This window comes from Pseudochrobactrum sp. sp1633, assembly GCF_030376605.1.
Taxonomy (GTDB): Bacteria; Pseudomonadota; Alphaproteobacteria; order Rhizobiales; family Rhizobiaceae; genus Pseudochrobactrum.
Map to the genome: position 1 here is coordinate 57,672 of NZ_JARRAE010000011.1, position 49,165 is coordinate 106,836.

Annotated in this window: 41 protein-coding genes, 1 tRNA gene and 2 riboswitches (1 of these 44 running past the window's edge); of the genes, 26 read left to right on the plus strand and 16 right to left on the minus strand. The window is 52.6% G+C overall.

The features are described 5' to 3' along the window. The 3 genes from hutU to P8H26_RS13105 form a co-directional block, all read left to right on the plus strand. Positions 1–20, plus strand: the final stretch of a protein-coding gene (hutU, locus tag P8H26_RS13095; RefSeq protein ID WP_289633504.1) for a urocanate hydratase. Its footprint begins 1,654 nt before the window's first position; 20 of the gene's 1,674 nt are visible here — the last part of the coding sequence; its start codon lies beyond the left edge, outside the window; it ends in the stop codon at positions 18–20. Between the two features lie 144 nt (positions 21–164). Beyond that, positions 165–1,490 carry a YjiH family protein gene (locus P8H26_RS13100; RefSeq protein WP_289633505.1) on the plus strand — a complete coding sequence of 442 codons (1,326 nt, stop codon included), beginning with the start codon at positions 165–167 and terminating at the stop codon, positions 1,488–1,490. Next, the gene (locus P8H26_RS13105) at positions 1,477–2,055 is read left to right on the plus strand and encodes a HutD family protein (protein ID WP_289633506.1); all 579 of its coding nucleotides are present in this window, start codon (positions 1,477–1,479) and stop codon (positions 2,053–2,055) included. Before P8H26_RS13100 ends, P8H26_RS13105 begins: the two co-directional genes overlap by 14 nt. Here the strand turns inward: P8H26_RS13105 and P8H26_RS13110 are convergent. From P8H26_RS13110 to P8H26_RS13130, 5 genes are all read right to left on the minus strand, one after another. Continuing rightward, positions 2,004–2,558: a gluconokinase gene (locus P8H26_RS13110; RefSeq protein WP_289633508.1), complete on the minus strand. Its 555-nt coding sequence runs from the start codon at positions 2,556–2,558 to the stop codon at positions 2,004–2,006. The two genes, P8H26_RS13105 and P8H26_RS13110, sit on opposite strands and share 52 nt — an antisense overlap. 15 nt (positions 2,559–2,573) lie before the next feature. Then, positions 2,574–3,593, minus strand: coding sequence for an ABC transporter substrate-binding protein (locus P8H26_RS13115; protein WP_289633509.1), 1,020 nt, complete (start codon positions 3,591–3,593; stop codon positions 2,574–2,576). 8 nt (positions 3,594–3,601) lie between these two features. Beyond that, the gene (locus P8H26_RS13120; protein WP_289633511.1) at positions 3,602–4,363 is read right to left on the minus strand and encodes an ABC transporter ATP-binding protein; all 762 of its coding nucleotides are present in this window, start codon (positions 4,361–4,363) and stop codon (positions 3,602–3,604) included. After that, the gene (locus P8H26_RS13125) at positions 4,360–5,181 is read right to left on the minus strand and encodes an ABC transporter permease (protein ID WP_289633512.1); all 822 of its coding nucleotides are present in this window, start codon (positions 5,179–5,181) and stop codon (positions 4,360–4,362) included. The genes P8H26_RS13120 and P8H26_RS13125 overlap by 4 nt, the downstream gene beginning before the upstream one ends. A 111-nt stretch (positions 5,182–5,292) precedes the next feature. Next, positions 5,293–5,405, minus strand: a riboswitch (TPP riboswitch). A gap of 98 nt (positions 5,406–5,503) precedes the next feature. Continuing rightward, positions 5,504–6,874 carry an aspartate aminotransferase family protein gene (locus tag P8H26_RS13130; protein WP_289633513.1) on the minus strand — a complete coding sequence of 457 codons (1,371 nt, stop codon included), beginning with the start codon at positions 6,872–6,874 and terminating at the stop codon, positions 5,504–5,506. A gap of 378 nt (positions 6,875–7,252) precedes the next feature. On the opposite strand from P8H26_RS13130, the gene P8H26_RS13135 reads away from it, so the two are divergent. The 5 genes from P8H26_RS13135 (at position 7,253) to P8H26_RS13155 (ending at position 13,794) form a co-directional block, all read left to right on the plus strand. Next, a complete protein-coding gene (locus P8H26_RS13135; protein ID WP_289633573.1) occupies positions 7,253–7,921 on the plus strand; it encodes a GntR family transcriptional regulator in 669 nt (222 codons plus the stop codon). Between the two features lie 220 nt (positions 7,922–8,141). Beyond that, positions 8,142–9,611, plus strand: a complete 1,470-nt coding sequence (locus P8H26_RS13140; protein WP_289633515.1) for an efflux transporter outer membrane subunit — start codon at positions 8,142–8,144, stop codon at positions 9,609–9,611. 21 nt (positions 9,612–9,632) lie between these two features. Then, positions 9,633–10,865 carry an efflux RND transporter periplasmic adaptor subunit gene (locus P8H26_RS13145; RefSeq protein ID WP_289633517.1) on the plus strand — a complete coding sequence of 411 codons (1,233 nt, stop codon included), beginning with the start codon at positions 9,633–9,635 and terminating at the stop codon, positions 10,863–10,865. Positions 10,866–10,867: 2 nt separating this feature from the next. Further along, the gene (locus tag P8H26_RS13150; protein ID WP_289633574.1) at positions 10,868–12,844 is read left to right on the plus strand and encodes a MacB family efflux pump subunit; all 1,977 of its coding nucleotides are present in this window, start codon (positions 10,868–10,870) and stop codon (positions 12,842–12,844) included. 272 nt (positions 12,845–13,116) lie between these two features. Beyond that, the gene (locus P8H26_RS13155) at positions 13,117–13,794 is read left to right on the plus strand and encodes an outer membrane protein (protein ID WP_289633519.1); all 678 of its coding nucleotides are present in this window, start codon (positions 13,117–13,119) and stop codon (positions 13,792–13,794) included. A gap of 101 nt (positions 13,795–13,895) precedes the next feature. Here the strand turns inward: P8H26_RS13155 and P8H26_RS13160 are convergent, their stop codons facing one another. The 3 genes from P8H26_RS13160 to P8H26_RS13170 are packed head-to-tail and all read right to left on the minus strand — an operon-like array spanning position 13,896 to position 17,045. Then, positions 13,896–14,999, minus strand: coding sequence for an ABC transporter substrate-binding protein (locus P8H26_RS13160; RefSeq protein ID WP_289633520.1), 1,104 nt, complete (start codon positions 14,997–14,999; stop codon positions 13,896–13,898). After that, positions 14,996–16,381 carry a sensor histidine kinase gene (locus P8H26_RS13165; protein WP_289633521.1) on the minus strand — a complete coding sequence of 462 codons (1,386 nt, stop codon included), beginning with the start codon at positions 16,379–16,381 and terminating at the stop codon, positions 14,996–14,998. The genes P8H26_RS13160 and P8H26_RS13165 overlap by 4 nt, the downstream gene beginning before the upstream one ends. After that, positions 16,371–17,045: a response regulator transcription factor gene (locus P8H26_RS13170; protein ID WP_289633523.1), complete on the minus strand. Its 675-nt coding sequence runs from the start codon at positions 17,043–17,045 to the stop codon at positions 16,371–16,373. The genes P8H26_RS13165 and P8H26_RS13170 overlap by 11 nt, the downstream gene beginning before the upstream one ends. A 224-nt stretch (positions 17,046–17,269) precedes the next feature. Between P8H26_RS13170 and P8H26_RS13175 the strand changes: the two genes are divergently transcribed. The 5 genes from P8H26_RS13175 to P8H26_RS13195 all read left to right on the plus strand — a co-directional run bounded on the left by P8H26_RS13175 (position 17,270) and on the right by P8H26_RS13195 (position 21,306). Then, a complete protein-coding gene (locus tag P8H26_RS13175; protein ID WP_289633525.1) occupies positions 17,270–18,241 on the plus strand; it encodes a tripartite tricarboxylate transporter substrate binding protein in 972 nt (323 codons plus the stop codon). Between the two features lie 223 nt (positions 18,242–18,464). Beyond that, the gene (locus tag P8H26_RS13180; protein WP_289633527.1) at positions 18,465–18,923 is read left to right on the plus strand and encodes a tripartite tricarboxylate transporter TctB family protein; all 459 of its coding nucleotides are present in this window, start codon (positions 18,465–18,467) and stop codon (positions 18,921–18,923) included. Between the two features lie 32 nt (positions 18,924–18,955). Further along, positions 18,956–20,467, plus strand: a complete 1,512-nt coding sequence (locus P8H26_RS13185) for a tripartite tricarboxylate transporter permease (RefSeq protein ID WP_289633529.1) — start codon at positions 18,956–18,958, stop codon at positions 20,465–20,467. Between the two features lie 133 nt (positions 20,468–20,600). Then, positions 20,601–20,756: a hypothetical protein gene (locus P8H26_RS13190; protein ID WP_289633531.1), complete on the plus strand. Its 156-nt coding sequence runs from the start codon at positions 20,601–20,603 to the stop codon at positions 20,754–20,756. A 49-nt stretch (positions 20,757–20,805) separates the two neighbouring features. After that, positions 20,806–21,306 carry a hypothetical protein gene (locus tag P8H26_RS13195; RefSeq protein WP_289633533.1) on the plus strand — a complete coding sequence of 167 codons (501 nt, stop codon included), beginning with the start codon at positions 20,806–20,808 and terminating at the stop codon, positions 21,304–21,306. Between the two features lie 59 nt (positions 21,307–21,365). Here the strand turns inward: P8H26_RS13195 and P8H26_RS13200 are convergent, their stop codons facing one another. The 3 genes from P8H26_RS13200 to P8H26_RS13210 all read right to left on the minus strand — a co-directional run bounded on the left by P8H26_RS13200 (position 21,366) and on the right by P8H26_RS13210 (position 22,553). Further along, complete coding sequence (locus P8H26_RS13200; RefSeq protein WP_289633535.1) at positions 21,366–21,731, minus strand: hypothetical protein; 366 nt, start codon at positions 21,729–21,731, stop codon at positions 21,366–21,368. 90 nt (positions 21,732–21,821) lie between these two features. Further along, entirely contained in the window at positions 21,822–22,223 is a 402-nt protein-coding gene (locus P8H26_RS13205; protein ID WP_289633537.1) for a hypothetical protein, read from the minus strand. A 254-nt stretch (positions 22,224–22,477) separates the two neighbouring features. Further along, positions 22,478–22,553: transfer RNA gene (locus P8H26_RS13210), tRNA-Phe, on the minus strand. A 465-nt stretch (positions 22,554–23,018) separates the two neighbouring features. Then, positions 23,019–23,104, plus strand: a riboswitch (glycine riboswitch). Between the two features lie 147 nt (positions 23,105–23,251). On the opposite strand from P8H26_RS13210, the gene gcvT reads away from it, so the two are divergent. The 4 genes from gcvT (at position 23,252) to P8H26_RS13230 (ending at position 29,196) form a co-directional block, all read left to right on the plus strand. Next, on the plus strand, positions 23,252–24,367 hold the full coding sequence (gcvT, locus tag P8H26_RS13215; protein ID WP_289633539.1) for a glycine cleavage system aminomethyltransferase GcvT: 1,116 nt from the start codon (positions 23,252–23,254) through the stop codon (positions 24,365–24,367). A 4-nt stretch (positions 24,368–24,371) separates the two neighbouring features. Next, positions 24,372–24,740, plus strand: coding sequence for a glycine cleavage system protein GcvH (gcvH, locus tag P8H26_RS13220; protein ID WP_289633541.1), 369 nt, complete (start codon positions 24,372–24,374; stop codon positions 24,738–24,740). A gap of 3 nt (positions 24,741–24,743) precedes the next feature. Then, a complete protein-coding gene (gcvP, locus tag P8H26_RS13225) occupies positions 24,744–27,548 on the plus strand; it encodes an aminomethyl-transferring glycine dehydrogenase (RefSeq protein WP_289633542.1) in 2,805 nt (934 codons plus the stop codon). A 250-nt stretch (positions 27,549–27,798) separates the two neighbouring features. Further along, positions 27,799–29,196: an amino acid permease gene (locus P8H26_RS13230; RefSeq protein ID WP_289633544.1), complete on the plus strand. Its 1,398-nt coding sequence runs from the start codon at positions 27,799–27,801 to the stop codon at positions 29,194–29,196. Positions 29,197–29,235: 39 nt separating this feature from the next. Here the strand turns inward: P8H26_RS13230 and P8H26_RS13235 are convergent, their stop codons facing one another. Next, positions 29,236–29,949 (minus strand): LrgB family protein, encoded by a 714-nt coding sequence (locus tag P8H26_RS13235; protein WP_289633546.1) that lies wholly within the window; start codon positions 29,947–29,949, stop codon positions 29,236–29,238. Positions 29,950–29,959: 10 nt separating this feature from the next. Then, positions 29,960–30,370, minus strand: coding sequence for a CidA/LrgA family protein (locus P8H26_RS13240; RefSeq protein WP_289633548.1), 411 nt, complete (start codon positions 30,368–30,370; stop codon positions 29,960–29,962). Positions 30,371–30,474: 104 nt separating this feature from the next. On the opposite strand from P8H26_RS13240, the gene P8H26_RS13245 reads away from it, so the two are divergent. From P8H26_RS13245 to P8H26_RS13275, 7 genes are all read left to right on the plus strand, one after another. Further along, a complete protein-coding gene (locus P8H26_RS13245; protein WP_289633551.1) occupies positions 30,475–31,353 on the plus strand; it encodes a LysR family transcriptional regulator in 879 nt (292 codons plus the stop codon). A gap of 197 nt (positions 31,354–31,550) precedes the next feature. After that, positions 31,551–32,729: an acyl-CoA dehydrogenase gene (locus P8H26_RS13250; RefSeq protein WP_374708299.1), complete on the plus strand. Its 1,179-nt coding sequence runs from the start codon at positions 31,551–31,553 to the stop codon at positions 32,727–32,729. A gap of 93 nt (positions 32,730–32,822) precedes the next feature. Beyond that, entirely contained in the window at positions 32,823–33,968 is a 1,146-nt protein-coding gene (locus P8H26_RS13255; protein ID WP_374708298.1) for a CaiB/BaiF CoA transferase family protein, read from the plus strand. Positions 33,969–34,432: 464 nt separating this feature from the next. After that, positions 34,433–36,025: a peptide ABC transporter substrate-binding protein gene (locus P8H26_RS13260; protein WP_289633553.1), complete on the plus strand. Its 1,593-nt coding sequence runs from the start codon at positions 34,433–34,435 to the stop codon at positions 36,023–36,025. A gap of 162 nt (positions 36,026–36,187) precedes the next feature. Then, positions 36,188–37,111 (plus strand): ABC transporter permease subunit, encoded by a 924-nt coding sequence (locus P8H26_RS13265; protein WP_289633554.1) that lies wholly within the window; start codon positions 36,188–36,190, stop codon positions 37,109–37,111. A gap of 13 nt (positions 37,112–37,124) precedes the next feature. Continuing rightward, positions 37,125–38,255, plus strand: a complete 1,131-nt coding sequence (locus tag P8H26_RS13270; protein ID WP_374708300.1) for an ABC transporter permease — start codon at positions 37,125–37,127, stop codon at positions 38,253–38,255. A 1-nt stretch (position 38,256) separates the two neighbouring features. Beyond that, positions 38,257–39,861: an ABC transporter ATP-binding protein gene (locus P8H26_RS13275; RefSeq protein WP_289633556.1), complete on the plus strand. Its 1,605-nt coding sequence runs from the start codon at positions 38,257–38,259 to the stop codon at positions 39,859–39,861. Between the two features lie 40 nt (positions 39,862–39,901). Here the strand turns inward: P8H26_RS13275 and P8H26_RS13280 are convergent, their stop codons facing one another. After that, on the minus strand, positions 39,902–41,293 hold the full coding sequence (locus P8H26_RS13280) for an FAD-binding oxidoreductase (RefSeq protein ID WP_289633558.1): 1,392 nt from the start codon (positions 41,291–41,293) through the stop codon (positions 39,902–39,904). A gap of 171 nt (positions 41,294–41,464) precedes the next feature. Here P8H26_RS13280 and P8H26_RS13285 point away from each other — a divergent pair, with 171 nt between their 5' ends. Continuing rightward, positions 41,465–42,976 carry a hypothetical protein gene (locus P8H26_RS13285; protein ID WP_289633560.1) on the plus strand — a complete coding sequence of 504 codons (1,512 nt, stop codon included), beginning with the start codon at positions 41,465–41,467 and terminating at the stop codon, positions 42,974–42,976. A 67-nt stretch (positions 42,977–43,043) separates the two neighbouring features. Here P8H26_RS13285 and P8H26_RS13290 read toward each other — a convergent pair whose 3' ends face one another. Both P8H26_RS13290 and P8H26_RS13295 read right to left on the minus strand, forming a co-directional pair. Next, complete coding sequence (locus P8H26_RS13290; RefSeq protein WP_289633562.1) at positions 43,044–46,541, minus strand: AAA family ATPase; 3,498 nt, start codon at positions 46,539–46,541, stop codon at positions 43,044–43,046. Beyond that, on the minus strand, positions 46,541–47,842 hold the full coding sequence (locus P8H26_RS13295) for a DNA repair exonuclease (RefSeq protein ID WP_289633564.1): 1,302 nt from the start codon (positions 47,840–47,842) through the stop codon (positions 46,541–46,543). The genes P8H26_RS13290 and P8H26_RS13295 overlap by 1 nt, the downstream gene beginning before the upstream one ends. A gap of 220 nt (positions 47,843–48,062) precedes the next feature. Here P8H26_RS13295 and P8H26_RS13300 point away from each other — a divergent pair, with 220 nt between their 5' ends. Then, positions 48,063–49,121: a Tim44 domain-containing protein gene (locus P8H26_RS13300; RefSeq protein WP_289633566.1), complete on the plus strand. Its 1,059-nt coding sequence runs from the start codon at positions 48,063–48,065 to the stop codon at positions 49,119–49,121. The last annotated feature ends 44 nt before the right edge of the window (positions 49,122–49,165 follow it).

The window sequence follows — 49,165 nt, forward strand, 5'->3', positions numbered from 1 at the left end:
CGGGCATTCTCGGCAACTAAACACTTAATGAAAGGCAGCCTGCGAGGAGGCTGCCTTTCAAATTTCTAGTTCCGGCTTTGGGAGAGGCCGTATCATACAAGGACAAAAAGCATTTAGGATCACGGAATCTCCTTCTGCATGAATAACAATAATCAGGGGTAATCATGACAGATACAACAATCAGCAGCAGCGGCGGCTCACGCGGCGGGGCTGCTCTCAAACTCATCTTCTTCAGTTTTATCGGCATTTTCTTTTTCTTTGTGCCGGTGACGATCGGCGGTAAATCCACCATTCTGCTCGACCATGCAGCGACCGCTATCGCCACACAATTACGGCCTGCGGCGCTGACTTTTGTCTGCCTGCTGATTGCCTATGGCGCGCTCAGCCCGTTTGTCCGCGGCACATGGAATAAAAACCTGACCGAGACAATTTTCTCCGTTTTGCGTGTGCTGGGTCTGGTGCTCACAATCATGTATCTCGCCGGTGTCGGGCCGGCATTGCTGTTCACGCCGGATATGTTGCCGTTTCTTTTTGACAAGCTGGTGCTCTCCGTTGGCCTGATTGTGCCGATCGGCGCACTCGCACTGGCTTTCCTAATTGGTTATGGGTTGCTGGAATTTACCGGTGTGATCGTGCAGCCGGTTATGCGCCCGATCTGGCGCACACCGGGCTGGTCGGCTATTGATGCCGTGGCCTCGTTTGTCGGCAGCTATTCGCTGGCTTTGCTGATTACCGACCGCGTTTACCGCGAGGGCAAATATACCGCGCGTGAAGCGGCGATTGTTGCCACCGGCTTCTCCACCGTTTCCGCCACCTTCATGATTATTGTCGCCAAGACGCTTAATCTCATGGATGCGTGGAACCTGTATTTTTGGACAACTTTCTTCGTGACTTTCATCGTTTCGGCGATTGTTGCGCGTCTGTGGCCGCTGGCCAAAATGGATCATCCTGAAAACCGCGACACGCCGCTGCCACATGGCAAATCGCGTCTGGCGACTGCGATTGATGCCGGTCTGGAACAGGCAGAGAAAGCACCGCATATTCTGCCGATGCTGCGTGCAACTTTCCTCGACGGCTTGCGTATGGCCTCGATGATCCTGCCAAGCATTATGGCTGTTGGCCTGCTCGGCCTGCTGGCCTCCAAATATACACCGGTCTTTGATGTGCTGGGTCTCGCGCTCTATCCGTTCACATGGATTGCCCAATTGTCAGAACCAATGCTGGCGGCGAAATCAATGGCTGCCGGTCTGGCTGAAATGTTCCTGCCTGCCATCCTGCTGAAAGATGCCGATGTGACGCTGAAATTTGTTGCAGCTGTTGTTTCCGTCTCGCAGGTGCTGTTTCTTTCAGCTTCCATCCCTTGTGTTCTTGCAACTTCAATTCCGCTCAAATTCCGCGACCTGATCGTGATTTGGTATATCCGCACCGCTCTCAGCATCTTGCTGACAGCACCTGTTGCTCTCTGGGCAGTCTCGAATGGCTGGTTATAATATGCAGCTTCTCAAATCCGGTGATCACCGCCGCATGCCGTGGAAAAACGGCGGCGGGGTCACCATCGAAATAGCGGTTTTTCCTACGGATGCGTCGGTCGATAATTTCGACTGGCGTGTCAGCACAGCAACCGTGGCCAGCGACGGAGCATTTTCGGTTTTTTCCGGCATTGACCGCACTTTATCGGTGTTGGAAGGGGACGGTATTATCCTGTCTGTGGAAGGGCTCGAAGAGCAGGAACTGAAGGGCGAGACACCGCCCTTCCCGTTTCCGGCAGACAGCCCGACCAGTGCGAAACTGCTTGGCTCTGCTATCACCGATCTCAATGTGATGACGCGGCGCGGGCGGTTTGCCCATCAGGTCATCCGCCATCCGATTTCAGGAGATACAGTCTTGTCTCTCTCCGGAACGACTGTGCTCGTCTTTTGCGGCAGCGGTTCGGTGCAGACCAATGATACACAGCTTGAGGTCAATGATTGTCTGAGGTTTGAGCAATGCAGCAATACAGAGCTTCAGCTCTCCGGCAGCGGCACAGTCTTTGTGATTGCGCTTAACCCGGTCTGATCTTCCAGCCATGTTTTGCAAGTCGCAAGCATGGCGCTCACAGGCTGATCACAAGACAATATCAATGTCGCCGGTTCGCCTAGCGGGTTTTCAAAACTTGCCAGTTGCGAGGCGAGCAAAGATGCGGGCATGAAATGTCCGTGTCTTGCCTGCAAACGCGCAGCGATCATGACTGGATCACAAGTCAGGCAGATGAAATATAAAGGCTGGCCGGTCTGAGCGCGCAGAAAATCCCGATAGGATTTTTTCAATGCCGAGCAGCTAGCAACGGCACACTCAGATGACAGTAAAATTTGTTCCGACACTGCCTGCAACCAAGGCCACCGGTCAGCATCATCAAGGGCGATGCCCGCCTGCATTTTCGCAATATTGCTGTGCGGATGCAGTGCATCGCCCTCTATAAACGGCAAATCAAGGGTCTGCGCCAGAGCTGAGGCCAGTGTTGATTTGCCGGAACCGGAAACGCCCATCACCACAATTTGCACCGGTTCCGTTTTCTTCATGCTGTGACCCGTTCTTTACGGCAGAAAATCATTGGTAAAATAACCGGAAAAATCAGGTTTTTCCTGCACCGGATTACCATCTTTATCATGCAGAATTCCCGCTTCAAACAAGAAGTCGCCAAGCGCTGTCATTGTTGCAGGCCGCATTTTTCCGATGGTGCCATCATGATCACGCAGAAAATTCCCGTCATTCAAAGCTTTCAGCGAAGCGCGGATCAGCTTGTCATCGGTGAGCATATCCTGATTTCCGCGCAGCAGAATATCACTCGCCTCATCAGGATGATCCACCGCATAGGCATAGCCGCGTTGTGTGGCGGCGAGAAACGCCTTCGCCGTTTCCGGCTGGCTGGTCAGAAACTTGTCGCTTGAGGCAAGTAAGGTCGTGTGCTCATCCGGCACACCGTAATCAGAATAGCGGAATGCCCGCTGTTTCACACCTTCCAGCTCGTTTTTCACGCCTTCCCAGGTCACGATTTCCAGCGTGAAATCCACAGCGCGATTGGCAAGCGCCTCATAGGCAGAGGTGCCGAGTGTTGCCACTTCAAACTCACCTTTGCCGCCGTCATGACGGATCATGCTCGCAATCATTCTGCGCTCCCATGCAGAACCGAAACCGGCATAGATTTTGCCGTCGAGATCTTTCGGTGAGCGAATATCCTGCCGGTCATCGTTAAAGACAAGGCGCCCTGTCTCGTGCTGCACCACCGCATAGGTCGCAACCAGATCGGCACCGGCGGTGCGCTGGGAAAACACACCGGTGGAACTGACAATGCCAAAATCCGCCGCGCCGGTGGTGACCAGCACGCCCGCCGACATATCAGAATAAGGCAGGATCGTTACATCCAGCCCCGCCTCTTTATAAAAGCCCTGATCGCGGGCGATAAACATACCGATATGATTGGTATTCACAGTCCAGTCGAGCGCGACGGTTACTTTCGCCAGCTCTTGTGCTGATGCTTGCGCCGCTGGCAGCGCACAGAAAAGACCGGTGGCAGCAACGGCTGACAACAGACGGCGACGGTTCAGAATGGCCATAACTTCCCTCACGAATTTAACAAGATGTTTAAAATTTCAGCTTCAAGCAGCGCGGCTTTTTCCAGTGCTTTCTCCGGCATTTGTCCGGGCATGGTGCTGCGTCGCGGTCTTGGCAGATCGACCGTCACCTCATGCACAACCGTGCTTGGCCGTGCCGACAAAACATAAATCCGGTCGGAGAGATAAACGGCTTCACGCACATCATGGGTGATCAGCAGCGCCGTCCAGCGATGACTCTGCCACATGGTCTCCAGCCATTGCTGCATCGAGGCGCGGGTCAGGGCATCCAGTGCACCGAAAGGCTCGTCCAGCAGCAACATATCCCGCTGTTGAATGACCGTGCGCAGCAAGGCCGCGCGCTGACGCATGCCACCGGACAACTCTGCCGGATAGGCTTGCTCAAAACCGGCAAGGCCGAATTCCTCAAACAATGGTTCAGCTAATTTACGTGCCTGCTGACGGCTCATGCCCTGCACTTCCAGCCCCAGCGTGGCATTGTCGATCATCCGCCGCCAAGGCATCAGCGCATCGCGCTGTGGCATGAAGGCAAAGGCATTGCGGGCTTTGGTCAGAGCGGCACCATCAAACAACATGCTGCCTTTTTGCATTGGCTCGGCACCGGTCAGCAGATTGAAAATAGTGGATTTACCCGCACCCGATGGCCCAAGAACGGAGACAAACTCCCCCGCCGCCACATGCAATGAAATATTGCGCAATACCTCAAGCGACCCGAAGGATTTGGCAATATTTTTCAGTTCCAGACGTGTCATTGCCCTGTGCCTCCGTCGGTTTTCAACCATGGTGCTACCCAGCGCTGCACCAGAAATGTCAGGGCAAAGAGGCTCAGCGTGAGCGTTGCACTGATGAACACTGCAGCCAACACCAGATCAGGGCGAAAGTTGTTTTTGGCATTGAGAATATAAATGCCTAAACCTTTGAAAGCGCCCGCATATTCGGCAAAGATGGCCGCAACCACCGCATAGGTGATGGAAATCCGCAGGCCTGCGAAAAAATACGGCAAGGCGGACGGAATGCGTGCAAGCCGGAAGATTGTCCAGCGCCCTGCTCCCATTGAAGCCAGCAATTGCTCGATCTCTTTTTCTGTCGCCGCATAGCCCTGCACGAGCGCCACCAGCATCGGAAAAAATGTGACCAGAGATACCAGCAGAATTTTCGGCAGCAGCCCAAAGCCGAACCACAGCACAATCAACGGCGCAATGGCGATCAGCGGCAGGGTCTGGCTGATAATGAACAGCGGAAACAACGCGCGCCGCAGCAGGATATAGCGGTCGATCAGTACGGAGAGCAGACAGGCAGTGATGACCGAACAGCTAAAGCCGATCAGCGTTGCGCGGATGGTCGGCAGCGTGTTGTCCCACAAAGCCTGCCGGTGCAGAACCATCTGCTGAACAATGCGGCTAGGCGCGGGCAGCGCTGAGGAGGAAATGCCGGATAAGGCGACATAGCCCTCCCAGAACAGAAACACCGCACTGATGGACAGCGTAGCGGGAAGAATTCTGGACGAACGCCCAGTGAATTTGCGTGCAGATTGCGGGCAATCTGCGACAACAGCTTGATAAGCAGACATGACAAAATTCCGGTGACAAGACTATGGGTGAGACTTGCTACGAAGTTTTTCAGGTCGGCCGGAAACCATCAGCCGGAATTGCCGTGACAGAATAAAGGGAAATTTGTGCGCCAGAAAACATGGTCCGCCTCGCTCCGCTAGTATTACCCAGATCAGCTTTAGAGTCCGCCAGTTTGACACTAGCATCTCAGCCCCGGCACTACGGAGCCCCCCTGTGGATGCGCGAGATTAAGCACATATTGCAGTGCTTTGAAAGGGTATAAATAAAAACGGCGCATATGATTGCTCACATGCGCCGTTTCATTCCAGCTTTCAGAAGAAATTATTTTTTAACTTCTGCAGCCACTTCATCAAGTGCTTTTGCAAAAGCACCGACCATTTCATCGACCTGTTTTTCGTTGATGATCAGCGGCGGGCAGAATGCAACCGTATCCAGCATATTGCGGCAGATTACACCGTGATTCAACAGCGCAGCATTTGCCTTCAGGCCGAGATTACCGGCTTTTTCAAGCGGCTCTTTGGTCTGCTTATCAGCAACCAGTTCAACCGCTGCGATCAGGCCTTTACCGCGCACTTCACCCACAAGCGGATGATCGGCCAGTTCACGCAGACGCTTCTGCATATGCGCACCGACTTCACGGGCATTGGCAACCAGATTGCGCTCTTCAATGATCTTGATATTTTCATTGGCAACGGCCGCGGCAACCGGATGTGCACCACCGGTATAACCATGACCGAATGTGCCGATACGATTGCTCTCATCCGCCAGCGGTGCAAAGACCTTTTCATTCACCACAAGTGCCGAAATCGGCAGGTAGGACGATGAAAGCTGCTTGGAGAACACCATAATGTCCGGCTGCATTTTGAAGGTCTCGGAACCGAACATATTGCCGGTACGGCCGAAACCGCAGATCACTTCATCCGCAATCAGCAGAATGTCGTATTTCTTCAGAACAGCCTGAATTTTGCCCCAGTAACTATCCGGCGGCACAACAACACCACCGGCACCCATGATCGGCTCACCGATGAATGCGGCAATGGTATCCGGGCCTTCTGCAAGGATCATTGCCTCCAGATCAGCGGCCATTCGGTCGGTGAACTGTTCTTCCGTTTCACCCGGCAGCGCCTCACGCCAATAATGCGGGCAGGATGTGTGCAGAATATTGGCAATCGGCAGATCGAAAGACATCTGGTTTGCAGGCAGGCCGGTAAGGCTTGCAGCAGCAATGGTCACACCATGATAACCGCGTTTGCGGCTGATGATCTTTTTGCGCTGCGGCTGGCCGAGTGCATTGGAACGGTACCACAGCATTTTGATCGCGGTATCATTGGCCTCGGAGCCGGAATTGGTGAAAAACGCCTTGCTCATCGGCACCGGCGCCATTGTCACCAGCTTCTCAGCCAGATCAATCGCAGGGCCATGCGATTTATGACCGAAATTGTGGTAATAAGGCAGCTTCTGCATCTGCTTGGTGGCGGCATCCACGAGACGCTGTTCTGAGAAGCCCAGACCTACACTCCACAGACCGGCCAGACCTTCAATATAGCGCTTGCCGTTATTGTCCTCGACATAGATCCCATCGCCTTTTTCAAGGATCATCGGTCCGATTTCCTGATGACGACGCGCATTCGTATAGGAATGAAGGTGATACTGAATATCCCGCGCTTCAGGTGAATTCGGCTGCTTATCCATAGTTCCCTACCTGGTTTATTTCAGAGCGGTTTTTCTTTTCCGAACCGGAAACCGCTCATCGCTTTACTCGGCGCAGTTTTTCGCACAAAACCGGTTCCGCTTTTGGCTTAAAACTGCTCTGAAATTTCTCCGCTGAAGCGATGTCTGAAATAAAACTCCGCCTCCCATTTGATGCATCATGTTTTTTATATAATAGTTTGTCAAGCATATCGCAGACCCAATTTATTGTTGCGGGATGGCTTGCAATCAGCGTAATCAATAGCATTATCGGTATTTTATTCACGGTTGTGACAAGGGTTAAACGGGGAATTAATCAAGCGCGATCGGAGGTTAATTCAGTCGCGCATATACTGGGGGGAAACATCTTGCATGAACAGCATTTCAGAACTTCAGACGCTGGAACATCATAATCTCGGCGAAATCGTTTACCGGAAATTGTCGCAGGCGCTGATGCGCGGACAATTTGCACCTGATACCAGACTGACAATCCGCGAGCTTGCCGCCTCACTCGGCACCAGTGTTACGCCGGTGCGGGATGCTTTGCTGCGGCTTATTCAGGATGATGCGCTGATTCAGAAAACCCCGCGCGACATCCGCGTGCCGGTGCTGGATCAGAAAAAATATGAAGAAATCCGCGCTATTCGCGTGCGCCTTGAAGGGCTTGCGGCCAGACAAGCCGCAGAACAGGCCGACAAAAAGGATATCGCCAAGCTCTGGAAGCTGGTTAAAGACAACGATAAAGCGATGGAAAAACAGCTTTGGAGCGATGCCTTAGCGATGAACCATATTTTCCACACCGCTTTGGTTGAGGTTGCCGGTATGCCGGTGCTCAACTCCATCATTAATCGTTTATGGTTGCAGATGGGCCCGCTGATTGCTGATGCTTACAGGCATGGCGGGCGCACCATGATTGACGACCATTACAAGATTGTGGAGGCGATTGAGCGGCGGGATGCCGATGCCGCGGAGGCGGCAATCGCGCATGACATTCTGACAGCAAGTGATCTGATTATCAGCCGCATCCGGCTGCATAATGCGAACCCGTAATACATGATTTTTCAGACATGACGGATTTTACTGGCTGAACCCTGACATTTTACCCGTTCTTTGCCCACACTCAGCGGATTAATTATTACAAATCGTTAAGCTTGGTAAAAAAACGGTTTTCTTGCTTTTTTTCAGCGCCAAGCTGTGACAAGACTGCAAACACGGCATGACAGCGGTGTTTGCTTTGCTGTTATTTATATTTCAGGGATATTGCCTTTTCATGACTGTGCTGTTTTTGCGCCTGGCAACATTGACCATGACGCTTCCGGCTCTTGGAGCCTGTGTCGCCGTCGGTCCTGACTATCAAACACCATCACACCTGTTACCTGCATCCTGGGGCGGGCAGAAATCTGCACCGGCAAAGCCTGCGCAGCTTGCCCAGTGGTGGAAGCGTTTTAATGATCCGGTGCTGGACAGCCTGATTGAACAGGCCGTGCAGGGCAATAATGATGTGGCGCTGGCCAAAGCCAAAATCCGCGAATCCCGTGCCTCATACCGGCAGGCAGGCGGTGTGCTTTATCCGACTCTTGAGGGATCAAGCAGTGCAAAACGCTCAAAGGCCGGTGACAGCGGAGAAAGTACAAGCCTCAATGCCGGTCTGAATACCAGCTGGGAGCTTGATCTTTTCGGCGCTAATCTCCGCTCAGTGGAGGCGGCGCGCTATGGTCTGGATGCCGAGCAGGAAAATATGCATGCGGTACTGGTCACTATGATCGGTGATATCGCCAGCAATTATGCAGAGTTGCGCGGGTTGCAGGCGCGGATTGCATTGACAGAGCGCACCGTTGCCTCCCAGCGCAAAACCGCTGAACTGACCCGTGCGCGCTTCAATGCCGGTGATATTTCTGAAGTGGATCTTGCCAATGCTCAAGGCCAGACCAGCAGCACGGAAGCACAAATACCGGAACTGAAAACCGCCTATGCCAAGAGCCTGCACCGTCTGTCTGTCCTCACCGGACAGGCACCGACAGCACTGACGGCACGTCTTGAAAAATCAAAGCCCGTCCCCTCTGTTCCGGCAATCGTGACGGCCGGTATTCCGGCTGATCTTCTGCTGAACCGGCCTGACCTGCGGGTTGCAGAGCGCAATTATGCGCGCTCGACCGCAACAATCGGGCAAAAACAGGCGGCGCTTTATCCGAGTGTCAATCTGACCGGCAATATCAGCACTGCCGGTGCGCAGATTGGCGACCTTGGCAAAAGCTCCACGATCAGCTGGGGCTTCGGGCCGAGCCTGACTGTGCCGCTGTTTAAAGGCGGGCAGCTCAATGCGGCCGTGGACGCTGCAAAAGCCAGCCGCGATCAGGCCTTTATCAGCTATCGCAAAGCTATTCTGACGACGCTGGAAGAAGTGGAAAATGCCAGTGTCTCGCTTAATCAGCGGCGCATTCAATATGCTAAAACACAGAAAGCCGTGCAGTCTTACCGGCGGGCAACGGATTTGTCCCGTGATCTCTATCAGAGCGGATCAACAAGCTTCCTTGATTTGCTGACGTCCGAGCGGTCGCTGTATTCCAATGAAGGCAGTCTGATACAGCTGAAAGTCAGCCTGTTGCAGGATTATATCAACCTGCAAAAGGCACTTGGCGGTGGCTGGAACGGCACAATCAATGCGGATAAGCCTGAGGTTCAGGACGGTTATACCGGCCCGCATTTAGTTGCTAAAAAAGAAAACACCCCGACACCATAAGTGCGGGTTTATGAGGTATAGATGAACGGTAGTACCAAAAAGAAACGCGGTTTTTCCAAAAAGAAATGGTTCTTCTGGCTGCTCGCAATCGCAGCACTGGCTGCTGTTCTCTATTACTTCACTGCGGATTATTTCAAGACCGAAGCCCCGCAAGTGATGACTTATACCGTGCGCAAGGGCGATATTGAAACCACGGTTCTGGCAACCGGAATTCTCAAGCCCGCGCGGCTAGTGGCTGTGGGTGCGCAGGCTTCAGGCCGCGTGCTTTCGCTGAATGTCAAAGCGGGACAGCAGATCAAAAAAGATGACCTGATCGCACAGATTGATGCCACCACTCAGAACAATGACCTGCGCAAAGCTCAGGCAGAGGAAATTCGCAATCAGGCAGACCGCGAAGATAAAATTGCGAAATTGCAGCTGGCCAAACAGGATCTGACCCGCCAGCAGCAAATGGTTTCGCGCAATGCAATTTCCAGAGCCGATTATGATAAGGCGGTCAGCGCTGTTAAATCTGCCGAGGCGCAAATCGCTTTAAGCGATGCGCAGATTGTGGTGTCTAAAATTGCGGTTGAAACTGCTGAGGCCAATCTCGGTTATACGCAAATCCGCGCACCGATTGACGGCACCATTCTGGCAACTGTTGTGCAGGAAGGCCAGACTGTGAATGCGGTGCAATCGGCGCCGACAATCGCGATTATCGGCCAGCTTGATAAGATGACGGTTGAGGCCGATATTTCCGAAGCCGATGTGGTCAATGTGAAAGAAGGGCAGGATCTCTATTTCACGATCCCCGGCCAGAATGACAAGCGCTATACAGCAAAATTGCAAGTGCTGGAGCCGGCACCACAATCCATTGTCAGTGATAAAAGCTTTGGCAGCAGCAGTTCCGCTAGCAGCAGCACAGCTTCGGCATCCGCTATTTATTACAAGGGTATTTTTGACATTGCCAATCCCGATGGTGTGCTCAAAACCTATATGACTGCGGAGATTCATATCATTCTCGGCAGCGCCAAAGATGTTTTGCTGATCCCCTCACCTGCTCTCTCTGCGCCTGACAAAAAAGGTCAGGTCACAGTCGGCGTAATGGGTAAAGACGGCACGATCACCCAAATACCGGTTGAAACAGGCCTGAATGACAAAGTGCTGGTGGAAATCCGCTCAGGCCTCAATGAAGGCGACAAAGTCGTGACCGGTGACGGCAGCGGCGGGCCTGCCGTTCCGCGCAGCAATCGCGGCCGCTCCATAAGGTTTTGATGATGGGTAAGCCACTGATTACCCTTGAGCATCTTTATCGCCACTATCCTTCAGGAGAGGGTTTTACGACCGTTTTGAAAGACGTCAATCTGACGATCGGCCACGGTGAAATGGTGGCGATTGTCGGTGCGTCCGGTTCCGGCAAATCCACGCTGATGAATATTCTGGGCTGCCTTGACCGCCCGAGCGAGGGCAAATATTTCATCTCCGGTCGTGAGACGTCTGATCTCGAAGCGGATGAGCTTGCAGAATTACGGCGCGAGCATTTCGGCTTTATTTTTCAGCGCTATCATCTGCTCAATGAGCTTAGCGCTGTCGGCAATGTGGAAATTCCGGCGATCTATGCAGGGCAAAGCCGCGAAAACCGGCAGGAACGCGCGGTTCATATTCTCGACCGGCTTGGCATGGGTGACCGCACTCATCACCGTCCCGGACAACTCTCCGGCGGGCAGCAGCAGCGTGTCTCCATTGCCCGCGCACTGATCAATAATGCGGATGTTATTCTGGCGGATGAGCCGACCGGTGCGCTGGACAGCCACAGCGGTGAAGAAGTCCTGAAAATTCTGGAAGAGCTGCACCGCGAAGGCAAAACCATCATCATCGTCACGCATGACCGGCATGTAGCTGAACGTGCGCAGCGCATTATCGAAATCAGCGACGGCGAAATTATTTCTGATACAACGCGTGCTGAAACGGCAGGCATTGAAGCACCCGCAATGAGCGACATTGCAACGGGAGCAAGCGAGAGCAATGGCGGGCAGTCGTCGCTCGGCACATTGACCGACCGTTTTGGCGAAGCCTTTCTGATGGCACTGCGCTCGATGAATGCGCACCGGCTGCGCACTTTTCTGACCATGCTCGGTATTATTATCGGTATTGCATCGGTCGTCTGTGTTGTGGCGCTTGGTAAAGGCTCGCAGAAACAGGTGCTCGACCAGATCAGCAGTCTTGGCACAAATACACTGGAGATTTTTCCCGGACGCGGTTTCGGCGACAGAAGTTCGGGGCGCATTACAACCCTGACGATTGATGACGCCAACCAGCTTGCCAAGCAGCCCTATATTATGGCGGCAACGCCAACAGTTTCCACGCCGACAACAGCCCGCTTTCATGGGGTTGAAGCCAATGCGCTTGTGAATGGTGTGAGCAATCAGTATTTTGTCACCCGTGGCAGTAAGCTGGCCGAAGGCCGGTTTTTTGACGAGAAATCTGTCCATGATATCGCGCTAGATGCTGTGATTGATGAAAATACCCGCAAAACACTGTTTGCAGGCTTTGAAGGCAGTCCGGTTGGCCAGATCATCATTCTCAAAAATGTACCGGTGCGCATTGTCGGGGTCATGCAACCGGAACAAGGCGGTTTCGGTTCCAGCGAGAACCTGTCCGTTTATCTGCCTTATACCACTGTACAAACCCGCATGACCGGCTCGCGCGTGTTGCGCAGTCTGACCCTGCGTATCAGCGATGGCACATCCCCCGATCTGGCGGAAAAAGCGGTCACTGCTTTTCTGATCCAGCGACACGGTGAGCAGGATTTTACGATCCTCAATACGGATGATATCCGCAAGACCATTACTAGCACCACGCAAGCGCTGACACTGCTGGTTTCAGCAATCGCGCTAATTTCCCTGCTGGTCGGTGGCATCGGTGTGATGAATATTATGCTGGTTTCGGTCTCTGAGCGCATTAATGAAATCGGCGTGCGCATGGCCGTCGGTGCGCGGCGCAGCGATATTTTGCAGCAATTTCTGATCGAGGCCGTGCTTGTGTGCCTGATCGGTGGCTTTCTCGGCATTATGGTGGCGATGGGCTTCGGCTGGCTGTTCAGGCAGTTCAATACACCGTTTGAGCTGATCTATTCGCCGTTCTCGATTATTGCTGCTTTTATCTGCTCCAGCCTGATCGGCATCTGTTTCGGCTTTCTTCCGGCACGAAACGCCTCGAAACTCGATCCGGTGGCAGCGCTCGCCCGCGATTGATCTATATCTTACAGGGCGTTCACGATGCTGGATGCCCTGTAAATTTTACAGGCAGTTTCTGCACAAAATTTTTCGCGTAAATATTATAGTTGAAAATATAAAAAACATCGCAATTTAAAATAAATGATTACGATATTTATCAAAAGACCATCATTATAAATATAATATAAAACAATATTTGAAATACATCCGATTTTTGTGTTGTAATTTTACTACATTATTTTTATTGAATCACAAATATAGTTCAATCTATACTTTGAAGGAGTATTTTTGTGAAAAATAAATTTTTATATTTAACCGCAGCATTCTTTATTTCCGGCGTGAGTTTGTCCCATGCAGCGGATGTTGTGTACAACAGCCCCGAAGCTCCGGCCTATGATGAAACCTCAATATGGAGCGGTGGCTATATCGGTGGTCAGGTCGGTTATAGCTGGGCAAAAAACAAGCTTTATGGTGGCGATGATAATATCTCTGCCAATTCTAACGGCTTTATGGGCGGTGTTTATGCCGGTTATAACTGGGAGTTTTCAAACGCTTATTTATTCGGCCTTGAAGGCGATATTAATTATTCAGATCTGAGTAAAGATACAGATATTGAGGTCAATAATCACGGTTCTGTGTGGAACAGCCGCGTTGAATGGGAAGGCGCATTGCGGGCACGCTTTGGTATCAATTATGAACGCTGGCTGCCATATATTGCCGGTGGTTTGGCATTTGCAGGCGTTAAACATAATCTGACAACCGGCAATACCGATATCGGCACCGCTTCCCACACCGCTGTCGGTTTCACCATCGGCGCCGGTATGGATTATGCGCTGACCAACAATCTGTTGTTACGTGCTGAATATCGCTACAGCGACTATGGCAAACAAGACATCGTGGAGAATAGTCTGGTTGAAGCCAAACTTACCACCAATAATATACGGCTGGGTATAGCCTATAAATTCTGAAACCCGTTACGTGTCTGAAATCAGCAACTCCGGAATGTTTCAGGTAAACATTCCGGAGTTTTTATTTGTTTTATTGTCTGGTGTGCGCCGGATAGGCGTTTTCAATGTTCCGGTGAGGATGGCAGCATTGCATCCCGCCAGTCACTGATAAAGCGCTGTCTGCGCATCTGATCCTGTGCCGCCAATAAGGACGGGCCGATGCGTATCGGTCGTCCGGTGCCGGAGGTCAAAAGAGAGGCCGGCGCATCAATATCAGGCGGCGGCACGCCGTCCCACGGAAAAGAAACGCCATGTTCCAGTGCTATAGTTTTTCCTTGCGGCGACAACAGATAATCAAGAAAACTCTCGCCCAGATGGTTGTTTTGCGCAAAGCGCGGTAACAATGCACCTCTGCTGAGAATATGGGTGTAATCACGCATCATCACGATACGCAGCTTCGGATTGCGTTTCTGTGCGGCATAGGCATAAGACCCCAGAATATTATAGCCGATATACAGTTCGCCGCTTTCCAGCCTGCTGAGAACATCATTATTACAGCAGTATAAGACACTTTCCGTGCGGCTCATGCTCTCCAACAACCTGCCATAGGTCGCAGAAGCCTGCTGCGCGTCGAGAAAAGCCAGAAGATAGCCTATGCCGGATGTTCGCAGATCATAGGTTCCCACACGGCGGAAATAATAGTCGTTCTTGCGGCGCAGCAAGTCGGCCAGTTCACCATGCGTTGCCGCCATTTCATCCGGTGCAACATAATCGCTGTTATAAACCAGAAGAGCCGGTTCAAACGTGAAGCCGTAAACTTCGTTGCGCCATTGCGTCCATTCCGGAATATCCGTTGTGTATTGAGAGCTATAAGATCTGGCGCAGCCGTCATTGGCGAGTTTAACCAGATGATCGACGGAAGATGACAGGATGATATCAGCGAAAGGCACTTTACCGGCACAGGCAGTATCGGCCTTTTCATACAGATCATTCGTAATAAAGTCCTGATAGGCGACAGCTATTCCCGGGCGGCGTTTTTGAAAATCTTCGATGAGAGGCGCGATGGCGGCCGTATCCATTGCACCATTGATATGCAGGCGTTCCGTTTCCGTTTGTTGTGCGGGAAACAGGCTGGCCGTTCCCTCTGAAGCATAAGCCACCAATGGACTACCAGTCGCAAGGCAAAGGGTCAGGGATAAGATTTTCAACAACGGATATCGGGTCATAGTGTATCCTGCCACAACGGAATATCCAGAATGACGCTGAAGCAATTCTCCGCAGTCTTTTCCTTAAAGCGGATCAGCCCGCTATGAGCGGTAGCAACTTCGGCCGCGATGGAAAAGCCAAGGCCGGAATTCCCCTCATCGGGCTTCGATGTCATGAAGCGTTTGACAACAAGCGGCCATTTATCAGGCGGAATGCCCGCCCCGTCATCGGTTACTTCCACAATCGCGCGCCCCCCCTCTTCCGCCACCCGCACCGCCAGCTTGGCCACGCTGCCGTGCCGCAAAGCATTGTCGATAATATTGGCGATAGCTTCACGCAGACTGACAATATCACCCTGAACCAAGAGTTGCGGTTGTTCGGCTTCAAAGGAAACCACAATATCAGGATTAACCGTTATCGGCACCGCAATGCGGAATGCCTGTCGGGCCACAGTCACAAGGTCTGTTTTTTCCAGATGCACGGTACCCGCCCTGTGAATGACCATTGCATGATTCAGCAATTGTCCCGTCAGTCTCGATAATTCTGTAATGCGTGTGCGCATGCGGTGTAATGAGCGTTTTGCTCCCGCAGGCAGACGCTCGGTTTCCAGCATATCGGCCTGCGCCGCCAGTGCCGTCAGCGGCGTGCGGATCTGATGTGCCGCATCCGCAATAAAGCGCTGCAACAACAAAACACGCTGATCAAGACGGCTCATAAAATGGTTGATCGAGCCGATGAAAGGCTTCATCTCGCCCGGCACATCAAGGTCAAGCGGCGTCAGATCCTGCGGGTCGCGTTTATGCAAAGCATTGCCGAGTGCTTCCACCGGCTGAAGAGAAAACCGGATAGCCAGAATACCCGCGATCAGCGCCAAAAAGCTCATCAGAATAACCAGCAAGATTGCCCGTCCGGTGATCTCATGGGTCAATGCGCTTCTGGCCTCTGTGGTTTGAGCAACGATCACATAGGCCCAGCCCGATAAAGGCGGATCGGATAAAACGCGCGAGACAACAACCAGACGGACAGGCGTTTCCCGATAGGTATCATTGAGAAAAACAGGGCCGGTGCGCGCTGCCGTATAATCAATAAACCCAGCCAGATCACGATAGCCGGTTAAGGTCTGCCCTTCCGTATCTATCAGGCGGTAGAAAATACGGTCTTCTTTTGAAAAGCCGAGCAATTCAAATGCTGAAACAGGCAGACTGGCAATCAGATGGCCGTCCTCAATCGACAGGCTGTCGGTCATTTGCAGCGCAGCACCAAGTAAAAGCCGGTCATAGGTCTGGCTGGCAGCGCTGCGCCCGTAATACCACGCGGCTGTTATGAGCAGCGCGGCACCAATCGCGAGAATAATACTGACCCGCAGCACCAGCCTGCCGAAAAGCGAATGTTCACGCGCCATCGTCTGCGACCATCTGATAACCAATGCCCCGCTGGGTAATGATTTTAACGCGGGCGCCCTCAATTTTCTTTCTCAGGCGGCTGATATACAGCTCAATCGCATTGCTGTTCACATCTTCATCAAAACCGTAGAGGTGATCCATCAGGTCACTTTTGCTGAAGAGCCGCCCCGGCCTTGAGACTAAGAGTTCAAGGATCGCGATTTCACGACGCTTCAGCTGAATTTCTTTTTTGCCAACGGTAACGGAGCGGCTTTGCCGGTCAAGAATGAGATTGCCGCATGTGAGCAGATTGGTGGCGCCACCGTTTTTCCGGCGTAATAAAACACGGACGCGCGCCTCAAGCTCCCGAAAATCAAAGGGCTTCACCAGATAATCATCCGCACCGATATCGAGCGCGCCGACACGGTCTTCAACTTCGGAACGTGCAGTTAAAATCAGAACGGGGCTCATATTTCCGGTTGAGCGGAGATGTTTTAATATCTCAAACCCGTTCATGCCTGGCAGCATAACGTCAAGTATAACCAGATCATATTCGGTAAAGCCGAGAATTTCCGCAGCGACAGTTCCGTCTGTCTGCCAATCAACCAAATGACCGGTTTTCCCCAAACGCTGGCTGATTGCCTCCCCGACATCCCTTGTATCTTCCACCAGTAGGATGCGCATAACCGCGATCTAACACTATGATGCGGGAGCGCACAAGAACAGGAAAATCTATTTTTTGTGACAGCCTCATGACAGGTTCATATGGAACTTCATGCATATCACGGATCGGGAGGAGTGGTCTGTGATGCCGCCATATCAGTGCGGATTTTGCACGAATGGCAGGTCACCGGTTTCCGGTCAGATGTCACAAGTACCGCCTGGAGAGCGGATAAGAGGGAGAGAACATGAAGCATATTTTCATCGGAGCTCTGGCGGTTGCCGGAATAGTCTTGTCTGTCAGTACAGGTGCGCAGGCTGAGCCGTCAAAACCTGAATGTCTCGCGGGGGCGAAGCCAGGCGGCGGTTTTGATCTGACCTGCCGTCTGGCAGCAAATGCCCTGCTGGCAACCAAAACCATCGCGAAGCCAATGGCTGTGACCTATATGGAAGGCGGCGTCGGCGCTGTTGCCTATAACCATGTCATCGGTAAGCGTGCGTCTGACAGCAACATGATTGCGGCGGCATCAACAGGTTCAGCCCTACTGATCGCACAGGGCAAATTCGGCAAATATGATGAGAGTGCCGTGCGCTGGCTTGGCGCTCTGGGCACCGATTACGGCGTGCTGGTTGTGGCCGCGGATTCCCCGTATAAAACCCTTCAGGAACTGATTGCAGCCTATAAAGAAAACCCTGCTGATTTTGCCATTGCGGGCGGCGGCGCGGTCGGCTCACAGGATTGGATGAAAGGCTCACTGCTGGCTAAAAATGCCGGACAGGACCCGAAACAAATGCGCTATGTGGCGCTTGAAGGCGGTGGCGCAGTACTCACAGCACTGGAGGGTGGCCATGTGAAAGTCGGCGCCGGTGATGCTGCTGAAATGTCAAAACACCATGTTGCCGGTAAAGTGCGTATTCTGGCCGTTATGGCACCGGAGCGCCTGCCCGGAGACCTCAAAGATGTTGCCACTGCCCGTGAACAGGGTGTTGAAATCGACTGGCCGGTCTGGCGTGGTTACTATGTCGGCAAAGATGTTTCCGACGCAGATTATAAATGGTGGGTAGATGCCTTTACCAAAATGGCTGAAACACCGGAATTTTCTCAGGAGCGCGAGGCACGCGGCCTTTATGCCTATACAGAAATCGGTCAGGCTTTTGACGATCAGGTTAAAGCTGACGTAGCGCGCTTTAAAACTTTGGCCAAAGAAGCGGGCATGTAAACCGCCGTTTTGCGGGCAGTGCGGATATTCAAGTCTGTACCTGCCCGTATCGCGGCTCTGTGTTCTGACTGATCCGGCGGCCTGTGCTGCCGGTCGCGGCAGACCAACAAATTTTACCTTTTACAATTTTCAGGCTGTGTTCGGAGCATGCAACCGCATTCCCGCAAAGCCGTGAACAAAAATGCAGTGCCTGCCTCACCGGCAGCGGTGCAGGAGGCAGATTATGTCCGAGAATACGATCAATTCCAAACGCATAGGGCTTATTTATGCAGCCTGTCTGCTGGTGCTGGCCGCGGTTTACGGGATCGGCGGCAGCCGCATTGACTATGCATTTGCCTCTGACCCGCTGGGGCCGCGGGTTGTGCCGGTTATGCTGGCCGTACTCCTTGCACTGTTGTGCTTTTTCTATCTCAGAAACCCCGGCGAGGCAGAAACCTTCCCGCGCGGTGCCACCTTACTCAGAATTCTGGCAGTACCGTTCACACTGGTTGTTGCCGTGCTGATGCTAGAAACAGCCGGTTTTCTGCTCACGGTTTTCTTTATTGTCACAGTCATCGGCGCCCTGTTCGGCGCTCCGCTGAAACTTGCACTGGCCGGCGGCGCAGCTCAGGCGCCGCTGTGGTGGTTCGTGTTTTCCTATTTGCTCGAAGTCTATTTGCCTAAGGGAATAGTCTTCGGCTGATCAGCCGGTTTCAGCTCGGAGGAACCAATACAATGAATCTTGATTATCTCTGGAACGGGTTTGCTGTCGCACTCACAGCGCAAAACCTTCTTATCGGCCTTATCGGGGCTTTCATCGGCACAATGGTTGGTGCTCTGCCCGCCATTGGCCCCATCAACGGCATCGCACTGCTGCTGCCGATTGCCTATACAATGGGACTTCCGCCGGAAAGCACAATGATCCTGCTGGCGGCAATTTATTGCGGCGCGGAATATGGCGGCCGCATCTCTTCTATTCTACTGAATGTGCCCGGAGATGCAGGCGCGGTTATGACTGCACTGGACGGCAATCCGATGGCGCGTCAGGGGCGTGCCGGTGAAGCGCTGATGCTCTCGGGTCTGGCCTCCTTTGTCGGCGGCATGATCGGGGCAACAGGATTGGCTTTGTTTGCGCCGCTACTGTCCGGCATCGCCATCGGCTTTGGACCGGCCGAGTATTTTGTACTGATGGTTTTTGCCTTTGCCACGCTTGGCTCGATGGTCGGCTCCCAGCCGTCAAAAACGCTGATCGGCTGTGTACTCGGTCTGATGCTGGCAACTGTCGGGCTTGATGCAACATCCGGTGCGTATCGCTTTACCTTCAACGAGCCGGAACTGGGCGACGGTATTGAGTTTGTCGTGCTGGTTATCGGCCTGTTTTCAATTTCAGAAGCGCTGCTTATTCTGGAAAATCAGGCAAAAGGCCACACAGTTATCCGTCATATGGGACGTATGTTTGCACGCTGGAGCGACATTGTGCGCTCAACAGGCGCAACGCTTCGCGGCTCTTTCATCGGTTTTATTGTCGGCGTATTGCCGGGAACCGGCGCATCCGTATCAAGCGCGGTGTCTTATACAACCGAAAAACGGATTTCTGATACAGAGGGCACCTTCGGCAAAGGTGATGTTCGCGGACTTGCAGCACCTGAAGCGGCTAATAATGCGACGGCCTGCGGTGCTTTTGTGCCGATGCTGACGCTCGGTGTTCCGGGATCAGGCACCACTGCGGTGATGCTCGGCGCATTGATGCTGTATAATATTCAGCCGGGCCCGATGCTGATTGCCGAACGGCCTGAGATTGTCGGCGGACTGATTGCATCCCTGTTTATCGGCAATATTCTGCTGCTTTTGCTCAACCTGCCGCTCGTGAATATTTTTGCCCGTCTTCTGACACTGCCAAACTGGATTCTGGTGCCGGGCATTCTCATCCTCTCGATCATCGGTGTATATTCCACCCATGCTTCTGTGTTTGCTGTTTTGCTGATGCTTGCAATCGGTATGGTAGGCTGGTTGTTGCGCAAAGCCGGATTTGACATGGCGCCGATTATTCTGGGTTTTGTGCTCGGCAATATGATGGAAGTGAACCTGCGCAATGCATTGGCGATCAGCGGCGGAGACATTGCCATTCTTTTCCAGAGCAAAATATCGCTGATCCTCTGGGGTCTGGCAGCGGCTGTTGCTGTTATTCCGGCCATACTGGCTCGTCGTGCCAGACATAAAAAGCGGATGGCTGCGCAAGCGGGCTGATTATACAAAATGACGACCTGAGAGGGAGCAGGCGAACAGTCTGCTCCCTTTGCGCGTTTTCATGAGAACTTGTCATTATTTTGTGTTACGGATGCGATGGTTCCGGCAACTGCAAACCTTGTGAAGAGCGTTCATGTCACTGATTGATATCGTCTTTATCATTATTCCGATTGTCGCTTCGATGATTATTGCCCTGCTTGTAAGCATTAAGGTGCTGCGCAGAGAATATTACTGGGCGGTCATTCCGCTGGCAGTCATTGCGATGATAACCCTGCTGGCGACAGCTTAAACTGTTCCTGCCGGTTCAAACGCATCAGCGGGATATTTTCGGATAAGTGATGCTCTCAACACTCTCCGCCATCGTTCTGTGGACATTCTATTTCTCGGTTCCTCAACCGCCGGCACCGGAGATGTGCAGCGCGGAGGACGGCGATCGTGCTTTATCTGAAACGCAGATAGAAGCATGGACGTTGCAGACAGCAAAATGCTCCTGCTTTATCTCTCTGCAAGGCACAGAGCAGAGCGAGTTTTCAATAGTGGTTGTCAAAGCAACGCCAGACCAGACGATGCCGCGGCTCTCTGCCATGCTGTCCGTTGCTGAAGAATTTCCTGAAAATACGGGGAACTTGCCGGTGCTGATCAATGACAGGCCGGTAAATGCAGAAGCCGTGCCATTGGCCGGTACTCTGACCGTTGAGCTGAACGGGGAAACGGACTGGATCACGAGTCTAGCAGAAGCGCGAAGCCTCAAGATCGGCCGCTATCGTTTTGCATCTGATAAATCAGCAGCAGCAATGGCCGGACTGAGAGCCTGCTATTCTTCCCTGAAGGGCAAATAAACGGAGCAAATTTTAAGTCTGCTCCGTTTTGTATCGCAAACCTGCAAAACAGACAGGAATTACTGTTTTGTCAGAGCTTCATATTGTGCGCAATGGGCTGCAATTGTTGAGCCTGTGGCGGTGGCAATCTGTTCAATTGAAACAGGTTCAGTGCCGTCATAGCTGTTGCCATTCGCACCTTCCGCTTCATACTTGTCGCTTTCAGCTGAATCTGCGGCAACCGGCAAGACCGCAATGATTTTCTCATAACCGGCAGTCGCATCGGCAGAAATATGGCCGTTTGCAGCGCAATATTTGATCAGACCAAGCTGGTTGCGCGCAGAATTATAGAGCTTGTTGCTGTCAGCATCCGCAAATGCAGCTGAAGACAGAACCGGCAATTGAAACATTGCAGCAGTAAAAACGGCTAAGAGCTTTGTATTCATAAGGAAACCTGTTTCGTTTGTTTCATATAACGGAAAGGATCAGAGAAAAACCTGCAGCATACGGAGCCAAGGACAGAATTATTGGCAGACTTACTGGCTGCTTTTCCGCTTTGCCATCATTTTACCCAAAGTGACCTGCCCTTTATATTGATTACAAACAGCCGCAACATCGACATTGTTTGCAGCAGCAAGATCATCGAGTGACTGTTCGTCGCCCTGAAGATAAGAAATGCCGTCACGGCCTTTCTGCTCATGAAGCTCTGCTTCATCTGAACTTGGCAGTTCGCCGTAAATTTCATCAATGCCGACTTTGAAGTACTTTTCAGAATCAGCCTCCAGCAGACCTTTACCGCTGCAAAACGCAATGATTCCAAGATCATTGCGTTTTTCCAGATAGGACGGGTCGCTGTTGTCCTGCGCGTAAACTACGCCGCTGGCAGCTGAGGTAAGCAGTGAAAAAGCTAAGATAGCAAAAATACGTTGCCGGCTCATGATTGACCTTTGTTTGCAGATAAATTTAGCAGTATCTTAAGTAAAGAAAGCAGGTAATCTTAAGAAAATCCTGCCTGTTCGCTCTTTGCGCTTTGTCTGCAATAAAAGTCAATGCGATTTTATACTGAGAATCGCATGCTATTGGCTGATTTGAAAAAAGATTACTGATGATAAAAGCAAAAAACAGCACCGGAAATGCAAACACGAGGTTGCTGTATGCGTTGTGCTGTCGTCAATTTACTGGAAAAAAAGAGTGGTGCCCGGAGACGGATTTGAACCGCCGACACGCGGATTTTCAATCCGCTGCTCTACCAACTGAGCTATCCGGGCATCTGTGTCAGCCTGTCTGGCTGGCTTGACGGTGTTGGTGTCCGTCAGGATTGAGCGGTTTATAGCATTAAATTTTCTGCTGTCCAGCACCCAAAACAGGAATAATGCAGATGATAGGCAGTTATTTTGCAAAAACCCCTGTTTTCCTTGATTTTTAAAGGATAATTTCTGTTGGGAACCCCGCCTTTTAAGTCGGAAAACTGCAAATCAGCATCAAATCGGGTGTTTTGAACGGATAAATTACGCGAATCTTCAATGCAGAGATTCTGGGTTCGGGCTTCAGCGCTTATATAAATTTTATGCGTCTTATATTGAGCATTCTGCGTCGCGGCCAAAACTGCATTTTTAAAAGACGCGACATTCCATCGCTGCCAATCATTGAAAAGCCCGATATTTCCAGATGACTTCGCGTATCAGCTGCGATAAAAGGCACACATGCCGAGGAGAGGATAATATCCTGATTCCTGTTTGTCTGCGGGAGAGCGCCGGAAACGGCCACCGAAGGGGAAATCGCCCGAAATCTCTCAGGTACCAAGAACCGCAGAAAGGCAAGGCAACTCTGGAAAGTCGGGGGAAACTCCGCGCCGAAGGTGTAAGTAAGCCGTTTCAGGCTTGCGAGTCTCTCAGGCTCCCGACAGAGGGGTACATCATGGCTTTCCGCTTTCGCGGAAGGCGTACGTGTGTCTCTGGAGTAAATAATGGGCGATACATCTTCTTTGAAAACGCTTCCGCTGGAAGAATTACATACTGCATCCGGTGCCCGTTTTGGCGGTTTTGCCGGTTGGAACATGCCTCTGACCTATCCGCTCGGCGTGATGAAAGAGCATGTGCATACCCGTGAACAGGCTGGCCTGTTCGACATCTCGCATATGAAACTCATCGAAGTTTCAGGCAGCGATGCTGCCGCTTTGTTTGCAAAGCTGTGCCCGATTGATGTCACCAAGCTCAATGAAGGCCAGTCGAAATATACATTCCTGATGAATGATGATGCAGGCATTATTGATGACCTGATTGTCACCCGTCTCGGCGATGAACGCTTTATGATTGTGGCCAATGCCGGCAATGCCGATGTTGATATCGCCCAGTTCCAAAAAGGCGCAGCAGGTCTTAACTGCACAGTCACCCCGCTTGACCGCGTTCTGCTTGCCATTCAGGGCCCGCAGGCTGCGGATGTTATGAAAAGCGTCGCCTCTGAACTCGGTTTCAGCGTTGAAAGCTTAAAATTCATGCACGGTTTTGAGCCGAAACAGGGCTGGTTCGTCACCCGCTCCGGCTATACCGGTGAAGACGGTTTTGAAATTGCCGCACCGCTCAGCGATGCACAGGCACTGGCGAAATCCCTGCTGGGCGATGCCCGCGTTGCATGGATCGGTCTTGCTGCCCGTGACAGCTTGCGCCTTGAAGCCGGTCTTTGCCTGCATGGTCAGGACATCACCGAGACCATTGATCCGGTTTCTGCCGGTCTGACATGGGCGATCACCAAAGCTGTACGCGAGACTGCAGCATTCCCTGCTGCCGCTAAAGTTCTCGAACTGATTGCCAACGGCCCTGAAAAGCGCCGCGTCGGCATCAAGCCGGAAGGCCGCCAGCCGGTTCGCGCCGGTACCAAACTGTTTGATGAGGCTGGCAGCGAAGTTGGTGAAATCACCTCCGGTGGTTTCGGCCCTTCAGCCGGTTTCCCTGTTGCTATGGGCTATGTCAGAGCAGATCTGAAAGAGCCGGGCACACGTCTTTTTGCGGAAGTCCGCGGCAATAAAATGCCTGTAGACGTCCACACACTTCCATTTACCCAACCTCGCTATCACAAAGGATAATCGCATGGCTAAAATCTTTTTTACCGAAGATCATGAATGGCTCAGCGTTGAAGACGGCGTTGCAACCGTCGGTATTACCAACCACGCTCAGGAACAGCTTGGCGATCTGGTATTCGTAGAATTGCCGGAAGTTGAACGCGTTGTAGAAAAAGGCGAAGCCATTGTTGTGGTTGAGTCTGTGAAGGCTGCATCCGATGTGTATGCGCCGCTCAACGGTGAAGTTATTGCTGTGAATGAAGAACTCAACGGCAATCCGGCTCTCGTAAACAGCGCCGCAGAAGGTGAAGGCTGGCTGTGGAAGATGAAAGTCTCCGATGAAAGCCAGCTGGAAGGTCTGCTCGACGCTGCCGGTTATCAGGCACTGGTTGGCTAAATCATGGCAGCATCATCTCTTCCGTTTGTAGAGCGCCATATCGGCCCGCGCGTGAGCGAACAGCAGTCAATGCTGTCAGCTCTCGGCCTGCCGTCGCTGGATGCTCTCATCAGTCAGGCCGTGCCGCAGTCAATTCGTCTTGACCGCGCACTCAACCTGCCTGCTCCGCTCGATGAAGCCGCAGCTCTGAGTGAACTGTCCGGCATTATGGGTCGCAACGTCGTTGCCAAAAGCTTCTACGGTGCGGGCTATCACGGCACGCATGTGCCGCCGGTGATCCAGCGCAACCTGTTTGAAAATCCGGCATGGTACACGGCCTATACGCCGTATCAGGCTGAGATCAGTCAGGGTCGTCTTGAGCTGTTGTTCAACTTCCAGACACTGGTAACAGAACTGACCGGCCTGCCGGTTGCCTGTGCATCGCTGCTGGATGAAGCAACTGCTGTTGCTGAAGCTGTTGGCATTGCCTATCGTCATCACCGCGAAAAACGCCCGAAAATGGTTGTTGCCGGTGAACTGCACCCGCAGACACTGGATGTGCTGAATACCCGCGCAGAACCGCATGGCATGATCATCGAGGTTGGTGGCGAAGTGGATACAACCACTGCTGCCGTGATCATTCCGTGGCCGGATACACGCGGCGTTTACGGTGATTTCACCCGTATTATCGCCAGCGCCAAGCAGACCGGCGCTCTGGTTGTGGCCGTTGCCGATCCGTTGGCACTGACCATTACCCAGTCTCCGGGCTCATGGGGTGCCGATATTGCTGTCGGTTCCATGCAGCGCTACGGCGTACCAATGGGCAATGGTGGTCCTCACGCTGCCTATCTCGGCGTGAAAGAAAACCTCACCCGTATCATTCCGGGTCGTATTGTTGGTCAGTCGCTCGATGCGCATGGCCGTCCAAGCTATCGCTTAGCATTGCAGACCCGCGAACAGCATATCCGCCGCGATAAAGCGACTTCGAATATCTGTACCGCTCAGGCACTGCTGGCCAATATGGCTGCATCTTATGCAATCTGGCACGGCCCTAAAGGCCTGCAGGCTATTGCTGATGCTGTTCATGCGATCACTGCCCGCTTTGCAGCCTCGCTTAAAGCCGCCGGTTTTGAACTGGCCGGTGAACAGTTGTTTGATACAGTGACTGTTACGGTTAAAGGCAAAGCACAGGATTATGCTGACAAGGCTTTGGCCGGTGAGCGTCTGATCCGTGTGATTGATGCCGATACTGTGTCTGTCACTTTCGATGAAACCTCGCTGGAAGAAGACTATCTGGCTCTGGTTGCATTGTTTGGTGCGAAACCTGTTGAAAAAGCTGCCCGTCTGCTGCCGGATGCTCCGCGTGACGATCATTTCCTGACACAGGCTGCATTCCACAGCTACCGTTCAGAAACTGAAATGATGCGTTTCCTGCGCAAGCTGGCTGATAAAGATCTGGCGCTTGACCGTGCGATGATCCCGCTCGGCTCCTGCACCATGAAGCTGAACGCTGCTGCCGAAATGATGCCGGTCTCATGGCCGACAGTTGGTGGTCTGCATCCTTTTGCACCACAGGCGCATCTGGAAGGTTACAAGGTTCTGACCGACAATCTCGAAGCATGGCTTTGCGAAGTAACCGGTTTTGACGCTGTATCCCTGCAGCCGAATGCCGGTAGTCAGGGCGAATATGCCGGTCTTCTGGCAATCCGCCGTTATCACCGCGCCAATGGCGACGAAAACCGCAATATCTGCCTCATTCCGTCTTCCGCACACGGCACCAATCCGGCCAGTGCGCAGATGGCAGGCATGAAAGTGGTTGTCGTCAACTGTCTCGAAGACGGTGACATTGATGTGGCCGATCTGAAAGCCAAGGCAGAACAGTATCGCGATACGCTGTCGGCGCTGATGATCACCTATCCGTCCACACACGGCGTGTTTGAAGAAACCATCCGTGAAATCTGCACGATCATTCACGCGAATGGCGGTCAGGTTTACTTCGACGGTGCGAACCTCAATGCGCTTGTTGGTCTGGCACGTCCTGCCGATATCGGTGCTGACGTTTGCCACATGAACCTGCATAAAACTTTCTGCATTCCGCATGGCGGCGGCGGACCGGGCATCGGCCCGATCGGTGTCGGCGCACATCTGGCACCATTCCTGCCGGGTCATGTCAATGCAGGCAGCGACAATGCGGTTTCTGCTGCACCATTCGGCAGTGCGTCTATCCTCGTTATCACATGGATGTATATCCGTATGATGGGCGGCGCCGGTCTGAAAAATGCAACGGAAGTGGCCATTCTCAACGCAAACTATATCGCTGAGCGCCTGAAGGATCATTATCCGATCCTTTATACCGGTGCGAACAATCGCGTTGCGCATGAATGCATCGTTGATACCCGCGTGTTGAAAGACAAAGCAGGTGTGAGCGTTGAAGATGTTGCAAAACGTCTGATCGACTACGGTTTCCACGCGCCGACCATGTCATGGCCGGTTGCCGGAACGCTGATGGTTGAGCCGACAGAATCCGAGTCGAAAGCTGAAATCGACCGTCTTTGCGATGCAATGATTTCCATCGCCAAAGAAGCTGCCAAGGTTGAGGCAGGTGAATGGCCGCAGGATGATAATCCGCTGGCTAATGCACCGCACACCGTTGCAGATACGATGATCGACGACTGGAAACATCCGTATTCCCGTACGGAAGCAGCGTTTCCTGCGAAGAATATGGATCCGGCTTCCAAATATTGGGCTCCGGTATCACGCATCGACAACGTAGGCGGCGACCGCAATCTGGTCTGCTCCTGCCCGCCGATGGATTCTTATACGGACTAAAAATAACAAAGGCCCTGATGAAAATCAGGGCCTTTTTGTTTGGCCTTCGAACATCAGCCTTATGCGACATTAGTCTAAGCCTATGCAATTTTTACTTCCTCTCTTAAAGCGGGGGGAGTAATCGCACAGCATGTTTGTCTGCGTCGGAGAATCAACCCGCACCAGCATGCATGCAGAAAACAAAACAGAGCATTTTCTTGGAATAACAGGAGGGAAAATGTTCTGGCAGATGAATTGTGAGGCATACTGAATGGATACTGCATCGGGGCACTCCCGCCCGACCGGTCATGAAGAAGAACCGCATCTCGCCCGTAATCTGAAAAACCGTCACCTGCAGCTGATCGCCATCGGCGGAGCTATCGGTACTGGTCTTTTCATGGGTTCCGGCAAAACAATTTCACTGGCAGGCCCGTCGATCCTGCTGGTCTATGCGATTATCGGCTTCATGCTGTTTTTCGTTATGCGTGCTTTGGGCGAGCTGTTGCTGTCCAACCTGAACTATCGCTCATTCGCTGATTTCGCCGGTGATTATCTCGGTTCATGGGCACAGTTTTTTACCGGCTGGACCTATTGGCTCTGCTGGATTGTAACCGGTGTTGCCGATGTGGTCGCCGTTGCCGGTTATATGTCATTCTGGTTCCCCGAACTGGCTCTGTGGATTCCCGCCCTTGGCCTGATCGTCGTACTGGTGGCACTAAACCTGCCAAATGTGCGCAATTTCGGTGAAATCGAATTCTGGTTCGCGCTGATCAAGATCGTGGCTATTGTCGCGCTGATTATTACCGGCGTTGTTATGCTGACATCCGGTTTCACATCGCCGAACGGCACTGCGGCTTCCATTACCCATTTGTGGGATCAGGGCGGTTTCTTCCCGAATGGCTTCTTCGGTTTTGTCGCCGGTTTCCAGATCGCGGTTTTTGCTTTTGTCGGTATTGAGCTGGTGGGAACTGCGGCTGCGGAAACCGAAAATCCGGAGCGCAATCTGCCAAAGGCGATCAACTCGATCCCTGTACGTATCGTGCTGTTCTATCTCGGATCGCTGTTTGTGATCATGACCGTGATGCCGTGGAATCAGGTTGATCCGACAAGCAGCCCGTTTGTGGCAATGTTCTCGCTGGCGGGTATCGGTATCGCCGCGCATGTGGTGAATTTCGTGGTGCTGACCTCTGCGGCCTCCAGCGCCAATTCCGGCATTTACTCCACCTCGCGTATGATCTTTGGTCTGGCAAGCTATGCACTGGCACCAAAAACGCTGGGCAAGCTGAACCACCGTCATGTACCGGTTAATGCGCTGTTCTTTTCCTGCACATTCCTGCTCGCAGGTGTTGTGCTGCTCTATGCAGGACAGAGCATTATTGAAGCCTTCACGATCGTGACCACGATTTCGGCTTTGCTGTTTATCTTTGTCTGGTCGATCATTCTGGCATCTTATGTGCAGTATCGCCGTAAACGCCCTGATCTCCATGAAAAATCAAACTTCAAAATGCCGGGCGGTTATGCTGCCATCATTATGGTGTTTGCGTTCTTTGCTTTCATTCTCTGGGCTTTGGCACAGCAGGCTGACACGGCACAGGCACTGCTGATTACACCGGTCTGGTTTGTCCTGCTCGGCGTGATCTATTTCTTCATGCGTAAAAAAAACGCATAAATGAACAAAAAAGGCCACTCTGATGAGTGGCCTTTTTTATTACAGCAAAATCCAGCGGATCAGCGGTGCGGCAAAAACATTGACCAGCCCGACCATCACCATCACCAGACCGGCAATTGTGCCCTCTTGCGCACCAATTTGCTGGGCTTTGGCAACCCCTGCCCCATGCGCGCCCATACCGAACAGCGCACCGCGCGACAAAGCCGAGCGGAGAGGCAGAAAGCGCAGAATTGTCTCCCCAAGCGCTGCACCGATCACACCCGTGATAACCACAAACAAGGCCGTCAGATTGGGAATGCCGCCAATATTTTCGGACAAGGCCATAGCAAAAGGCGAAGTCACAGAACGCGGGATCAGGCTGAGGCTCAGCGTTTCATCAAGGCTTAGCAGATGCGCAAGCCCCCATGCCGACAGTATGGCTGCACTGCTGCCAACCAGCACACCAAAAACCAGCACCGGCCAATATTGCCGCACAGTTGCCCGCTGCTCATAAATCGGCACGGCAAAAGCCACCGTTGCGGGCCCCAGCAGCATCACCAGCCAATGGGTTGCACTATTATATTCCGCATAACTCGTGCGCATTAACAGGACAGCCGCAATCAGCAGAAGCGGAGCAGCAATCAGTGGTGAGAACCACACATGCGGCCAGCGCCGGTAAAGTCTTTTCGACAGCAGGTAAAATGCAATTGTCGCGACCGACCAGAGGAGTGTGACCCAGCCGTGAGCAACAAGATAAGAGATAAAGCTGTCCATGATCGTCATCTCACGCCGCTTTGTTAAAGTGGCGGCTTAACCGCATACCGGCCTCAACAGCCAGCGCCGTTGCAATCATCACAATCAATGTGCCGAAGAGTATAACCGCCAGAATTTTCAAGCCCAGCAGGCCGAAAAACTCCCGGTGATCCAGCACGGCAAGCACTGCGGGGATAAAAAACAGCAGCATTTCCGCCAGATACCACTGCGCCCCACGGCGCACGGTCAGCAGGTTCATACCACCGGTCATAAGCAACACGAACAACAGGAACAAGCCGATCACACTGCCCGGCACGGGCAGATGCGTTAGTCTGGCTATTCCCTCCCCCAAAGCCCAGAAACCGGCGATCAAAGCGATCTGGCCGATCCGGCTGCTTTGTACCCAATGGCGGACTCCTCCCGACATTTGAGCTGGTGACATTTCATATACTCTTTATGCATGAATTTATTTCCTCCCTTATAACGCATCTGCATTCATGATAAAAATGAATTGATTGAATAGATTTAAGTCGTGTGAGGAATAGTATGGAACTGCGCACATTGCGGATTTTTGCTGAGGTTGTCCGCCAAGGCGGGTTTACGCAGGCCGCCAAAACAGTCTTTCTCACCCAGTCGGCAGTCAGCAAAGCAGTGCGCCAGCTTGAAGAAGAACTCGGCGTCACACTTCTGGATCGCAACGGCCACAAATCCGTGATGACCGATGCCGGAGAAGTGGTGTTTCAGCGTGCATTGCGCATGCTCGCAGAGCAGGATGATCTGAAAACCGAACTGGCAGAATTGCAGGGGCTGACCAAAGGCGTGCTGCGGCTTGGGCTGCCACCGATTGGCAGTGACGCTCTGTTTGCGCCAATGTTTGCGATTTATCGCAAGCTTTATCCCGGCATTGAGATTCACCTCGTAGAACATGGCAGTAAAAAACTGGAAGATATGGTGCGTAACGGCGAGGTTGATCTCGGTGCTTCTCTGCTGCCGGCACCGGATGAATTTGACTGGCAGAATGTGCGCAAAGAGCCGATTGATGTGCTGATCCCCGCATCGCACCCGCTGGCTGACCAGTCGTTTATTGCCTTGAAACAATTGCAGGATATGCCGTTCATCCTGTTTGATAGTGCTTTTGCGCTCAATCCGATTATTCTTAATGCCTGCCGCTCGCAGGGCTTCACACCTACGATTTCCGCACGCTCCAGCCAGATCAATTTTATTGTTGAACTGGTCTATGCAGGGCTTGGTGCGGGTTTTCTGCCGCGCATGATTGCCGAGCAGCGGGTGCGCTCCGGTGTGAAGCATATCACCCTCACAGAACCTGAGCTTTCATGGGATATGGCATGGGTCTGGCGGCGGGGCGCTTATCTGCCTCATGCGGCGCGCGCATGGCTGGAACTCGCCGCCGGTTTCAAACACTGAAAAACCATTGCCGCGCTTATTGACTGAAAAATAAGGCTCAGTCTTCCCGAGTACCCCGCATAGCCTCATTGCCATACAAGTACGAATGGTCAAGTTGATGCATAAAATTCATGACTAAAGTGCAAATAAGGGTTTGCAGTCTTTGGTCAATCGTCTGAGAATGTGCCAACTTTATCGGGAGATACTAAATGAGTGATATGACAAAATTTTCATGGAGCGATCCGTTCCTGCTCGATGATCAGCTGTCTGACGATGAACGTATGATCCGCGATTCCGCAGCCGCGTTTGCCAAAAGCGAATTGCTGCCGCGTATTGAAGAAGCCTATCTGGAAGAAGCCGTTCAGCCTGAACTGTTCCGCCTCATGGGTCAGGCCGGTTTGCTCGGCGTGACATTGCCGGAAAAATACGGCGCGGCTGAAGCCAATTATGTTTCCTACGGTCTTGTTGCCCGTGAAGTGGAACGCGTGGATTCCGGTTACCGCTCGATGATGAGCGTGCAGTCCTCACTCGTGATCTACCCGATTTTTGCCTATGGTTCGGAAGAGCAGAAAGACAAATATCTGCCGGGTCTGGTTTCCGGCGAGCTGATCGGCTGCTTTGGTCTGACCGAGCCGGATGCCGGTTCTGATCCTGCAGGCATGAAAACCCGCGCGGAAAAAACCGCGACCGGCTACAAGCTGCACGGCTCGAAAATGTGGATTTCCAACTCCCCGATCGCCGATGTTTTCGTCGTCTGGGCGAAGTCTGTTGCCCATGACAACCAGATCCGTGGCTTTGTGCTTGAAAAAGGCATGAAGGGTCTGAGCGCACCGAAAATCGGCGGCAAGCTTTCCCTGCGTGCTTCTGTCACCGGTGAAATCGTGATGGACGGCGTGGAAGTCGGCGAAGATGCGCTGCTGCCAAATGTATCCGGCCTCAAGGGTCCGTTCGGCTGCCTCAACCGCGCCCGCTACGGTATTTCATGGGGTGTGCTGGGTGCGGCAGAAGATTGCTGGCACCGTGCGCTGCAATATGGTCTGGATCGCAAGCAGTTTAACCGCCCGCTGGCGCAGACACAGCTTTTCCAGAAGAAGCTGGCCGATATGCAGACAGAAATCACGCTTGGCCTTCAGGGTTCGCTGCGTGTTGGCCGTCTGATGGACGAGCATAAATTCGCGCCGGAAATGATCTCTATGATGAAGCGTAACAATTGCGGTAAAGCGCTCGACATCGCCCGTCAGGCACGCGACATGCATGGCGGCAATGGTATCTCGATTGAATATCACGTGATGCGTCATTCGCAGAATCTGGAAACAGTGAATACCTATGAAGGTACGCATGATGTTCACGCGCTGATCCTCGGTCGTGCGCAGACCGGTCTTCAGGCATTCTTTTAATATTCCATAATTGCCCGCTTCCCTCTGTATGGTGCTGATTTTTCGGCGACATAACTGATGGAAGCGGGTTTTTTCATATCCGGAGCAAATCTGATGCAGGCGCCGCTGGAAGGCATTAAAGTCGTTGAACTGGCACGTATTCTTGCGGGACCCTGGATTGGCCAGACATTGGCCGATCTTGGTGCCGATGTCATTAAAGTAGAAAGCCCCGAAGGGGACGATACCCGCAAATGGGGCCCACCTTATATTGACGATGGTGCGGAACAGTCTGCCGCCTATTACCACGGCTGCAACCGCGGAAAACGCTCGATTGTCTGCGATTTTCGTGAGGATGCAGGGCGCGAGACCGTGCTCAAACTCATCAAAAATGCTGATATTGTCATCGAGAATTTCAAGCTCGGCGGTTTGGAAAAATACGGCCTTGATTATGAATCTCTGAAACAGATCAATCCGCGCCTGATTTATTGCTCTGTCACCGGTTTCGGACAGGACGGGCCTTATGCAGCGCGTGCCGGTTATGATTTCATGATTCAGGGCATGAGCGGCATTATGGATATTACCGGCGATCCAAAGGGTGAGCCGCAGAAAATCGGCGTGGCTCTGGTCGATATTATCACCGGTCTTTACGGGGTGATCGGCATTCAGTCAGCACTCCTGCATCGTCAAGTGACCGGCCTCGGCCAGCATATTGATATGTCACTGTTTGACTGTATGACCGGCGTTCTCGCCAATCAGGCAATGAATTTTCTCGCCTCCGGCGTAGCGCCGAAACGTCTCGGCAATGCGCATCCGAATATTGCGCCTTATCAGACATTACCGGTGCAAGACGGGTATTTCATCATCGCCTGCGGCAATGACGGACAATTCGCCAAACTGGCCGGTCTGCTGGGCTTAGCCGAACTAGCTGAGGATGAGAAATTCCGCACCAATGCAGCACGCGTGCAAAACCGCGATGCACTGACCGCATTGCTGGAAGGTAAAACCTCCGTTTGGTTGCGCGATGATCTGCTGGCGGCACTGGAAAAGCTCGGCGTACCGGCAGGGCCGATCAACACGATTGCCGATGTGTTTAGCGATCCGCAATTTATCGCCCGGCAAATGCGGGTGGATAATCAGGGTGTTCCGGGCTTGCGCACGCCGCTGAAATTCTCCAATACAGAACTGAAAACCAGCCTGCGCTCCCCGCGTTTAGGTGAGCATACGGAAGAAATTCTGGCAGAATTGAACTCTGAAAAATAAGCGAAAAACTGCACTTGAGAAGGCCGCTTTCAGCGGCCTTTTTATTGGTTTGACAGCTGACAAACAAAGCGCCGGCATGTCGCTTTTACAAAACCGACTCGTGATTTGGCTGATTTACCTTCAAAATGAAGGTCTTGCCTGTTGAAATGACAGTTTTTTGACCCGCATAAGCGAAAAAAATTTCTGGAACTATATTTATTGTATTTTACTTAAATTATCAGTGTTGATAAATTATTTTATCCCATTGAATAATATGATTTTTTGGCTGATTGTTTTAGTTTCGTTCTTTGTAATAAAATTTTAGAATTCGCCAATAATATTGCGATTAATAACAAAGTTTCTCTTTTGTTTTAAAATAATCTCCTTCGACTAAAGGCGCATGACGAAGAACTGAAAATAGATGTTTGACTCTGCCTGAAAAACTCATACTGAATTCGTCTCAGTACTTTAACAGGGAGGGTTATATGTATCGTAAAATTTTGCTCGCAGGTGTCTGCGCACTCACACTAACCGGCGCTTTTGCCGGTGCGGCATCTGCCGAAGTCGTTCTGAACCGTGGTAACGACACAGATCCGGCAACACTGGATCATCATCGCACATCCACCGTATCCGAAGGCCGTATTATGGCCGATCTCTATGATGGCCTTGTCCGTCAGAGCGCCAAAGGCGAAGCTGTTGCTGCCACCGCCAAATCCTGGGATATTTCCGAAGACGGTCTGGTCTATACATTCCACCTGCGCGATGATGCGAAATGGTCGAATGGCGACAAAGTAACCGCCGGTGATTTCCTGTTCACATTCCGCCGCATTATGGATCCTAAAACCGCTGCCGGTTATGCCAGCATGCTGTTCCCGATCAAAAACGCTGAAGATGTGGTTGGCGGTAAGAAACCACTCGAAGAGCTGGGTGTTGAAGCGGTCGATGATCTGACCCTCAAAATTACGCTCAAAAGCCCGACCCCTTATTTTCTTGAGCTGCTGACCCACCAGACCGGTCTGCCGATGAACAAGAAAAGCGTTGAAGAAAACGGCGACAAATTTACCGCTGCCGGTAAAATGGTGACCAACGGCGCTTATCAGCTGGTCAGCTTTACGCCGAATGACAAAATTGTCATGAAGAAAAACCCGAATTACTATGATGCGGATAAAGTCCAGATCGACGTTGTAAACTGGATTCCGTTTGAAGACCGCGCCAGCTGCATGCGCCGTTTTGAGGCCAAAGAAGTTCAGATTTGCTCCGATGTTCCTTCCGAACAGATGGATTATGTGAAGAGCAAACTGGCCAAAGAATTCCACATTGCCCCTTATCTCGGCTCCTATTATCTGCCGGTTAAAGGTAAGACCGCCGACAGCAAGCTGAAAGACCCGCGCGTGCGTGAAGCCATTTCGATGGCGATCGACCGCGAATTCATGGCAGAGCAGGTCTGGCAGGGCACAATGCTTCCGGCCTATTCGGTTGTTCCTCCGGGCATTGCCAATTATGTTGAAGGCGGCGTGAAGGCATCCTATGCCGGTGAAGACATGCTGGAGCGTGAAGACAAGGCTAAAGCCCTGTTGAAAGAAGCCGGTGTTGAACCGGGCAGCCTGTCGATTGAACTGCTCTATAATACGTCCGAAAATCACAAGAACACGATGGCTGCGATTTCCGATATGCTCAGCAATATCGGCATCAAGTCAACGCTCAACGAAACTGAGGGCGCGACCTATTTCAACTTCCTGCGTGAAGATGGTCCTTTTGACATCGCCCGCGCAGGCTGGATCGGCGATTATAACGATCCGCAGAACTTCCTGTTCCTCACTCAGAGCAGCGTGAGCTTCAACTACTCTAAGTGGAAGAACGCAGATTACGATGCTCTGATGACGAAAGCCGAAACCACAACAGACCTGAAAGCCCGTGCGGAAATTCTTGCCGATGCGGAACGTCTGTTGCTCAAAGAAACAGCCGTTATTCCGGTGTTGTATTATTCATCACGCGCTCTGGTCTCCGAGAATATCGAAGGCTGGCATGACAACCTGATGGATGCACACGCAACCCGCTGGCTGTCGCTCAAACAGTAAGTATTTTTACTGGCAGGCTGCATTGATCCGAGCGTATCCCGAAAAGTGTGAAACGGTTTTCGGATAAGATACGCGCAAGAACGGTGCAGCCTGTTGCATATCAAATTATTTTAACTTTGCGGCAGCCATTATTTTTATGAAGGCTGCAGTCAGGAAAATACTATGTTGAGCTATACGCTGCGGCGGCTGGCCAGCGCGATCCCGACGATATTTATCATCATCACGCTGACTTTCTTCATGATCCGGCTGGTGCCGGGCGGCCCGTTTGATCTTGAGCGCCCGATTGATCCGCTGATCCTCGAAAATCTGAAAAAAGCCTATAATATGGATGCGCCTTTATGGCAGCAATATCTGATCTATTTAGGCAATCTGCTCAAAGGTGATCTGGGGCCAAGCTTTGCCCGCCGTGATTTTACGGTCAATGATCTGTTTGCTTCCGGTCTGCCGGTTTCTATTCTGCTTGGTGGTCTCGCGCTCACACTTGCCGCAATTCTTGGCACAATTCTCGGCGCCATTGCAGCGCTGCGCCAGAATTCATGGCTCGATTATACCATTGTTGCGGTTGCAACATTCGGTATCACCACTCCCAATTTCGTTGTTGCCCCGCTGCTCAGCCTGTTTTTCGGCGTTATTCTCGGTTGGGTGCCTGCGGGTGGCTGGTCTTCCGCCAATATTGCCTATTGGATATTGCCGATCACCACACTGGCACTGCCGCAAATTGCAGTGATTGCCCGCTTAGTGCGCGGCTCAACGATTGAAGCCCTGCGTGCCAATCATGTGCGCACGGCGCGTGCCTATGGTCTGCCCGCCCGTATTGTTGTCGGCGTGCATGCGCTGCGTGCGGCTCTTCTGCCTGCTGTTTCCTATCTCGGCCCCACAGCCGCAGCCCTGCTCACAGGCTCAGTCGTTGTGGAAACTATTTTCGGTATTCCGGGTATCGGACGCTACTTCGTGCAAGGTGCGCTGGGTCGTGATTACACACTGGTTATGGGTACCGTTGTGGTCATTTCGGTCTTTGTCGTGCTGTTCAACTTAATTGTTGATCTGATCTATGCTTATCTTGATCCGCGGGTGCGCTATGACTGATATCTCAACAAATATGCCGTCTCATGGCGCACCGGAAGGCAACGCAACTGTTGCCGGCCGCTCACTCTGGCAGGATGCATGGATCAGACTGCGCCGCAATCGCGCTGCCGTGGCCAGTGCTGTTGTGCTGATCATTCTGTCTCTGACCGGCATTTTCGGGCCCATGATCAGCCCGCACCCTTATGAGAAAATCTATCCGCAATTTGTGCGCATGGCACCGAGCCTTGAAGCCTATCCGCGTGCGGATACTATCCTTCCCGGCCTTGAGCGGGAAATGGCACGTGCGCGTCTTAAAGGCGGCGAACCGGAACTCTCCGGCTCAAAGCTAACCGTTGACGTGACCTCAAGTGCGGGGCGTGAGCTGGATGAGCGGGTTTTGCGTTATTTTGAGCGCTCTGATCTTTTCAGCAATCCGCAAATCGAGCTTGCTACCGATAAATTAAGCGGCAAACTTTCGCTCAATGTATCGCGCCTTTATTTCTTCTTCGGCACCGATAATCTCGGGCGTGATATGATGACCCGCACCTTTATCGGTGTGCGCATATCGCTGGCCATTGGTCTTTTGGCCTCGGTCATGGCGCTTGTGCTGGGTGTAACCTATGGCGCAGTTTCCGGCTATTTGGGCGGACGCGCAGACAATATCATGATGCGTATTGTCGATATTCTCTATTCCCTGCCGTTCATCTTCTTCGTCATTCTGATGCTGGTGTTTTTCGGGCGATCGATCATCATCATCTTCATTGCCATCGGCGCAACGGAATGGCTGGATATGGCGCGTATTGTGCGCGGGCAAACGCTCAGTCTTAAACGGCAAGAGTTTGTGCAGGCAGCAGAGGCGCTTGGTGCAACACGGCGCGGTATTATCACCCGTCATATTATTTCCAATGCTCTGGGGCCGGTGATTGTATTCGTTACCCTGCTAGTACCGAAAGCCATTCTGCTCGAAAGCCTGCTCTCATTCCTTGGTCTTGGTGTTCAGGATCCGATGACATCGCTGGGTCTGCTGATCTCTGAAGGGGCGCAGAATATGCGCGGCGCTTCATGGCAGCTGATTTTCCCTGCCGTTACCCTGACACTCATCCTCTTTGCGCTGAACTTCCTGGGCGACGGCCTGCGTGACAGCCTTGATCCGAAGGACCGCTAAGATGACAGCAGAAACAGTCTTATCTGTACGCGATCTGCGTGTGACATTTGAAACTAATGACGGGCCGGTTCATGCGGTGCGCGGTATCAGCCTTGATGTTAAATCAGGCGAAACCGTTGCTATTGTTGGTGAATCCGGTTCTGGCAAAAGCCAGACGACAATGGCGATCATGGGCTTGCTCTCGCAAAACGGCAAGGCCACAGGTCAGGCGCTCTATCGCGGTCAGGATCTGGTCGGCATGTCCGACAAAGAGCTGAATAAAATCCGTGGTGCGAAAATCACCATGATTTTTCAGGAACCGATGACCTCGCTTGATCCGCTCTATAAAATCGGCGACCAGCTGGCAGAACCTTTGCGTTTTCACCGTGGTATGAGCAAATCTCAGGCACGGCCGCGCATTCTGGAACTGCTGAAACTGGTTGGTATTCCTGAACCGGAACGCCGCATTGACAGCTACCCTTATGAATTATCCGGTGGCCAGCGTCAGCGTGTGATGATCGCGATGGCATTGGCGAATGATCCGGATATTCTGATTGCCGACGAGCCGACAACGGCGCTGGATGTGACCATTCAGGCGCAAATTCTGGAGCTTCTGGCCGATTTGCAGAAGCGTCTTGGCATGGCCATCGTTTTCATTACCCATGATCTGGGCATTGTAAAACGCTTTGCCGATCAGGTCTGCGTCATGCGCTCGGGTGAAGTGGTTGAAAGCGGTGCAACGGAGAAAATTTTCTCTGCTCCCGAGCACGCTTATACGAAAATGCTGCTCGATGCCGAACCGGAAGGCACCAAGGCAGCGCCACCGGCAACCGCCCCTTTGCTGATTGAGGCGGATAATGTCTCCGTCACCTTCAATCTGGCAAAAGGCTGGCTGAAACCGCAAACCTATCTGCGGGCGGTGGATGGTATCTCGCTCAATCTGAAACAGGGGCAGACTATCGGCATCGTGGGGGAATCCGGTTCGGGCAAATCCACCCTCGGCCGCGCCATTCTGCGCCTGCTGAAATCTGACGGGCGTATCGCTTATCTAGGCAAAGAACTGCCGACAGACCAGCAGGAAATGCGTCCAAAACGGCGCGAATTACAGCTGGTATTTCAGGACCCGTTCGGCTCGCTCAGCCCGCGTATGACCGTGGGGCGGATTATCACCGAAGGGCTGCTGATCCACGAGCCGGAACTCTCCGCCAAAGAGCGGGATATTCGTGCCGGTGAAGCGCTGAAAGAAGTTGGCCTTGAGCCTTCGATGCGCAACCGCTATCCGCATGAATTTTCCGGCGGTCAGCGTCAGCGTATTGCGATTGCACGCACCATGATCCTGAAACCGAAAGTGATTGTGCTGGATGAACCGACCAGTGCGCTCGACCGCTCGGTGCAGAAACAAGTGGTGACATTGCTACGTGATTTGCAGGAAAAATACGGCCTGTCCTATCTCTTCATCAGCCATGATCTGGCGGTGGTGCGCGCGCTTTCTGATTATATTCTGGTAATGAAAACCGGCAAGGTCGTGGAAGAAGGCGAAACTGCCCAGATTTTCGATGCACCGCGCGAGGATTATACCAAAGCACTGATGCAGGCTTCCATGAGTGAAAAACGCTTCGGAGCGTAAAACATAAAGGCCGGAGCTTATGTTCCGGCCTTTGTTATTCTTAGTCCAGAACTTTGCCCGGATTGAGAATATTATGCGGATCAAGCGCCGCTTTCAGCGTTTTCAAAGTCTGCAATTCGGCAGCGCTGCGGCTGTAATGCAGCCACGGTTTTTTATGCAGGCCGATACCATGCTCCGCCGAAACCGAGCCTTTGAATGCGCGGATAATGTCATAGACAATATCTTCAACAGCGCGGTCATCTTCGGTAAAATCCGTAAATTTCGTAATATCAATATGGAAATTACAATCGCCGACATGGCCGAAAAACAGGCTGGTCATACCCGGATAGCGGTTCTGCAATGCTGCCTGAATAGCATCCACCGCAGCGCCGATCTGAGTTTGCGGGACTGAGACGTCAAAACCGATGCATGGTCCTTCATGGGTCATGATTTCCGCAATGGCATCGCGCATTGTCCAGAATTCTTCGGCCTCACGATGAGATTGTGCAATGGCAGCATCGGCAATCCAGCCCTCTTCCAATGCATGTTCCAGAACCGACTGAAACAAATCCGCTTCCGCATCCGGCTCGGCACCCTGCATATCCATCAACACATAAAGCGGATAGCCGCCTTCAAGCGGTGCGCGGGCATATTTCGACGCCATGATGTAATAATCATTCCACATCGCTTCAAAAGCGCTGACGCGGCCGGAAAGGCGTTTTTGCGCGTAATTCAGTAACTGCAGGGCATTCTCAAAATTCTCAAGCGCCACCACAGCTGCATTGGCACCGCCCACACCCGGACGCAAGCGAAGCACAGCGCGGGTGACAATGCCCATTGTGCCTTCCGCGCCGATGAACAGATGCTTCATATCCAATGCCGCATTGTTTTTCGGCATTTCATTCATCATACTGAGGATTGTGCCGTCTGCGAGCACCGCTTCCAGACCCAGCACCAGATCACGGGTCATACCATAGCGGATCACACGATTGCCGCCCGCATTGGTGGAGATATTACCGCCGATCTGGCAGGAGCCGCGTGCGCCGAGATCCAAGGGAAAAATCATACCCGCATTGCGTGCCGCTTCCTGAATGGTTTGCAGAATTGTGCCGGCTTCCACAATCATCGTACCGGCCTGCACATTGATGGTTTCAATGCGGTTCATATTGCGCAACGACAGCATCACACAATCCTGCACCGGCACTGCACCACCGGCAAGACCGGTCAGCCCGCCCTGCGGGACAACCGCTACACGAAACTCATTGCAGAGTTTCATCAGTTCAGAAACAGCTTGCGTGTCGCGCGGCACGGCGAGCGCCAGCGGCTTGCCGCCCTGCTCATCACTCCAGTCACGCAGATGCGACACATCAATATTTTCACCGGAATACAGGTCTTTTCCAAGTAATGCAGAGAGTTTGCCCAGCAATTGCTGTTGAGCAGAATGATTGTCCATTGAATTCCCCTTGGTCTGTCAGATTATGTTTATTGGAATTATCGTTGATTTGTTATAGGGGTTACCACAAATTATCGCGCATAAGGTCATTCTGTTTTTTTGAAAACCGTCTGGCTGCATTCATCCTGCGGTCAGCGACCGGTCTTGTCCGTCTTATTACTGAGGTAAGCTATGCTATTGAAAATGCCACGTTCTGCTTTTGCGAAAACATTTGCACTGACCGCTGTCATCGCACCTTTGTGGGCAGGAACTGCACTGGCCTGGACCGGTGATGATGTTGCAAAACGCGTGCAGGCGCTGCTTAAAGAGCAAATGGTGGAACTGACTTTTTCCAAAGCAGAAACCGACGGTAAAAATGTCATTTTGCACGATGCAAAAGCGCAGATCGCTTTGCCGAAATCACTCTCTGACGAGACAGAAGAAGAAAAAAATAAGGACAATGCCCCTGTTAATCTCGGCAATATCACTCTGAGCGGTATTTCTGACACTGAAGGCGATGTCTATCTCGTTGAGAAAGTCAGCTTCAATGATGTGAAAATTGTTGAAGACAACACTGTTTTCACCTCGGCCGGTATCAGCTTTGACAAGGTCCGACTGACAAAAGACCCGAAAACCGATCTGCTTGGCCGCATGCAATATGCTGAGGCGTTTAATATTGGTGCTCTTTCAGTCACAACCGGCGGCAAAGAAATATTTAAACTCAGCGGTCTTTATCTGACGCAGGAGCCTTATTCCAAAGAAAAAGCCAGCAATTACAGCTGGGGTATCAAGGCGCTGGATCTTGATATTGCGGAAATGAGCCGCCTTGAGCAGGAAAAGAAGAAAAAAGAAGCTGCTGAAATGCAGGCTGCCGTAGAAGAAGCCACAAAAGCGGCCGAAGAAGCTGCAACCGCCGCTGCAGAAGCTGCAACGGATGCAGAGGCAGCCGCAGAGGATACAGTGCGCAGCGATACGCCAAAACGCTCTGATGAAAACGCGGGCGAAGACGCTGCCGTTGCCGACAGCGCTGAAGCTGAAGTTGAAGAAGACAATGTTGATACGCTTGAACCGGCAGACAGTGCTGAAGATGTGAGCGACGACATTAATATCGAAGCCGTCCGCGCGCTCGGACTGGAAAAAGTCCACCTGACAATGGATGCCAAAGGAACCTGGTCGCCGTTTTCAGGCCAGTACACTGTCGACCAGATGACGATCAACGGCCAGAACATCGGCACTTATAATTACAAGCTGGCGATGGGCGGCTATGATCTGAAATTCATCAAGGCTGTGCAGGATCTGATTTCCAGCGTGATGGAAGACGGCAACGACAACACTTCCATGCAGATTGCAGCGCTTGGCATGATGCAGAACCTCTCCATCAAAAATATGGAGATGCGTTATGATGATGCGAATTTCTTCGGGAAAGTGCTGGACTATCAGGCAAAAGAACGCGGTATCACCCGCGAAGAACTCGTAAAAGAAATGAAAGACCAGCTGCAATTCGGCGTTGTTTATTTTGAGAATGAGCCGCTAGTTGTAGACGCTGTGAAAGCTCTGGGTGAATATCTGGACGCACCGAAATCCCTCAGCCTGAAAATTCAGCCGGAAACTCCGGTCACTTTCGGCATTCTGACAGCCGTTGGCATGGCAGAGCCGAAAAAGCTCTGGTCGGTTCTCGGCGTTAAAGTTGAAGCCAACAAATAAAAACAGCTATTAAAACAAGAAAGCCTGCATTTTTACATGCAGGCTTTTTTTATGCGTTTATTCCAGCTCAAAGCCTGTGCAACCGCACATCCGGATAGATTTCCTTCGCAATATCACACAAATGCTGATGGTGGGTCAGATAGATCACCTGCCCTTTTTGTGACATCTGCGTGAATAGACGGAAGGTTTCACGCGCGCGGTCATCGTCAAATGTTTCCATAATATCATCGGCGATAAAGGGCATCGGACGACGCGCGACAAACTCGTAATAACCGGCAATGCGCAAAGCCAGATAGAGCTGAAACCGCGTGCCTTTGGAAAGTTCATCGGCCGTTTTGGAACTGCCGTCTGCAGCAATCGCAATCAGAATTTCACTATCTTTATCGGTCTGTGTGGTCAGCTGGCGATAACTGCCCTGACTGATCGCGGCAAAAGCTGCCGATGCCTGCGCCATCATGGATGAGCGGTGCTGATCGCGATATAGACGCAAGGCCTGCTCAGCGGCGCTGATGCCAAAACGCAAACGCAGATACTGTTTTGACTGCTCCTCAATTTCCAGCAGTAAGGTACGGCGTCGCTCGTCCAGCTTTGCAGCACTGTCATCCCCCGCCTGCGCATCGCGCATCAGTTGCTCGGCCTGTTTCCACAAGCGGTATTGTTCCTGCTTATGCTGATCCTGCGTTTCATCCTGTTCGCGCAGGGTCTGCAATTCAGCTTTCAATACCGTGTTGTCGGCATGTTCCAGCAGCGCTTCCGCCTCTGCCGGTTGTGCAAGCTTGAGCAGATAGGTGATTGTCTGCTCCTCACCTGCGCGAGATTGTTCAAGGCCTGCCTTTTTCGCAGCAGCCTGAATTTTCAACCCCGCCTCTTCCAGATTATCCGCCTGCAATTGCGCGAGCATCGCATCTTTGCGGGCGCCCAGCACGTCTGCCTGCCGCTCAAAGACCTGCATTTGTTGTGCAGCTTCTGCCAAGCGGCCTCGCAGACCAAGCAGCTTCTGCTGTTCTTCTTCAGCCTTGCGAATATGCTGCTCACTGCGCGCGGCCAGTTCTGCCACCGGCAAGGCATCTCCTGCAGCTGTGACAACCGGCAGACCAAGACGCTGCGCCAGAGCCTCCGCCTCGCTGCGATAAGCGGCCTGATCATCGTGCATTGCGCTGATGCGCTGCGCCAGATCATGGCTGCGCTCCAGTGCCGGTGCCAGTTCTGCCGTAAGGTTTAAAATCTCACGCACCTGTTCCAATGCCGGTATGGTCACATCTTGTGCAAGCCATGTTGTCTGACAGGCAGCGCTCCACGCCTCCTGCCATTGCCCATCCTGTGACTCAACTTCATCTGCCTCTTTGCGGCGGCGGCGCAGTTCCTGTTCCCGCTCTGCCAGTTCTGCCTGCAAACCGGCATGCTGCTGAAAGGCCTCGCTCAAGGCTGAGGCCTGCGCTTGCAGCACACTCAAATCGCTCCCTTCAAGGGAAATGCCAGCTTGCTGCAAGGCACCGGACAGCGCACTTTCAGCATCATTAATCTGCGCCAACCGCTCATCGCGCATCCGGCAGGCACGCAGCCAGAGCTGGCGTTTTTGCAGCAAGGTGCTGCGCTTTTCCATCCAACGCAACAGACTGCCCGCAGACAAAACATCACTTGCGGCAGGCACCAGCTGCTGCTGCCAGATGGCAATGCGTGCATTGACGGCCTGCAATTCTGTATGCAAATGCACAACAGAATTTTGAGCATGTGCGATCTGTGCATCAAGCACAGCAATACGCTCGCGCAACTGCATGGCGCGGGCAAATTCACTCGCCTGTGTCAGCCTGCTATGCACAGCCTGATCGTCCTGCACCAGCAAATGTTCAAATTTCGCTGCCGTATCATCGGTGAGCGTCTTGCGGTGCTGTTGCCATGCGGCATTGCGGGTCTGGCGTAATTCTGCCGCCTGCTCCTGCGTCATCACCAGATTATCTTGTTGCAGGCTCTGCAATTGCGCACGCAACTCCACACTATCTTCTGTGTGTTTTGCAATCGCATCTTGTGCCTGCTGCAAGCGGCTTTCCAAGGCTTGCGCCTGTTGTCCTGCGGCTTCAACCTCTGCTGCATCCGGCACCGGCAGCGCGGCAAGGGCTTCCAGATCAGTGGCAAATTCCCCCTGCCTGTAAGGCTGTGCCTGCCACAGTTCCCGTAACTGTGCTTCTTCCTCCCGCACAGTGCTTTCTGCCTGGCGCAAAAAGGCGCTGTGATCTTCACCGCGCAACCGGCTCAGAAGATTATTGAGTGTCTGGCGTTGTGCAGCATCAAAATTGCCCTGTGCCGCACCGGCATTTTCCAGCTTCTCTTGCGCCAATGCCAGCCGGTCTTGCGCGGCTTCCAGTTCTTTACCGCTCAGTTGCATAGCCGCTGCAATGCCTGAGCGCCGCTCGATCAGACTGCGCAAGGCCGTTTCCGCCTGCACAGGTATCAAAAGGTCACGAGGATTACGCTTCACATCCTGCCCGAGGCGGATCAACAGCGTATCAATCTTCTGCTGCTCGGTGCGCAAAGCCGCTTCACGTTCCGGCAGATCTTTTTCAGCCGTGAGAAACCGTGCCCGCAAAATCTGCAACTGTCCGGCGGAGGCGGCAAGATGCAGCGCATTTTCATCCAGAAAAATCACACCAATATCCTGCTCCAGCGCGGCGAGTGCCGCCGCCTGCCCCTCAAGGCGGGTGCGCAGTTCCGCATCATCAATCATCAGACGCGGCAGCTCAGCCTCAAACCCTGCCGGTACAACGGGCACATCCGCTAAAGCGGTGAGTTTTTCCCGCAGCTCATGCAAACGGTGCAGATGCGGCAGCGCATTGAGCATCGCATCAATATCCGCAATGCGGTTTCTGGTTTGGCCGTGAAGGCTCAGTGCTTGCTGATATTCACTCTGTGCCTGCCGGTGTGCTTCAGCGAGTTTGCCATAGGCCTGCGCCGAGCTTTTCGCATCCAGCTCAGTTTTAGCCGCCTCAATCTCCTGCAAGCGCAACCGTAAATCCGCCAGCTCACCCTTGCGTGCACCCGGACGATAAAACTGGTCGGCGCGGCTGCGCAACTGGCTCAGATTTTGGCTCAGGCCTGCAAGACCGGCACTGGCAGAAAACAGCAATTCGCCGAGATTGCCCTTGCTGGCAAGGATCGCATCGCCGCCTTCTTCCAGCGTATCATCATCAAGCGAAAACATCATGCGATAGGCATCGCGGTCGATGTCGCCGAGTTCTGCTGAGATCAGCGTATCCGGCAGTGCGCGTCCTGCATCATCACTCAGGCTGTTGACGCGGGCTTTGGTGCGCACCAGCTCCTGTGTTGCATCCTGCAATTGCAGCGAGGCACCGATTTTCATCGCCGGATAGGGATGCAGAAAATTATAGCGGCTTGCATGTTCAATACCGAACAACAAATCAAGCAGCGCTGAAAATGTGGTAGATTTTCCGGCCTCGTTGGGCCCGTAGATAATATGCAGATCAGGCTTGCCCTGATCCATTGTACCAAAATCCAGAACACGATCGGTAAACCGGCCATAACGGGTGAGATCCAGACGATTAATCCGCATTATGCCTGTTCCTCCGCCTGTGAGGCTGCGCTCAGCTCGGCCAGCACATCCTCACTGCCACGATGCAGCAACTCCCCGATTAAAGCCTGCGCCTGTGCTTCGTCATTGCCGAATGTACTGCGAATTTCAGGGGGGAGTTTTTTCACCAGAGCATCCATCTGCTCGGCAAGTCCGGTCTGAAAAACAGGGGAAGACACCAGCTCGTTCTCAATCAGCCTGCCAAGCTCCTGCAACGGGTCATGCGTGGCGGACGCTGCCCCTTGTGTGGCGCTGCGCAGCGGCGTGCTTTCAATTTCCAGCTTTTCAATCCAGCAATTTCCGGTCTGCTCGGCTTTGTCTTCAGCCTCCGTGAGCAGCAAATCATGGTCACGGCGCATCTGCCATGCCAGAGACGTGGTGCCGGTCAGATGCAGGCGTGCCACCAGCTGTTCGCTCAGTGTTGCCTCGCGTTTATCTTCCAATGCAGAGCTTATTTTTTGCACAATGGCGCGCCAGTCTTCGCAAGCCGAAACATCCACGCTCACCCGCTCAAATTGCGCAATCGAGGTCAGCCGCTCTTCTGTCTGCACAGTGCCGTCGTCGTGGATCGTGACAAGCGTTACAGATTTTGCGCCCGCCTCATTAATATCGCGTCCCTGCGGATTGCCCGCCATCACCACCGTACTGTTATGATGACTGGTCGGCGCATAGACCGCACGCTTGTGGATATGGCCAAGCGCCCAGTAATGAAAACCGTGCGATTGCAGATCATGCACACTGACCGGCGCATAAAGATCATGCCCTTCAGCACCATTGAGGCTGGTATGCATCAGCCCGATATTGACGGCATCACTCACCGGCAACCCGTAATTGGGCAGCAGGCTTTCCGGCGCATGAGGCTTGGCAAAACTCAACCCGTGAATAACCACCGGCTGTGAATGTTCCGGCGCGGACACCGTGATCGCGCGGGCTTTGCGGTCAAATATCTGCACGCGCTCCGGCAGAATGAGTTCCTTGGTAATTTTCGACAGTGCATCGTGGTTGCCGCGAATGATGAAAACATCAATCCCCGCCTGATCAAGACGGCGCAGCTGCTCTGCCAGAAAACGTGCGGTTTTCATCGAAGTCTGATCGCCGTCATAAAGATCACCGGCAATCAGCAGAGCATTCACGCGTTCACTTAAGCACAGATCAATAATATTTTCAAAAGCACGGCGCGTTGCATTACCGATCAGGGCAGCAAGATCATGATTGCGCAAAGCTAATGAGCGCAGCGGTGAATCCAGATGGATATCCGCCGCATGGATGAAACGATAGGTCAAATCAGCTCCTGAAAATTCAGGTTAAAATCTTTGTGCAGACTATGCGACAGCGCGGGGGCAAAAATCAATGCAGCGATATTTGTAATGCGTGCATATCTGGCGCGCTTTTAAAATTCCGAGCAAATTCTTGTAAATTATACGAATTTCTTTGCGTCTTGCTCTTACAAACAAAAGCCCCTGTTCCTATATCCTGCCCAAGACCAATTTTCAGGAGACACATATGTTCCGTGCCACCTCGCGTTTAAGCCAGTTCACCGTAGCATTGGGGCTGGCGCTCGTTGTATCGCTTTCCGCGATGGATATCGCCGATGCCAGACGTGCGGGTGGTGGTGGCTTCGGCAGCCGCGGCAGCAAAACCTATCAGGCGCCTGCACAAACGCAGACCGCGCCGAACACTGCTGCGCCGATTGAACGCTCCATGACCCCGAATACCGGTGCGCAGACCCGCCCTGCACAGGGTGCAGCGGCTGCCAATGCGGCAAAGCCGGGCTTTTTCAATAATTTCGGCCGCTCCATGCTGGGTGGTCTGCTGGTCGGCGGTCTGATCGGTATGCTGCTGGGCAATGGTCTCGGCGGTATGGCCGGTTTCCTCGGCCTGATCTTGCAGGTTGCCCTTTTCGCAGGTCTGGCCATGCTGGCCATGCGCTTCTTCGCCAATCGCAATAAGCCGGTAACGGCTGCTGCCGGAGCCGGTAATGCTGGCGCAAACCGTGCGAACCCGATGCAGAATCTGGGTGCACAGTTTGGCAAACGTGATGACAACACACATGCGCGTTCTTCAGCTTCTGTCCCATCAGCCGGTTTTGGTGGCAATACAAATTCAGGTGCAGCTGCAAGCATGATGCAGCCTGCCGTGCAGGAAAAGCCGCTGACCGTTTCGCAGGAAGATCTGGAGCATTTTGAAAAAATGCTGACTGAAGTCCAGACGGCCTATGGTCAGGAAAATTACGGCACGCTGCGCCAGCTGACAACGCCGGAAGCCATGTCTTATCTGGCCGAAGAGCTGGGTGAAAACGCCACCAACGGCCTGCGCAACCATGTAAGCAATGTGAAATTGCTGCAGGGCGACGTATCGGAAGGCTGGAGCGAAGAAGGCAAAGATTACGCCACCGTTGCCATCCGCTATGAAAGCATCGACTATCTTGCAGACCGCGATACCGGCGAACTGGCTGAAGGCGAGAGCAAGGATATTTCGGAAAGCACAGAAGTCTGGACTTTTGTCCGCCCTGAAAACGGCCGGATTGAAGAGTGGAAACTTTCCGCCATTCAGGCTGCATAAGGTCTGATTGGTGAATTTAAATGAGCCGCTCTGAATTTCAGAGC

Excerpts from the sequence above, each read along its gene's own strand:
- P8H26_RS13100 (WP_289633505.1), top strand. The coding sequence starts at position 165 with ATGACAGATACAACAATCAGCAGCAGCGGCGGCTCACGCGGCGGGGCT.
- P8H26_RS13105 (WP_289633506.1), top strand. The coding sequence starts at position 1,477 with ATGGCTGGTTATAATATGCAGCTTCTCAAATCCGGTGATCACCGCCGC.
- P8H26_RS13110 (WP_289633508.1), bottom strand. The coding sequence starts at position 2,558 with ATGAAGAAAACGGAACCGGTGCAAATTGTGGTGATGGGCGTTTCCGGT.
- P8H26_RS13115 (WP_289633509.1), bottom strand. The coding sequence starts at position 3,593 with ATGGCCATTCTGAACCGTCGCCGTCTGTTGTCAGCCGTTGCTGCCACC.
- P8H26_RS13120 (WP_289633511.1), bottom strand. The coding sequence starts at position 4,363 with ATGACACGTCTGGAACTGAAAAATATTGCCAAATCCTTCGGGTCGCTT.
- P8H26_RS13125 (WP_289633512.1), bottom strand. The coding sequence starts at position 5,181 with ATGTCTGCTTATCAAGCTGTTGTCGCAGATTGCCCGCAATCTGCACGC.
- P8H26_RS13130 (WP_289633513.1), bottom strand. The coding sequence starts at position 6,874 with ATGGATAAGCAGCCGAATTCACCTGAAGCGCGGGATATTCAGTATCAC.
- P8H26_RS13140 (WP_289633515.1), top strand. The coding sequence starts at position 8,142 with ATGACTGTGCTGTTTTTGCGCCTGGCAACATTGACCATGACGCTTCCG.
- P8H26_RS13145 (WP_289633517.1), top strand. The coding sequence starts at position 9,633 with ATGAACGGTAGTACCAAAAAGAAACGCGGTTTTTCCAAAAAGAAATGG.
- P8H26_RS13150 (WP_289633574.1), top strand. The coding sequence starts at position 10,868 with ATGGGTAAGCCACTGATTACCCTTGAGCATCTTTATCGCCACTATCCT.
- P8H26_RS13160 (WP_289633520.1), bottom strand. The coding sequence starts at position 14,999 with ATGACCCGATATCCGTTGTTGAAAATCTTATCCCTGACCCTTTGCCTT.
- P8H26_RS13165 (WP_289633521.1), bottom strand. The coding sequence starts at position 16,381 with ATGGCGCGTGAACATTCGCTTTTCGGCAGGCTGGTGCTGCGGGTCAGT.
- P8H26_RS13170 (WP_289633523.1), bottom strand. The coding sequence starts at position 17,045 with ATGCGCATCCTACTGGTGGAAGATACAAGGGATGTCGGGGAGGCAATC.
- P8H26_RS13175 (WP_289633525.1), top strand. The coding sequence starts at position 17,270 with ATGAAGCATATTTTCATCGGAGCTCTGGCGGTTGCCGGAATAGTCTTG.
- P8H26_RS13180 (WP_289633527.1), top strand. The coding sequence starts at position 18,465 with ATGTCCGAGAATACGATCAATTCCAAACGCATAGGGCTTATTTATGCA.
- P8H26_RS13185 (WP_289633529.1), top strand. The coding sequence starts at position 18,956 with ATGAATCTTGATTATCTCTGGAACGGGTTTGCTGTCGCACTCACAGCG.
- P8H26_RS13190 (WP_289633531.1), top strand. The coding sequence starts at position 20,601 with ATGTCACTGATTGATATCGTCTTTATCATTATTCCGATTGTCGCTTCG.
- P8H26_RS13195 (WP_289633533.1), top strand. The coding sequence starts at position 20,806 with ATGCTCTCAACACTCTCCGCCATCGTTCTGTGGACATTCTATTTCTCG.
- P8H26_RS13200 (WP_289633535.1), bottom strand. The coding sequence starts at position 21,731 with ATGAATACAAAGCTCTTAGCCGTTTTTACTGCTGCAATGTTTCAATTG.
- P8H26_RS13205 (WP_289633537.1), bottom strand. The coding sequence starts at position 22,223 with ATGAGCCGGCAACGTATTTTTGCTATCTTAGCTTTTTCACTGCTTACC.
- gcvT (WP_289633539.1), top strand. The coding sequence starts at position 23,252 with ATGGGCGATACATCTTCTTTGAAAACGCTTCCGCTGGAAGAATTACAT.
- gcvH (WP_289633541.1), top strand. The coding sequence starts at position 24,372 with ATGGCTAAAATCTTTTTTACCGAAGATCATGAATGGCTCAGCGTTGAA.
- gcvP (WP_289633542.1), top strand. The coding sequence starts at position 24,744 with ATGGCAGCATCATCTCTTCCGTTTGTAGAGCGCCATATCGGCCCGCGC.
- P8H26_RS13230 (WP_289633544.1), top strand. The coding sequence starts at position 27,799 with ATGGATACTGCATCGGGGCACTCCCGCCCGACCGGTCATGAAGAAGAA.
- P8H26_RS13235 (WP_289633546.1), bottom strand. The coding sequence starts at position 29,949 with ATGGACAGCTTTATCTCTTATCTTGTTGCTCACGGCTGGGTCACACTC.
- P8H26_RS13240 (WP_289633548.1), bottom strand. The coding sequence starts at position 30,370 with ATGTCACCAGCTCAAATGTCGGGAGGAGTCCGCCATTGGGTACAAAGC.
- P8H26_RS13245 (WP_289633551.1), top strand. The coding sequence starts at position 30,475 with ATGGAACTGCGCACATTGCGGATTTTTGCTGAGGTTGTCCGCCAAGGC.
- P8H26_RS13250 (WP_374708299.1), top strand. The coding sequence starts at position 31,551 with ATGACAAAATTTTCATGGAGCGATCCGTTCCTGCTCGATGATCAGCTG.
- P8H26_RS13255 (WP_374708298.1), top strand. The coding sequence starts at position 32,823 with ATGCAGGCGCCGCTGGAAGGCATTAAAGTCGTTGAACTGGCACGTATT.
- P8H26_RS13260 (WP_289633553.1), top strand. The coding sequence starts at position 34,433 with ATGTATCGTAAAATTTTGCTCGCAGGTGTCTGCGCACTCACACTAACC.
- P8H26_RS13265 (WP_289633554.1), top strand. The coding sequence starts at position 36,188 with ATGTTGAGCTATACGCTGCGGCGGCTGGCCAGCGCGATCCCGACGATA.
- P8H26_RS13270 (WP_374708300.1), top strand. The coding sequence starts at position 37,125 with ATGCCGTCTCATGGCGCACCGGAAGGCAACGCAACTGTTGCCGGCCGC.
- P8H26_RS13275 (WP_289633556.1), top strand. The coding sequence starts at position 38,257 with ATGACAGCAGAAACAGTCTTATCTGTACGCGATCTGCGTGTGACATTT.
- P8H26_RS13280 (WP_289633558.1), bottom strand. The coding sequence starts at position 41,293 with ATGGACAATCATTCTGCTCAACAGCAATTGCTGGGCAAACTCTCTGCA.
- P8H26_RS13285 (WP_289633560.1), top strand. The coding sequence starts at position 41,465 with ATGCTATTGAAAATGCCACGTTCTGCTTTTGCGAAAACATTTGCACTG.
- P8H26_RS13290 (WP_289633562.1), bottom strand. The coding sequence starts at position 46,541 with ATGCGGATTAATCGTCTGGATCTCACCCGTTATGGCCGGTTTACCGAT.
- P8H26_RS13300 (WP_289633566.1), top strand. The coding sequence starts at position 48,063 with ATGTTCCGTGCCACCTCGCGTTTAAGCCAGTTCACCGTAGCATTGGGG.